We start from the raw sequence: 42,565 nt of genomic DNA on the forward strand, positions 1-42,565 counted from the left end.
CTGGCTCAGTTACGTGCGAGCCTGACCTTCCACGGGCTGCGGCACAGCCACAAGACCTGGATGATCGCCGACACCATCCCCGAGATCGCCCAGTCACTCCGACTCGGCCACATCCTCAAAGACCCCGTCCAACGCACCTACTCCCACGTCGCCCCGAAGTCACCAGCCGCCTGCTTCAGTGCATCCAAGACCGCTGGGACAAGGCCGTCGTCGACGTCGGTGACAGCACCTGGCGCAGGATGGCGTAGCTGATACGCGGTCTTCCTTCCTGGCGCTGATGTGACCTGTCAGGTGATCCTGCTCCCGCGCCAGCAGGTGCCACGATGAGGATGCCGTCAGAGAGGAGGCAAGCGCGTGGCCTCGCTCGACGTCTACTACTTCAGCGGCGACAACCGCGCCGACGAGCCTGTCACCGTGGACGATGACATCGCCTTGGACGATGTCATGACAGACATCCTGGCCAATCCACAACCGCACCCGACCGTGGTGTACGCCAGGGGCCGGCCGACGATCGGACCGGCGGAGTTGCCGGACCACCAGCTCAAGTTCGACCTCGACACCGAGCACCACATCGCCGCCGTCCACCTGTTCGGCCCAAGAGACTTCCTGCCGGCCGACATGCCAGGCGAGGCGGACGACACCACGGCATGGATCGCCCTGCCCCGACAGGCAGATGCCCGGATCCCCGGCGGCGTGACGCTCTACATCGACAGGGATACCCGCACCGAGTTCCCCCAGGAAGCTACTCTGCCGCTGGACCTGCTCCGCGAACTCCTGCACGAATTCATGCGAACCGGCAAACGCCTCACGTGCGTCGACTGGCAGCAGACCGACATCTTCTAGCGGCAACACGGCCCTACGCGCCCGTTGACGGCCCGTCTGGGACCGTTTGGGTGGTAACGCCGGGCTGGACATCGGCAGCCGCTACGACCACCGAGAAGTCGCTGGGCAGAACCACCCAGCCGGGGCACAGAGACCTGGAGCACAACGCTGACAACATTTCATGCGGAGCGACCGCCTGCTCCAGATTTGCTCCAGACCGGCAGCCGCAGTCCACAGTGGACACAAAAGCAAGATCGCCCGCCACCTGCATTACCGCAGGTGGCGGGCGATTCGTATGCTGTATTCGATTGTGGAGCTGAGGGGACTCGAACCCCTGACCCTCACACTGCCAGTGTGATGCGCTACCAGCTGCGCCACAGCCCCGTGCTCTACCTCTTCCACGTTCCCGGCTGGTCGTCCCCGCCGTTCTCGTGTGGTCATACCTTACAACACCACCCCGCTGAGACAAAAATCGGGGGTGTCCCTCGCGGCGACCGGTGGAACTCCGGGCGCCGCGAGGGAGGGGTCAGCCGGTGCTGCCGACCAGGTTCTTCAGCCAGTTCTCGTCGTTGACGTCGAGCACCCGGTCGCCGACGGAGATGCTCGGCGTGCCGCGGAAACCCTTCTGGCCGTTGCGGTCGACCTGGAGGTGCGGCGTGCTCTTCGCGTCGGCCAGCTCCTGCTGGGCCTCCGCCACGTGCTCGTCCCCGTTCACGCAGGAGGCGAACGCGTCGCCGGTGATGCCGAGGTCCGTGCCGAGCTTGATCAGCTCCTGCTTCGTGTAGCCCGCGTCGCCCTCCTCGGGCTGCTGGGCGTACAGGCTCTCGTGGTAGGCCGGGAACTTGCCCTCGTCGGCCGCGCACAGCGCCGCGTTGGCCGAGTCGGTGGAGTAGCCCTCGGGCGAGGAGTAGCTGTTCAGCATCGGCAGCGTGTGGTAGCGGACCCTCACGGTCCCCGCGTCGAGCTGCTCCTTGATCTGGTCGCCGTAGGTGCGCTCGAACTCACCGCAGAACGGGCAGAGGAAGTCCTCGTACACGTCGACCGTGACCTCGGCGCTCTCCTCGCCGACCACCACCACGCCACCGTCTCGTGTGGACGGTGCTGTGGTCACCGTCTTCCCGGCGACCGGGGTGAGGGTCGGCTCACCGCCGGAGTTCTTGCTCAGCACGACCCCGCCGATCACCGCGGCGGCGAGGACCACCACGGCCACGACACCGATGAGGACCTTCGTCCGGTCGTCGTTGCTCCCCCGAGCAGCGGCGACGGCCTTGGCCGCCTGCAAGTTCTGCTGCTTCTTCTTCCGCGCATTGCGCTCAGCGCCGCCCACGTGCGATGTCCTTCCCGGTGCTCCGCCACGTCCACACTACCGACGGAACCTGAGCAGACCCTGAGCCGATGCGCACTGATCATCACGCTTCTGGTTGACGCGGACGGCCGCCGACTCGCTCGCCCAGGGGCAGTTCAGGGCCCTCGTCCAGACAGCCGCACTCCTCCGCCATGTCCTCGGCGACGTGCTCGTCCTCTTGGCGCGGCAGGGTTTCCGGTGCGAACAGCCACACCACGAAGCTCACCGCGAGCATCACACCCGTCAGGGTGAACGCCGCTTGGAACGAGAGCTGGTCCGCGAGCAGTCCCGCGGCGAGCGGACCGATGATCGCGCCGAGGTCCGCCGCCATCTGGAAACCGGCCAGGACGGGGCCGCCCTTCGCCTTCGCGCCGATGACGTCGGCGACGGCGGCGTTCTGCGGCGGGTTGAGCAGTCCGGCGCCGATCCCGGCGACCAGCGAGGCGGCCAGGAACATCGGAATGCTCGTGGTGAAGCCGACCCAGATCGTGCCCGCAGCGGACACGGCGAGCCCGGCCAGGGCGAGGGGACGGCGGCCGATCGTGTCGGACAGCCGCCCGGAGACGATCAGCACGGCCGCGTTGCCGGAGGCGAAGACGGACAGCGCGATGCCGGCCATGCCGGGTCCGCCGTCGAGCGCCTGCCCGACGAACAGGGGGATGAGCGAGATCCGCACGCCGAAGACGGCCCAGCCGTTGGCGAAGCTGGACACCAGGGCGGCGCGGTAGGCGACGGACCGCAGCGCGGCGCGCACACCCATCGTGGGCTGGGTGTTGGCCGGGTCGACGGCGGCGAGCGTGGAGCGCCGCAGGAACCACCACACGAACAGCGCGGCGACGACGAGCGCGGCGGCGTAGACGACGAACGGCGCGACGATCGAGATCTCGACCAGGCCGGCGCCCACGATGGGGCCGGCGATGTTGCCGAGGAGGAAGCCGGTGGCCCACAGGCCGGAGGCGCGGCCGCGCAGGGGCGGCGGGGTGAGCCGGACGAGCAGGCCCACCGCGGCGACGGTGAACATCGTGGAGCCGATCCCGGCGAACGCGCGGAACGCGACGAGCTGCCAGTAGGCGGTGGCGAAGCCGCACGCGCCGGTGCCGACGGCCACGATGAGGATGCCGGTGATGTAGACGCGGGGCTCGCCGAGCTTGTTCACCAGTCGACCACTGGCCGGGGCGAACATCAGCCTGACCAGCGCGAACACGCTGACCACCGCGGAGACGGCCGTGCTGCCGACGCCGAAGCTGGAGGCGAACACGGGGAGCACGGGAGCGACGATGCCGAAGCCGATGGCGATGATGAAGCTGGCCACGACCAGCACCCACACCTCGGCCGGGAGCTTCTGCGGGGTTCTCCCGGTCGTGTCCGTCGTCCCACGCACGTGCTGCCTCCCGATGCCCGTTAGCCCTGCTAAGAATATGTCACGGGGGCAACCACGTTTCACTCAGTCGAGGAGTTCGTCGACCCTCCGCACGTAGGCGGTGACGGGGTAGGCGACGTCGAAGCCGCAGGACTCGGTGAACCTCTCCGCCGACCCTCCCTCGTCCACGTGGCCCGCCACGAGCAGCGCACCGGCCTCGTCCAGCGCGGCCACGACCCCGGTGACCAGTTCCGTTCCCACGCCGCGGCGGCGCCGGGCCGGTCGCACCACGACCTGCTCGACCAGTCCGACGCCGCGCTCGGCGAAGCCACCGGCGAACCCGGCGAGCCGATCGCCGTCGTCCACGACGAGCAGCACGCAGCGCGGGTCGTCCAGCCGCTGTCCCAGGTACCGCACCAGCCGGTCCTGCCCGCTGGTGCGCAGTCCCAGCTCGTCGCCCAGCAGCAGGGCGACGTCCTCCAGGTCGGTGTCGAGGGCGGGGCGCACGCGTGCCGGGGCCTCCGCGCCGCCCCGGTGCACGACGGCGACGGACTCCTCCACCGCGTACCACCCGGCGTCGTCGGCGATGCCCTCGATCTCGGCGACGGTCGTCGGCGACGCGTACACGACTGCCTCGGCGCGACCCACGTCGGCGAACGTCTGCTCCAGCCTCAGCAGGGTGCCCGCGACCTCGGCGGATGACCCGTAGAGCGCGCACGCGTGGTTGCCGCTGGGCAGCGGGTTGTCGCGGTTGACCACCACGTCGGCCGAGCCGACGCGGCCCACCTTGCCGTAGCGGACCGCGCCCGACCGCAGTCGTGTCGCCTCGATCAGCGCGGCCAGTTCCCTGGCGCGGTAGGTGTCGAGCAGGTCGGGATCGTCGGGGTCGCGCAGCGGATCAACCACGGCACCAGCCTGGCACGCGAGCGGACGGCCCACCGGTCGCGGCACACTGGCTCACCGTGCAGCCGCTCGATCTCCCCGTCCTGCCCGACCTGCCGGTCCGCGCCGTGCTCGGCGACGTCGTCTCCGCCCTGACCGGGCACGGGACGGCCGTGCTCGTCGCGCCTCCCGGTACGGGCAAGACCACGCTCGTACCGCTGGCGCTGGCCGCCGCCGGCGGCGGACGCGTCGTCGTCGCCGAGCCGCGTCGGCTCGCGGCCCGCGCCGCCGCGGCCCGCATGGCGTCCCTGCTGGGCGAGCAGGTGGGCGGGACCGTCGGCTACTCGGTGCGCGGCGACCGCAGGACGTCGAGGGACACCCGCGTCGAGGTCGTGACGTCGGGCCTGCTGGTGCGCCGGTTGCAGTCCGATCCCGAGCTGTCCGGGGTGGGCACGGTCCTGCTCGACGAGTGCCACGAGCGGCACCTGGACGCCGATCTGCTGCTGGCCCTGCTGCTGGACGCGCGGGAGGGGCTGCGTCCGGACCTGCGGTTGCTGGCGACGTCGGCGACGGTCGCCGCGGACCGGTTGGCCGACCTGCTCGGCGACGCGCCGGTGCTGCGCGCGGAGGCCAGGACGTTCCCCCTCGACGTGCGGTACGCGGCTCCGGCGCGCGGTGAGCGGATCGAGTCCCTGGTGACGCGGACGACCCGCCGAGCGCTGTCGGAGGTGGACGGTGACGTGCTGGTGTTCCTGCCGGGAGCGGCCGAGATCCACCGGGTGAGCGGGATGCTCGGCCTGGACGACGTCGACGTGCTGCCGCTGCACGGGCGGCTCGCGGCCGGGGCGCAGGACGACGCGCTGCGGGAGGGGCCGCGGCGGCGGGTGGTGCTGACGACCGCCATCGCCGAGTCCAGCCTCACCGTGCCGGGCGTCCGGGTCGTGGTGGACTCGGGGCTGTCGCGCGTGCCGAGGGTGGACCACCGGCGCGGCATGTCGGGCCTGGCGACGGTCCGCGTGTCGGCCGCGGTCGCCGACCAGCGTGCGGGCCGGGCCGGGCGCGAGGCTCCCGGCACGGTCTACCGGTGCTGGCCGGAGCACGAGCACGCGACGCTGCCCCGCTACCCGGAGCCGGAGATCCGCACCGCCGACCTGACGGCGCTGGCGCTGGAGCTGGCGTGCTGGGGCACACCGGACGGCAGCGGCCTGGGCTGGTGGGACGCGCCGCCGCCGGGCGCCCTGGCTGCGGGACGGGCCGTGCTGACGGCCCTGGGCGCGCTCGACGACGCCGGAAGCGCCACGCAGCGCGGTCGGCGGATGTCCGGGCTGGGTCTGCACCCGCGGCTCGCGCGGGCGCTGCTCGACGGCGCGGCACGGGTCGGCGCGCGCTCGGCGGCCGAGGTCGTGGCGCTGCTGGACGACGACACCCTGGCCGAGGGCGCCGAGGTGTCGGCCGCCCTGCGGGCGCTGCGGTCCGGTTCGGGCGACCGGACGCGGCGCTGGCAGCGGGAGACGCGCCGGTTGGCCGCGCTGGTCGACGGCGGTGGCCGAGGTCCGGCCGATCCCGCGCTCGTCGTGGCGCTGGCGCAGCCCGAGCGGCTGGCGCGCAGGAGGTCGGCGGGGTCACCGGTGTACCTGATGGCGGGCGGCACGGCGGTGGAGGTGGCGCCGGGCAGTGGACTCGGCGACGCGGAGTGGCTGGCCGTGGCGGTCGCCGACCGGCAGCCGGGTCGCAGCGACGGCCGGGTCAGGCTCGCCGCCCGCGCCGACGAGGAACTCGCCGTGAGCGCCGCCCCCGCCCTGCTGACCACGACGGACGAGGTCAGCTGGGCCGGGGACGTCGTGGCGCGGCGGGTCCGGCGGCTGGGCGCGATCCCGCTGTCCGACGAGCCGCTGCGCCACCCCGACGCCGCCGCGGTGCGCGCGGCGGTCGTGGCCGGGCTGCGCGCGGAGGGCACGGGTCTGCTGCGCTGGAACGACGACGCCCGGCGCTTGCGCGAACGGGTCTCCTTCCTGCACGACGCGCTGGGCGAGCCGTGGCCCGCCGTGGACGACGAGGCGCTGCTCGCGCGGGTGGACGAGTGGCTGGGCGACGCGCGCCGGCGTGCGGACCTGGCCCGCGTCGACGCCGGGCACGTGCTGCGGCAGCTGCTGCCGTGGCCGGAGGCGGGGCGGCTGGACGAGCTGGCGCCCGATCGGGTGGAGGTGCCGTCCGGTTCGCGGATCCGGCTCGACTACGCGGGCTCGGGCCCGGCGCTGCCGGTGAAGGTGCAGGAGGTGTTCGGCTGGACCGACACGCCGCGCATCGCGGGCGGACGCGTGCCGGTCGTGCTGCACCTGCTGTCCCCCGCCGGTCGGCCCACGGCGGTGACGGCCGACCTCGCGTCGTTCTGGCGCACGGGGTATCCGCTGGTCAGGTCCGAGCTGCGGGGCCGCTACCCCAAGCACCGCTGGCCCGAGGACCCGATGACGGCACCACCGGCCAAACGGTGACATCACGGACGGTGATGTGACGGAAGGTGACGTGACGGACGACGTCACGTGCTGGACGCTTCTCGTGGAGCGGGCGGAGCGCCCGTGCACGCGCGGCGGGAGCGGAGCAGCACCCGACCACGACGCTGGAGGTCCGGTGATCGACGAGGACTGGGACGGGGCGATCGCCGCACTGGGCGGCACGCCGACGGGCGGCGCGGACCTGGTGGCCCGCTACGCGGAACCGCACCGCCACCACCACACGGCGGACCACGTCCGAGCCGTGCTGACGGCGGCCGAGCGACCGGCCGCGAGCCTGCCCGCACAGGAACGGCACCTCCTCGCGCTGGCGATCTGCGCCCACGACGTGGTCTACGAGGGCGCGGCGGGCGAGGACGAGCGGGCGAGCGCGGCCTGGGCGGCCGAGACGCTGACGAGGGCGGGACTGGCGCGCGATCTGATCACGAGGGTCCAGACCCTGGTCCTGGCGACGATCACCCACGAACCGGAGGACGACCTGGAGGCGATCCTCCTGGACGCCGACCTGGCCGTCCTGGCGGCGGACGCCAGCACCTACGACGCCTACGCGAGAGCGGTCCGCCGGGAGTACGCGAGGTACGACGACGAGGCATGGGCCAGCGGCAGGGCGAGGGTCCTGCGAGCCCTCCTGACCAGACCCCGGATCTACACGAGGGCCGCTGAGCTGGAGCGGAGAGCACGTCACAACCTGCGAGCGGAACTGGCGACGCTGGCCCCCGGAGCACGAGCAGAGCCCGGCCCCGGCCTCGAACGCCCGGCCCGCGGTGCCTGAACGGTCAACTCGCGGTGCTCGAACGCTCAACTCGACGTGCTCGAACGCTCAACTCGCGGTTCCGGAACGACGAACGGCCCGTGCTCTTCGCGAGCGCGGGCCGTTCGTCGAGTGGAGGTGCCGGGAATCGAACCCGGGTCCTTCGCCGTTTCATCAGGGCTTCTCCGTGCGCAGTCCGCTATGCCTCTACTCGGCCCCCGCGATCACACGGACGAGTTCGCTGTGACGGGCCCAGTCACTGTGAGTTTCCCGACCACTCCCCGTGACCGGGAGTGGCGGTGAGCCTCCTAGCTGATGCCGGCGACCGGAACGGAGGCACTTCCGGGCCGACAGCGTTGCTCCTAGCCTCAGGCGGCGAGGGCGAACGCGCGCTGGTTATTAGCCTTGGCGCTTATTGGTTTGCGATGACGCTTGCGGTGGTCTCTCGCCTGCACCGGCACGCTTCCCCTGAGTCGACGCACAAAGTCGAAACCGTTCACCCCCGTGGTGTGTCCACTTGCTCTGCGCCCAGCATAACGCCTCCGTCGAGCGAGTTCACTCCCAGCGTCGCGGCGCGGGGTAGGGCTGCCCCCACCAGCGCCACGCTGGCTGACCTCATGGTCTCGGACGAGTGACGACGAGATGCTGGACGAGCACATCCGGCCACACGAGGTGGGGACATGACCACACGCACTCCGCACGTCGCAGCGACAGCGGGCTACCTGCTGCTGAACCTGGTGACGGGCATCTTCTGGTTCGTGCTGCTGGTGACGATGCTGGCGGTGAGCACGGGTCTGCTCGTGGTCTGGGTGGGCGTACCGCTGCTGGTCCTGACGCTGAGCACCGCGCGCGGCGCGGCCCACCTGGAGCGGGCGTGGGTGCGCGCGGCTCTGGGGGTGGACGTCCCGCCGCCGTACCGGCCGTCGCCGCGGGGCGGGGTGCTCGCGCGGGCGCGCGTGCTGGTGTCCGACCCGGCGACGTGGCGGGAGGTGGCGTACTTCCTGCTGCTCCTGCCGCTCGGTGTGGTCGAGTTCGCGCTGGTGGTGGCCATGATCTCCGGGACGGCCGGGCTGATCGCCCTGCCGGTGACGATCTACCACTACCCGTTCGACGTGCACGTCGCCGGTGGCCTGTACGTGATCGACGGCTTCTTCTCGGCGCTGCCGGTGACGGGGCTGGGGGTGCTGCTGGGCTACGGCACGCTGCACGTGCTGCGCTTCCTCGGCCGGACGCACGGAGCGCTGGCGTCGGCGCTGCTGGGACCGTCGCAGAACTCGGTGCTGGCGGCGGAGGCGGCCCGGCTGCACGCGAGCCGGGCGCGCGGTGTGGAGGCCGCCGAGGCGGAGCGGCGGCGCATCGAGCGGGACCTGCACGACGGCGCGCAGCAGCGCCTGGTGGCGGTGGCGATGGGCCTGGGCCGGGCGAGGACGAAGCTGGACTCGGAGCCGGAGGCCGCGCGGGAGCTGATCGCGGAGGCGCACGCGGACGCGAAGCTCGCGATCTCCGAACTGCGGGACCTGGCGCGGGGCATCTACCCGTCGGTGCTGGGCGACCGGGGGCTGGACGCGGCGCTGTCGTCGCTGGCGGCGAAGTGCCCGGTGCCGGTGGACCTGACGGTGGACGTGGAGCCGCGCCCGCCGACGGCGGTGGAGAGCGCGGCCTACTTCACGGTGGCGGAGGCGCTGACCAACGTCGGCAAGTACGCGAACGCGACCCGCGCGGAGGTGACCGTGCGCCGGGTGCCGACGGGTCTGCTGGTGGAGGTCGTGGACGACGGCAGGGGCGGCGCCGAGATCCGGCCGGGGGGTGGGCTCGCCGGGCTGGCGGACCGGGCTGCCACCATCGACGGCGTCGTGGTGGTGCTGAGCCCGGTGGGCGGGCCGACGGTGATCAGAGCGGAGCTGCCGTGCGCGTGGTGATGGCCGAGGACTCGGTGCTGCTGCGAGTGGGCGTGCAGCGCCTGCTGGCCGACGAGGGCATCGAGACGGTCGCGGCGGTCGAGGACGGCGACGCCCTGCTGGCCGCCGTGCGGGAGCACCGGCCCGACCTGGCGCTGGTGGACGTGCGGATGCCGCCGACGTTCACCGACGAGGGCCTGCGGGCGGCGATCGAGGCGCGCAAGCGCGTGCCGGGTCTGCCGGTGCTGGTGCTGTCGCAGTACGTGGAGGAGCGCTACGCGGTGGAGCTGCTCGCGGGCGGCGCCAGCGGTGTCGGGTACCTCCTCAAGGAGCGGGTGGCCGACGTCGCGGAGTTCGTGGACTCGCTGCGCCGCGTCGCGGCGGGCGGCACGAGCATCGACCACGAGGTCGTCACGCAGCTGATGGCGCGCAGCCGCCGCAAGCCGGTGGACTCGCTGACGCAGCGGGAGCGCGAGGTGCTGGGCCTCATGGCGCAGGGCATGTCCAACGGCGCGATCGGCGCGGCTCTGGTGGTGTCGGACGGCGCGGTGGAGAAGCACGTGGGCAACATCTTCGCGAAGCTGGGCCTGGAGCCGAGCTCGTCGGAGCACCGCCGGGTGCGGGCCGTCCTGACCTACCTCGACCTGGCGTAGGCGGCGGGCCACGCCTTCACGGGACGCAGGTTCTGCACGGTCGGGTCGTCGGCTCCCGCCGGCACGACCCTCAGGGTGATGGTCTGCGCCTCGGCCAGGGCGAGCGGCGCCCACGCCGGATCGTCGAGGTGTCCCGCGATGCGCCACGGCTCCGGGTTCGCGGCGGCGCGGCGCGCGGCTCGGGCGTCCCCGCCGACGACGACGGCGACCCCGACGAGCACGAGCAGCAGACCGGGCAGCGCGACGAGCGCGGGCACCTGACCCAGCCACACCAGCGCGACGACGGCGGCGACGGGTGCCTCCATCAGCAGGGCCACGCTCAGCGTCGTCGCGGACACCCGGCCGAGGACGAAGCTCATCGACGTCTGGCCGAGCAGCTGCGGCAGCAGCACGAGCCCGGCGATGGCGAACCAGGTGGGCGTGTCGAAGCCGACGAGCGGCAGACCACCGGCGAGGCACGCCACCAGCAGCCAGAACGTGCAGGTCGCGAAGCAGATCGTGGCGTAGGTGGTGGTGCCGGTTCCGGTGCGGGCCCGCTCCCCCAGCGCCGCGTACCCGGCCATGCCGATCGCGCCGACGACGGCGAGGAGGTCGCCGATGAGCGCCGTGCCCTCCACGCTGACGTCGGCCCCGGCCGCGGCGATCGAGCCGAGCACGGCGATGCCGGTCCCGAGCCAGGTCAGCGCGGGCAGCCGACGGCCCTGGCCGACGGCGATGAGGCCCTGCCACACGGGCTGGGTGGACACCAGGGCGGTGGCGGTGGCCACGGACGTGAGCTGCGCGCTGGGCATGAACGCCGCGAAGTGCAGCGCGAGGCACGACCCCGCGGCGAAGCACAGCAGCAGGTCGCGGCGCCGGCCGGAGCGGAACAGCGAGAACAGCTCGGCGCGGTCGGTCAGCAGCGCCACGGCCGTGATGACGACCAGCCCGATGGCGTTGCGCCAGAACGCCAGGACGAGCGCCGGTGCCGAGCCGAACGCCGCCAGCGGGGCGGTGGCGGAGAACGTGAGCACGACGAGGCACATGGCCCCGGTGGACACCAGGGCAGCGCGGGACGACACGGGGAGACCCTTCGACGCTGGACGAGCGGGGTTCGGCACATCACGGGGAGGACGACACGACGCGCACCGCGGAACTCCGGACGGCGGTGGGCTCTGAACAGCTCGGGTCGTGCGCAAGTGATCTTTCCCGTGCCGCGATCGGCGTGGCAAGCGCGCGGTGATCCGGGGGAAGAGTTGCCGGTACCGACGCACCGGGGCGCAACCTCGCCGCCGCCGCGGCGTCCGTGCGCGAGCCGACCGGACCGGGGTGTCGCGCGAGACGGCGCGCGGGACGGCGCGCGAAACAGCGCGGGGAGCGGTGCAGGGAGCGGTGCGGGGAGCGGTGCGGGGAACGGGCCGCCGAGGCGGTGGGCGCTCGCGGCTCAGCCGGTGATCGCGCGGACCTGCTCGGCGCAGGCGCGGGGGACGGCCGGGAAGTCGCTGCCGAGCGCCGCGCGGCCGCCCGCGGCGTCGCACCGGGGCGCCCCGGCGAACACGGCGGGCCCGGTGTGCGCGCCCGGCGCGAGCCCGTGTCCACAGTGGATCAGCACGGGCACGCCGCCGGCGTGCGGGCGCACCGGACCCGGAGTCCCCGGACCGGCGAGCCGGCCGGGGATGTCCGCGTCGGTGGCCGGACCGCTCAGTAGCGGCCCTTGAGAGCGCGGCCGTGCGCCTTGGCGATCTCGCGCGTGGCGTCGCGCTTCGCCAGGTCCTGGCGCTTGTCGTAGGACTTCTTGCCCTTCGCGAGCGCCAGCTCGACCTTGACGTAGCCGTCGGAGAAGTACATCTGGAGCGGGATCAGGCTGAGCCCGCTCTCCTTCGTCTTGCCGATCAGCCGTTCGATCTCGTTGCGGTGCAGCAGCAGCTTGCGCTTGCGCCGCACCTCGTGGTTCGTCCACGTCCCCGCCACGTACTCGGGGATGTGGAGCGCGTGCAGCCAGATCTCGCCGTCGTCCACCGAGGCGAACGCGTCCACGAGGGACGCGCGGCCCATGCGGAGGCTCTTCACCTCGGTGCCGACGAGCACGACTCCGGCTTCGTAGGTGTCGAGGACGGTGTAGTCGTGCCGAGCCTTGCGGTTCGACGCGATCACCTTCCTGCCGCGTTCCTTGACCATGACGGCGATTTTACGTGATCAGGCCACCCGTTAAAGGCGGACGTACAGGCGGAGCGTGACGTAGCCGGTGACCGCGGAGATCACGATCGCGGTGAGCAGCAGGTACGGGGAGATCAGCAGCACGTCGAGCTGCCCGAGCTGGGGCAGGATGCCCGACTGGATCGGGTCGCGCAGCACCCGGTCGAGGAAGAACGCCTTGCCGAGCATCAGCCCGACGACGGCGACCAGGGCGCCGATGACACCGGCGACGACCGCCTCGATGAGGAACGGCAGCTGCGTGTACCACCGCGTCGCGCCCACCAGGCGCATGATGCCGACCTCGGTCCTGCGGGTGAACGCGGAGACCTGGATCGTGTTGGAGATCAGCAGCAGGGCGGCGAACGCCTGCACGAGCGCGATGGCGAAGGCCGCGTTGCGGATGCCGTTGAGCACGTCGAACAGTCGCGACAGGAACTTGCCCTGGTCGTCGACGTTCTTCACGCCCGCCTTGCCGGTGAACGCCTGGACCACGACGTCCGACCGCTCCGGGTCCTCCAGCTTGACGCGGAAGGTCGCGGGGATCGCCTCCGGCCTGGCCAGCTTCACCAGTTCGGGCTGCGCCTCGAAGATCGCCTTGAAGCGCTCGAAGCCCTTCTCGCGGTTCTCGAAGACGACGGACTCGACGCCCGAGGTCTTCTCCAGGGCGCTGCGGAGACCGGCGCACGGCTGCTGCGAGCAGTCCTTGTCGTTCACGCTGACGTCGTTGGTCAGGTAGACCGCGACCTCCAGCTTGCCCGAGTAGTTGGTCTGCATCTTATCGATCATGGAGACGACGAGCAGACCACCACCGAGCAGGCCGAGCGAGATCGCCGTCGTGATGATCATCGCGATCGTCATCGTGACGTTTCTGCGGAGGCCGGTCACGACCTCGCTGAACACGAAGCTGGTACGCATCGGGGGCGGCGTTCCTTGGGTCGGGGGTGGGAGGGTGTCTCGGGGTCAGCGACCGACGCCGTAGACGCCCCGCGCGTCGTCGCGGACCACCCGGCCGAGGCTGAGCTCGACGACGCGGCGACGCATGGAGTCGACGATCGAGTGGTCGTGGGTGGCCATCACGACCGTCGTGCCGGTGCGGTTGATCCGCTCCAGCAGCAGCATGATGTCCTGGCTGGTGTCGGGGTCCAGGTTTCCGGTGGGCTCGTCGGCGATCAGCACGAGCGGGCGGTTCACGAACGCGCGGGCGATGGCCACGCGCTGCTGCTCACCACCGGACAACTCGTGCGGGAGCCGATCCGCCTTGCCCTCCAGACCGACGAGCTGGAGGACCTCGGGCACGACCTTGACGATGGTGTTGCGGGGCTTGCCGATGACCTCCAGCGCGAACGCCACGTTCTCCGCGACGGTCTTGTTGGAGAGCAGCCGGAAGTCCTGGAACACGCAGCCGATGGACTGACGCAGGCGGGGAACCCTGCGCCGGGACATCTTGGCCACGTCGAAGTTGGACACGTAGACGCGTCCCCTGCTCGGCACCTCCTCGCGCAGCAACAGCCGCAGGAAGGTCGATTTACCGGACCCCGAGGGTCCGATCAGGAACACGAACTCACCCTTGTCCATCTCGACCGAGACGTCGTCGAGCGCGGGGCGCGTGGAGGTCTTGTAGACCTTGGAAACGTGTTCGAGCCGAATCACGAGGCGCGAGTCTACTCATGGGTGCCGTAAAGCCCCCGTTGCACCTGTGAACGGGTGCTCCCGGCCCCCCTGCCCGCCTGGGAACACCCGCCGCGGTGGAGTTCTCAGTTGTCCATCGACTGCTGCTTGCGCCAGCGGATGCCCGCCTCCAGGAAGTCGTCGATGTCCCCGTCGAGCACGGCGCCGGGGTTGCCGACCTCGTGCTCGGTCCGCAGGTCCTTGACCATCTGGTACGGGTGCAGCACGTAGGAGCGCATCTGGTTGCCCCAGCTCGACCCGGTGTCCTTCAGGGCGTCCATCCGGGCCTGCTCCTCCTGGCGCTGGCGCTCCAGCAGCTTGGCCTGGAGGACGGCCATGGCGGTGGCCTTGTTCTGGAGCTGCGAGCGCTCGTTCTGGCAGGACACGACGATCCCGGTCGGGATGTGGGTCAGCCGGACCGCGGAGTCGGTGGTGTTGACGCCCTGGCCACCGGGACCGGACGAGCGGTACACGTCGACGCGCAGTTCCTTCTCGTCGATCTCGACGTGGTCGGTCTGCTCGACCACGGGCACGACCTCGACGCCCGCGAAGGACGTCTGGCGGCGGCCCTGGTTGTCGAACGGGGAGATGCGCACGAGGCGGTGCGTGCCCTGCTCGACGGACAGCGTGCCGTAGGCGTAGGGGGCGGTCACCCGGAACGTGGCGGACTTGATGCCCGCCTCCTCCGCGTAGGAGGTGTCGAACACGTCGACGCCGTAGCCGTGCCGCTCGGCCCAGCGGGAGTACATCCGCAGCAGCATCTCGGCGAAGTCGGCCGCGTCGACGCCACCGGCCTCCGCGCGCACGGTCACCAGCGCGTTGCGCTCGTCGTACTCACCGGACAGCAGCGTGCGGACCTCCAGCGAGGAGATCTCCTCGCGGAGCTTGGCTCGCTCGGCGTCGGCCTCGGCGGCGCTGCTCTCGTCGCCCTCGTCCTCGGCCAGCTCGTAGAGGATGGGGAGGTCGCCCAGGCGGTTGCGCAGCGACGTGACGCGCCGCAGTTCACCCTGCCGGTGGGCGAGCTGGCTGTTGACCTGCTGCGCCTGCTCCTGGTCGTCCCACAGGTCGGGCCGGGCTGCCTGCTCCTCCAGCTCGGCGACCTGAGCGCGCAGTGTGTCGAGGTCCATCACCGCCTCGATGCTGCCGAGGGTCGTGGAGAGGTCCTTGATGTCCGCTTCGACGTCCGGGTTCACGGCAGAAGATTACGCCAGCACCGGTCGCCGCGGGCGACCGGTGGGCGCGTGACGGGGCGGTTCAGCCGGTCGGGATGGCGTCCAGGAGCTTCAGAGCGGCCCTGGCGTGAGCCAGGCCGAACTCGGCCACCGCCTTCCCGTACGGATCGTCCGCGGCCTTCACGGCCGCCCTGGCCGCGTCCAGGTCGGCGCTGTAGGAGGCGCGCGCGGTGTCGAGGAGGGCGGCCCGCTGCTTGACCGTCAGGGAACCGGCGTGCACCAGGCGCAGGATGAGCGGACTGCGCAGGTGGTCTGGTCCGGGCTGCGAGAGCAACCAGGCCTTGAACGCCTTCTTGCCGGCAGCCGCGAGCACGTACTGCTGGCTGGAGCGCGGCCCCTGCTTGCCGAGGCGGAGCAAGCCCGCGTCGGCCAGGGCCGGAAGCTCGCGGTAGACCTGGCTGCGGGTGACGCTGAAGAACGCACCGAAGCGCTCCCCGGCCTCAGCCACGAGCTGGCCACCGGTCTTGGGTCCGTCGTGCAGCAGTCCCAACAGGGCCGCCGCTGTCGCATTCAGGTCTGACACACCGTCAAAGGTGCCACGACATCGCCGTCCTGTCCACAATGGTCAGCCGTTCTGTCCACTGTGGCTGATCACGGGCTAACGCGGTTGGGCCGTGCGGAGCAGCGGAAAGTGTCCATACGTCGCGCGGCGCCGATGTGGACCAACCGATCGGCCGCTTGACCCGCTGTGTCCACCCGAGGTGGAAAGTCCAAGCGCGGCAAGCAGTTTCGCCCGACGACGCACGTCGAACCTCACCCGATCGGACCTCTTTCGTGGCGCACCGCGTCCGAGCTGTGCGACCAGGCGGTGGGATGATCCCTCAACTCGGTGACGTACGGGTGACGGGACTGGCGAACACGCTCAGTGGTGCGACCATTGCGGGTGGTGGGCGGGCTGTGGGAGCCCGCGCCGTAGCCGGAGGTGCGACATGGGCATCAAGTGGATGGACTCGAAGGTCGGCCGCGGCGCGAAGGTCGTCAGGGGCGCGCGGGCCTGGGCGAGCGGGAGCATCCCGGACCAGACGGGCAAGGACGAGTGCATGGTCTGCGGCAAGCAGATCCGCCGCAACCGCACGGTGAGCGGAGGGGGCCGGGTCTGCTCCTCCATGACCTGCATCGAGTACTGGGTCGAGAACATGACCTGAGAACGAAGAAGGTCCCCGGAGCCACGGGCTCCGGGGACCTCTCACGCAGTAGCGGGGACAGGATTTGAACCTGCGACCTCTGGGTTATGAGCCCAGCGAGCTACCGAGCTGCTCCACCCCGCGTCGGTAGAACCAACAGTACACAAGACCCGCGAGAACACCAAATCGCCCCGCCGAAGCCGAAGGCGAGCAAAAAAGAAGTCCCGCCCGGACACCCGGACGGGACTTCTCACGCAGTAGCGGGGACAGGATTTGAACCTGCGACCTCTGGGTTATGAGCCCAGCGAGCTACCGAGCTGCTCCACCCCGCGTCGGTAAGCCCAACAGTACACACACCCCCACACAAAACCAAATCCCCCCAAGCCAAGCCAACAAGCAGCCCAAACACAAGCCAAGAAGCAAGCCGAAGGCGAGCCCGAACGCGAAGCCGAAGGCGAGCCCGAACGCGAAGCCGAAGGCGAGCCCGAACGCGAAGCCGAAGGCGAGCCCGAACGCGAAGCCGAAGGCGAGCCCGACCCGAACGCGAAGCCGAAGGCGAGCCCGAACGCGAAGCCGAAGGCGAGCCCGAACGCGAAGCCGAAGGCGAGCCCGAGAGGGGGTGCAGGGGGACGAAGACCCCCTGCCGGGGGTCTGGGGGGCTCGGCCCCCCAGGGCAATGCGAAAAAGTCCCGTCCTTCGAATGAAGGACAGGACTTTCCCAACTTTGTAGCGGGGACAGGATTTGAACCTGCGACCTCTGGGTTATGAGCCCAGCGAGCTACCGAGCTGCTCCACCCCGCGTCGGTAAGCAGAACTCTACGCGGGGGTTGCGCGGAAGTGCAAATCGGGTGGCCCGGACGTGTGCCGGGCCACCCGATGTTCGCGTTGCCGCAGGTCAGCCGGTCGGCGTCGGCGAGGGTGCGACGGAGGACTGCGACGCGGGCGGGGATGCCGCCATCGCCGCGTCGAACCTCTTGCCGGCGTCGTCGACCGCCTTGAAGGCGTCTCCGATGGCGGCGAAGTCACCGCTCTGCTGCGCCGTCCTCAGGGTGGCGATCGCGGCCTGGAGGTCGCGAGCCGCCTGCTGGAGGTCGGGGCTGGTGCCGTTGCCGTTGCCGGGCGCCTGGGTGCCCGGCGTGGTGCTCGTCGGCGGCGGCGTGGTGGCGGTGCCGTCGCCACTGGGGTCTGGCACCTGGGACGCGGCTCCGGAGAGCACCTGTTCCAGCGCCTCGCTCAGCGTGGGCGCGTACCCGACCGCGCCGCCGAAGCTCACGAGGACCTTGTAGAGCTGCGGGAACGAGGTGTTCTGGCTGGCCCGTTCGATGTAGACGGGTTCGACGTAGAGCAGGCCGCCGCCCACCGGGAGCGTGAGCAGGTTGCCGTACCTGACGGTCGTCTTCTGCTGGGTCAGCAGGTTCAGCTCGCTGGAGACGGCGCCGGAGGTCAGGAACTGCGTCTGGATCTGCTGCGGTCCCTTGGCCTCGTTGTTGAGCGTGAGGACGCTGATCTTGCCGTAGTTGTCCGGATCGGACCTGGCCGTCATGTAGGCGGCCGCGAACTCGCGGTTCTGCCGGACGAGCGTGCTGGTGAGCTGGAAGTCCACCGCGTTGGAGTCACCGGTCGGGTCACCGGCGAGCACGTAGTACGGCGGCTGCTGGTCGCGCGCGCCCCGAGCGGCGCTCTGCTGGAGCTGCTCGGTGGTGATGGCGTTGTCGACGGTCGGGTCGGACGGGACGCCCCAGAAGGCGACACCGGAGAAGAAGTCGCGCGGCTGGGTGACGTGGTAGCGGGCCAGCGTCTCGCGCTGGACCTTGAACAGGTCCTCCGGGTAGCGGAAGTGCTCCTGGAGCGACCGGGAGATGTCGCTCTTGGGCTGGACCGTGCCGGGGAAGACGTTCATCCACGTCTTGAGGACGGGGTCCTGCTCGTCCATCGCGTACAGGGTGACCGTGCCGTCGTAGGCGTCCACGGTGGCCTTGACGGAGTTGCGGATGTAGTTGATGTCGTCGTTGCGCTGGGCCGGCACGCCGGACAGCGAGTCGTTGGTGGCCTCGCCCAGCGCGGTGCGCTCCGCGTAGGGGTAGTTGTTCAGCGTCGTGTAGCCGTCGACGATCCAGGTGATCTTGCCGTCCACCACCGCGGGGTAGGGGTCGGTGTCCACGGTGAGCCACGGCGCGACGGCCTCGACGCGCTGGCGCGGGTCGCGCTTGAAGAGGATCTTCGAGTCCTCGCTGATGGCGGAGTTGAACAGGATGTTCCGCTCGCCGTAGTAGGACGCGAAGACGAGCTTGTTCAGCGCGCCGCCGATCCGCACACCGCCGGAGCCGTCGTAGGTGAACTGGGTGGTGTCGGTGTCGTACTCGTTGGGCGCGTCGGCGGGCCGCCCGCCGACGATGGCGTAGTCGGGTGCCTGGTTCAGCTCGCCGTAGTAGGTGCGGGGCTGCTGCACCTCGATGGCGCCCTGGGTGACCTCGCCGCGCTCGTTGAGCTGGCTGGCCTGGAACGCCGGGTAGCCGCCGGTGCCGCCGGAGTCGGCCGGGGAGCTGACCTTGTTGGCCTCGGCGTAGACGAAGCCGTTGCCGTGGGTGTAGATCAGGTGCCGGTTGATCCAGTCGCGCTGTCCCTCGGGCAGGCCGGCGGTGTTCAGCTCGCGCACCGCCACGATGTAGTCGCGGGGGGTGCCGCCGACCGTGTAGCGGTCCACGTCGAGCTTCTCCTGGAAGCCGTAGAACGGCCGGAGCTGCTGGTACTGGGTGAAGGTCTTGCCCAGCACGTTCGGGTCGAGGAGGCGGACGTTGCCGACCGTCGCCTTGTCGTCGCTCAGCTCCTGGAGGGAGACGTTCTCCTTGCCCTCGTACGGTTTTGTCTCGACCTTGTCGTCCGTGAGCGCGAACGCCTGCTTGGTGGCGGTGATGTTGCGCCTGATCGACTCGGCCTCCTTCTCGATCGCGTTGGGCTTGACCGAGAACTGCTCCAGCACGGCGGGCCAGGCGGCGCCGACGAGGACGCTGGACAGCACGAGGAGCACCGTCGCGATGGCCGGGAGCTGCATGTTGCGCAGGAACGCGCCCGCGAAGAACGCCACGGCGCAGAACACGGCGATGCACAGCAGGATCAGCTTGGCCGGCAGCACCGCGTTGAGGTCGGTGTAGGTGGCGCCGTCGAACTTGTCGTTCCGGTTCGAGAACAGCAGCGTGTACCGGTCGAAGAAGTACGCCACGGCCTTGAGCAGGATGAACGTTCCCGCGACGAGCGCGAGGTGCGTGCGGGCGGGGCCGGAGACCTGGCCGCCGCGGCCGGCGAGCCGGATGCCGCCGAACAGGTAGTGCGCCACCAGCGCGCCGAGGAACGACAGGGCGGTGGCGATGAACAGCCACGACAGCAGCCACGTGTAGAAGGGCAGCTGGAAGGCGTAGAACCCGATGTCGTGCTGGAACTGCGGGTCCGCGACGCCGAACGGCGTGGAGTTCAGGAAGAGCTGGAGCTGCTGCCAGTCGGCCTGCGCCGAAGCTCCGGCGACGAGGCCCACGAGCACCGGCAGGCCGATGCCGAACAGGCGCAGCCTGCGCACGACGACCGTGCGGTAGCGGGCGACCGGGTCGTCGGGGCCGGTCACGGGCACGAACACCGGCCGCGAGCGGTAGGCGAGGTACAGGTTCAGCGCGACCAGCCCGCCGACGAGCAGGCCCACTCCGGCGAAGAGGGCGAGCCTGGTCAGCAGCACGGTGCTGTAGACCGAGCGGAAGCCGACCTCGCCGAACCAGAGCCAGTTGACGTAGGTGTCGAGCAACCTGGAACCGGTGATCAGCCCGACCAGGAGCACCACACCGATGATGAGCAGTATCCGGCTTCGTCGGGACAGCTTGGGCAGTCCGACCGGGGGCCGTGTGGCCACGGGGCACGCTCCTGGATCGCGGTTCTGCGTAGTTTCTGCCTGTCCAACTCTACGGACGCCCCGTCCGGTTCCCCGATCGGTTGTCCGATTCGCCCCTGCCGACAGCGCGGGGCCGGTGCGGGTGGGAGCATGTCGCGCGTGTCAGCCAGTGAATCCCCGGACAAGCCCATCGCACTGCTGCCCGCCGTGGCCCGCGAGGTGGAGGAGTTCGTCTCCTCCGCCGGTTGGGACCAGGCTCCGCAGCTGTTCGCCCTCGTCCCGACCGCGGAGCTGCTCACCTCGCAGCCCGAGCTGGCGGGGCAGCTCGACCCGGCGTCGACGTGGACGCCCATCGCCCAGGACGAGCTTCCCGCCGACGACCTGGGCGAGGCGCTCGCCGGGATCGTCTGGCCGGACGTCGTCGGCGGCTGCGCCCTCGCTCAGGAGATCGTCGTGCTGCCGCCGGAGGCGGAGGACGAGATCCCCGACGACGAGCAGGACGACGAGGCCGCCCGCCGCTTCGCCGCCGAGCACCCGCAGCGCCGCGAGGCGCGTCTCGTGGCCGCGGTGCTGCGCGACGGCACCGTGGCGTGCGTGCTGCACCTGCGGGGCGACGCGGAGCGGCCGGACGAGATCGTGGAGCACCCCGAGCTCGCGCCCAACCTCACGGACGCGCTGCTGGAGACGTTCAAGCCGTAGCCGGTCGGACCGGGCCGCGCGGGCGGGCGCGCCGGTGCGCCCCGCCCGCGCTCGGCCCTGGACGAGACCTGGACGGAAGGCGCGCATCTCCCGTGTCCACCCCTCCGCCTCCTTAGCATTCGGACCAACGCGGTGCCGCCGCGGGTAGGTGTTCGGGTACGGGAGAGGGGCGGACATGACTGCTCCGATCGAACGGAACACGGCTGTCGTCGCGCACGAGGACGACGATCTGATCTTCATCAACCCCGACGTGCAGCTCGGCGTCCAACGGGGTGCGCCGACCAGGACGGTCTACGTGACCGCCGGTGAGTTCAACGGCAACGGCACGACGCGCGAGCTGTACGCGGCGCAGCGCCGGGCGGGCGTGTGCGCCGCCTACGCCTCGATGGCGGGTGTCGCGGACCGGTGGACCCGCACCAGCCGCACCTTCGCGGGGAGGGCGGTGGAGGTCGACGTGCTCGTCGGTGCCCCGCACGTGGAGCTGGTGTTCCTCGGCCTGCCGGACGGCGGGGACTCGTTGCAGCTCGACGCGCTGACGAGGCTGTGGGACGACGCTCAGGAGACGGCGCACACCATCGTCTACCCCGGCTCGCCGGTGCAGCAGTCCCTCGTCTACACGGGCGCCGGGCTGACGGCCGTGCTGGTCGCGCTGCTGGCGGACTCCGCCCCGACCGCGGTGTTCGCGCAGGACCCGGAGCCGGACCCGAGGGACGCGCCCGACCACGCGGACCACGTGGCCTGCGCGAGGTTCGCGCGGGCGGCGTTCGAGATCCACGCCACCGGCACCGGGACCCGGCCGCTGCTGGTCGAGCACCGCGGCTACGGCACGCAGGGCTGGGCGCAGAACCTGTCGCAGCAGGCCGTCAGCACCAAGAGCGCCGTCTACGGGGTCTACGCCGCGCAGGACAGCGGGGCGGGCAGCTCGCCGCTGGTGTGGCTGCGCAGCCAGTACTGGCGGTGGCCGGCGGGCACGGCGTGGGCGGGCAAGGACGGTGGCGGGCGGACGCACGTGTTCTCCGCGCAGGGCGGCGCGGTGCGCCACTGGAGGCAGCAGACCGCGGGCGGGGCCTTCACCGGGCCGGTGTCCATCGGCGGCGGCCCGGTCGCGCCGTCGCTGGCCGTCGGGTCGAACCAGGACGGGCGCGTCGAGGTGTTCGCGGTCGACCTGGAGACGCACGACGTCGTGACGAGCTACCAGACGTCGGTCGGCGGGGGCTTCTCCGCCTGGGAGAGCCTCGGCAACCCCAACGGCGAGAGCGGTCAGCACACCGGCGCGCCCGCGGTGGGCAAGAACGCCGACGGCCGCTTGCAGGTGTTCGTGAAGAACTCCGGCGGCGGGGTGTCGACGGCCTACCAGACGGAGGTCAACGCCGGTTTCTCCGGCTGGGAGGACTTCGGCGGCGGTCCCGACGTGCGGGGCACTCCGGTGTGCGTGCGGCGGCCCGACGGGCGGCTGGCCCTGTTCGCCGCCACCCGGACGGGTGTCCTGCGGTGGTGGCAGGCCACCCCGAGCCAGGGGTGGGGGCCGGTCGCCTCGCTGGTCGGGGACGCGGTGACCAGTTCGCCCACCGCCGCCCTGAACGCCGACGGGCGGCTGGAGGTGTTCTGGCGCGGCGAGTTCGGCGACGTCCGGACGGTGTACGAGTTCAGCGTCGGCGGGAGCTGGTCCGGCCCGCCTACCGGCCTGGGCTCGCCGGGAGGCGTCGGCGAGGTGGCGGCGCTGCGGGCGTCCGGGGCGCAGAACCGGATCTTCCTGGCGGCGCGCGACGCGACGGGCGGGGTGTCGTTCACCCGGCAGGTCGCCCCGAACGACGGGTTCGGGTCGTGGAGCGGGCTCGTCGGGACCACGCCGGTGTCACCGGCGCTGGTGACCAACTCCGCCGGTCAGCCGATCGCCCTGCGCATCGGCACGGACGGCAGGCTGCTCGTCTCGCCCCCGCTGCCCTGACGACCGCGCTGCCCTGACGACCGCGCCGAGCCGGTGGCCCGATCCGGGCCACCGGTCTCAGCAGCCGGGCACGTCCCCGCCGGACGTGAGCGCCTCCAGCGCCTGCACGGCGCCGGTCAGGTTCTCGACCCTGATCAGGCGCAGCCCCTCGGGGGTCTGCTGCTTCGCCTCGGTGCAGTTCGCGGCGGGCACGAGGAAGGTGGTGGCGCCGCCCTCGCGGGCGGCCGTCATCTTGAACTGGATGCCGCCGATGGGGCCGACCTGGCCCCGGTCGTCGATCTCGCCGGTGCCGGCGATCGACTGGCCGCCGTTCAGCTCGCCGGGGGTGAGCTTGTCGACGATCGACAGGGCGAACATCAGTCCGGCCGACGGCCCGCCCACGTCGGCGAGGCTGATCGTGACCTCGAACGGGACGTCCGCGCGGTCGGCCGGCAGGATGCCGATGAAGCCGTTCTCGCGGCCCTCGCTGCTGCCCAGGACGACCGAGGTGGTCCTGGGCTCCTCGGTGCCGCGCTCGAAGGTCACGTCGGCCCGGTCGCCCGGCCTCGTCTCGGCGAGGGCGGTGCGCACGTCGTCGGCGGAGGCGATCTGCCTGCCGTTGACCGCGACCACCCGGTCGTCGGGCGAGAGCACGCCCTCGGCCGGGCTGTCCTCCGTCACCTCGGCGACGACGACCTTCTTGGGGTAGCCGAGGTAGCTCAGGGCCGAGACCTCCGCGCTGGACTGCGAGTCCTGGAACGCCCGGACGTTCTCCTGCTCGACCTGCTCCTCGGACTCCCCCGGCTTGAAGTACTCCTCGCGGGGGGCGAGCGCGTAGCGGCCGGACAGCCACAGGCCGAGCGCCCCGAACAGCGACACGTCGTCGGTGAGCGACACCGTCGTCATGGTCAGCGCGCCCCCCGTGGGGAAGGTCTCCTCGCCGTCGACGCGCACCACGTCGGTGCCCTCGACCTGGCCGAGGGTGTCGTAGGTGGGGCCGGGGCCGAGCGCGATGTAGGGCACCCTGGCGAATCCGCCGAGCAGCCCGAGCGCGGTCACGAGGACGAAGCTGGTCACCAGCGTCCAGGTCCGCCTGGTCAGCCCGCGCGACCTCGGGGGCGGCACCGGCGCGGAGGCGCCGGCGAAGTGCTGCTCCGCGCTCTCGTCGGTGCCGGTGCCGCTGCTGCCCTCGCTGCGCTCGCTCACGATCGCACAGGGTACGACCCTCCCCGTCCGACCGGCGTGAGCCACCGCCCGCCGGGGCGGGTCTCACGCCGTCGGCGAACCGGACCCGCCTCGGCTCGCCGGTCCGCGTACCGTGGAGCCATGAGCAACACGCCCTTCGGGTTCGGTCTGCCCGACCCGGACGACAGCGGCCGCAAGCCCTCGGACCAGGGCGGTCAGCAGGGCGGCCCCTTCGACTTCAACCAGCTCGGCTCCATGCTGAGCCAGCTCGGCGCGATGCTGAGCAGCCAGGGCACGTCCAGCGGTCCGGTCAACTACGACCTCGCCAAGCAGATCGCGCTCCAGCAGCTGTCCGCGAAGACCACGACGACGGGGTTCGCCCCCGATCAGGACAAGACCGTCGCGGACGCGGTGCACCTCGCGGAGATGTGGCTGGACCCGGTGACGTCGCTGCCCACGGGCACGCGGGTGTCGCAGGGCTGGACGGCGCGGGACTGGGTGGAGCGCACGCTGCCGACGTGGCAGCGGCTGTGCGACCCGGTGGCGCAGCGGGTGTCCGGCGCGTGGGTCGAGGCGATGCCCGCCGAGGCCAAGGAGGCCGCGGGCCCCCTGCTGTCCATGCTGGGTCAGATGGGCGGGATGGCCTTCGGGTCGCAGCTCGGCGGCGCGCTCGCGCAGCTGGGCTCCGAGGTGCTGACCTCCACCGAGGTCGGTCTGCCGCTCGGTCCCGAGGGCACGGCGGCGCTGCTGCCCGCGAACATCGAGAAGTTCACCGAGGGCCTGGAGCGCCCGGCCAGCGAGGTCGTGGTGTTCCTCGCGGCGCGCGAGGCGGCCCACCAGCGGCTGTTCACGCACGTGCCGTGGCTGCGGCAGCGGCTGCTCGACACCGTCGAGGAGTTCGCCGGGGGCATCAAGGTCGACACCTCGGCGCTGGAGCAGCTCGCCGGTCAGATCGACCCGGCGAACCCGGCCAGCATCGAGGAGGCCATGAGCTCCGGGATGCTGGAGCCGCAGACCACCCCGGAGCAGAAGGCCGCGCTGACCAGGCTGGAGACGCTGCTCGCGCTGGTCGAGGGCTGGGTCGACGTCGTGGTGAACGAGGCCGTGGGCGAGCGGCTGCCCGGTGCCGCAGCGCTGCGCGAGACGCTGCGCCGCCGCCGGGCGAGCGGTGGCCCGGCCGAGCAGACGTTCGCCACGCTCGTGGGCCTGGAGCTGCGGCCGCGCCGCCTGCGGTCGGCCTCCGCGCTGTGGAAGCTCGTCGGCGACCAGCACGGCACCGCGATCCGCGACAGCGTGTGGGACCACCCGGACCTGGTGCCCGGCTCCGACGACCTGGACGACCCGCTGGAGTTCTCCGAGCGGCTGGGACGCACCCGTGCCGCGCTGGAGGACCCGATGGCGGAGCTGGAGCGCACGCTGCGAGACGACGCTCCGAAGGACGACGACGAGGGCTCCGACGGCCCGCGCTGACGTCTCGCGAGAGGACGGGAGGGGGAGGAGGCCGCGTGCCTCCTCCCCCTCTCTCACACGTCCTCGGTGATCCCCAGGCCCGCCGCCGCGGCCAGCCCCTCCAGGTAGCCCATCGCCCGCTCGGTCTTCGGGTAGCGGTGCACCAGCTCCCAGAAGTCGGCGCCGTGCCCCGGCACCCTCAGGTGGGCCAGCTCGTGCACGAGCACGTAGTCCAGCACCCACGACGGCACGTCGCGCAGCCGCGCGCTGACGCGGATCGTGCCCTCGGCCGGCGTGCAGGAGGCCCAGCGGGTCCGCATGGGAGGCACCCAGCGCACGCTCGTCGGCGTGGCCCGGTCGTCGAGGTAGCGCGTGCTCAGCTCGCCGCAGCGCGCCAGCAGCGCCTCGTCGGAGGTCCGGGCGGGTGATCGGCGGCGCGTCTCGCTGCGCTGGAGCCTGCTGAGCATCTCCTTCACCCAGTGCTCCTCCTCCACCCGGCTCATCCGGGCCGGGAGCAGGACGACGACGGTGTCCCCCTCGCGGTAGGCGCTGACCATGCGACGGCGCCGGGCGCTGCGACGCACCTCCACCTGCGGTTCGGCCATGCCTGCCACGTTAGGCGCAGACACCGACGCCCGGTGGCCTCCCGGCGTGGTGCGACGCAGATCTCCCCTCCGCCACGTTGCTCCGTTCGGCGGCTGGACACGCACGTCGTCACATGCAAGCGACAGCACCACTCCGGCGGTAGCGTGCCCGGTGTCGTCAAGTGCACCCGCACTCATCTACCGCGAGGGAGGGGCCGTGGCCGAGAGCTACAACGGCTACTGCGTGAAGTGTCGCGAGAAGCGCGACTTCGAGGGCGAGGTCCACGAGACCAACGGGCGCCGGATGGCGAAGGGCAAGTGTCCGGTGTGCGGGACGACCGTCACGCGCATCCTCGGCAAGGCGGACGCCTGACGGGGCGGGAGGCGGTGCGGTCCGCGGCACCGGAGGCGGACCGCACCGCCCCCGCTCCCGGCGCTCTGCCCGTCCGACCGCGCGTCCTGCCCGGCCTGGCCGTGCTGCTGCGCGGACCGGGCGAGGTCCAGCTCGGCACCGACCCGCGGCACGCCGTGGTCGTCGAGGGCCTGTCCAGCGCGTGCACCGCGGAGCTGCTCGACCTCGGCGGCGAGCACACCGTCGCCGAGCTGGGCGACCGGATGCGGCGGCGCGGCGGGGACGCGGCGGAGCTCGTCGGGGTGCTGGGGCAGCTCGTGCGGGCCGGGCTGGTCGACGAGCCGGGGACCGGACCGGCCGGGCTCGCGCCGGACACGACCGCGTGGCGCCTGCGCACCGGTCGCACCGCCGCACGGGTCGTGCGGACCAGGGACGACGCGGCCGTGCTCGTGCGCGGTGGGGGCAGGCTCGCGACGGCCGTCGCCTCGCTGCTCGCGGCGTCGGGCGTCGGCCGGGTGCGCGTCGCCGCCTCCGGCCCGGTCGCGCCGGAGGACACCGGCTGCGGTCTCACCCTCTCCGACGTGGGCCGCCCCCGCCGCGACGCGGCGGCCGAGGCGCTGCGCCGGGCGTCCGAGCGGGTCAGGCAGTCGCCGGTGACGCCGGACCTGGTGGTGCTCGCCGACGCGCCGGTGCCCGACCCGCGGGTGGTCGCCGAGCTGATGAGCACGGGCGTGCCCCACCTGGCGGTGCGCGTGCGCGAGGGCGTGGGCGTCGTGGGGCCGCTCGTGGTGCCCGGCCTGACCAGCTGTCTGCGCTGCGCGGACCTGCACCGCACCGACCTGGACCCGCGCTGGCCCGCCGTGGCCGCGCAGCTCGCCGAGCGTCCGCCGAGCGCGGACGTCGTCGCCGCCACCGGCACCGCGGCGCTGGCGGTGGCCCAGGTCCTGCTGGCGCTGGACTGCGCCGGGACCGCGCCCCCCGCCGCGGACACCACCCTGGAGCTGGACCCGCTGCGGGGTGTCGTCGATCACCGCTCGTGGTCGCGGCACCCCGCGTGCGACTGCGGCGCACCGGGCGCACCTAGTATGAAGGGGACCGCGGACGACGGGCGGGGGAGAACGACCGAGTGAGTGACATCCCGCGCAACGCAGTGCAGCGCACGGCGAAACTGGCCAGCCTTCCTCTGGGCGTGGCGGGCCGTGTGGTCGGCGGCTGGGGCAAGCGCCTCGCCGGGCACACCACCGACGAGATCAACGCCGAGTTCTCCGCCAGGACCGCCGAGCAGCTCTTCGCGGTGCTGGGGCAGCTCAAGGGCGGGGCGATGAAGTTCGGCCAGGCCCTGAGCGTGTTCGAGGCCGCCGTGCCCGAGGAGTACGCCGCCCCGTACCGCGAGGCGCTGACGAAGCTCCAGACCGCCGCTCCCCCGATGCCGGTGCGCACCGTGCACCGCGTGCTGGCCGAGCAGCTCGGCACGGCCTGGACGAAGAGGTTCGTGGAGTTCGACGACACCCCGGCGGCGTCGGCGAGCATCGGGCAGGTGCACCGGGCGATCTGGCACGACGGCAGCGAGGTCGCCGTCAAGGTCCAGTACCCCGGAGCCGACGAGGCGTTGCAGGCCGACCTGCGCCAGCTGCTGCGGTTCAGCCGCCTGTTCCAGGCGATCATCCCCGGCGCCGAGGTCAGGCCGCTGCTGGAGGAGCTGCGCGACCGGATGGTCGAGGAGCTGGACTACCGCACCGAGGCCGACAACCAGCGCGCGTTCGCGAAGGCGTTCGACGGCGACGAGCAGGTGCTCGTGCCCGGTGTCGTCGCCAGCGCTCCCAAGGTCATGATCACCCGCTGGGTCGACGGCGTGCCGCTGTCGGCGATCATCCGCGAGGGCACGCCGGAGCAGCGCGACCGGGCGGGGACACTGCTGTCGGAGTTCCACTTCTCCGCGCCCGCCCGCTCCGGCCTGCTGCACGCCGACCCGCACCCCGGCAACTTCATGCTCGGCGACGACGGCCGTCTGCGGGTGATCGACTTCGGCGCCGTGGCGAGGCTCCCGGAGGGGCTGCCGCGCACGCTCGGCCGGATGATCGCGCTCGCCCTCCAGGAGCGGTCGGCCGACCTGCTGGACCTGCTGCGCGACGAGCACTTCGTGCGGCCGGGCACGGAACTGCTGGCCGAGGACGTGCTGGCCTACCTCTCGCCGTTCGTGGAACCGCTGGCGACCGAGGAGTTCCACTTCACCCGCTCCTGGTTGCAGAGCCAGGCGGAGCGGGTGGGCGACCTGCGCAGCCCGGACTCCCGGACGGGCCGCTCGCTGAACCTGCCCCCGCAGTACCTGCTGATCCACCGGGTCACGCTCGGCGCGACGGGCATCCTGTGCCAGCTCGACGCGCACGTCCCCGCCCTGAGCATCGTCAGCCGCTGGCAGCCGGGCTTCGACGACGTGGACGACTGAGGCCGGTCCGCGCCCGGTGCGGACGGCACCGGGCGCGGACCGTGCTCACCAGTGCTCGTCGGGCAGCTTGCTCTCGATGTCGCGGACGTGCGCACGCGCGCAGTCCGGGCACAGCCAGCGGCTCCGGCCGCCGTCGCGCTCGTTGACCCAGGTCAGCACCTCGGACTCGGAGGTGCTCGCGCGCCCGCAGCGGAAGCAGGTCACGCCTGGCTCCTGCGTCCGAGGGCGACCGTGCGGGCCTGCAGGACGAACACGTCGTCACGCGCGCCGAGCCAGGCGTCGTCGTCGGGGTCGAGCAGGCGGCGGACCGCGGCGCGGTCGGAGGTGTGCAGCTGATCACCCGCCACGCCGACGTGGAAGCCGAGCCACTCCAGGGCCGCGGCGCGGACGGCCGGTGTCGGCGGGCCCTGGTGCTCGACCAGGTAGCTGAACGCCGTCACGTCGGTCAGCCCCGCCTCGGCCAGCACGACGTTCCACCCGACGGGCAGCCGGACCGAGCCGGGCACGTCCTGGCGCATCCGCGCGAACCACTCGCGGCGGGCCGCGATCAGCCGGTCCTGGAGACCGGGCTCCCCCACGCCGAGGTCCCAGGGCAGGTGCTTGCTGTCCAGGCCGCCCTCCTCCAGCGCCAGCCAGCCACCCGGCGCCAGGGCTCCGACCAGGCGTGTCACCGCGTCGCCCTGGTCGGGCAGGTGGTGCACGACGCGAGCCGCCCACACCAGGTGCGCCGACGGGACGAGGCTTGCGAGGTCGGCGTCGGCCAGGTCGGCGAGCACCGGGCGGACGTGGACCCGCCCTCCGGCCGCCGCCCGCGCGGCGGCGGTCGCGGCGTCGAGGAGTTCGGGCACGGCGTCGACGAGGACGAGCGTGCCACCGCCCCGCGCGCCCAGCGCCCCGGCCAGTGCGGCGCTCATCCCTCCCGATCCCGAACCGGCGTCCACCACCGTCGGCGAGTCGGGCAGCGGGCGGGCGAGCCGACCGGCGACGACGCGCAGCGCCTCCTCGTCCAGCGCGTCCGCGCGCTTCATGTCCTCCAGTCGGGCCGACCAGTCGATTCCGTCACGGGTGTGTGCCACACCACGAACCGTACCCAGCCGGGGCACCGTCCTCCTCCCGCGGCGACGGGAGGAGGACGGTGTCGGGGCGTCGAGACCGTCAGAGCGCGCGGCTGACCGCCGCGGCCCTCTTCGCGGCCCAACCGGACAGTCGCCGCCACCTGCGGGCGGAGACCAGCCGGCGGGCCAGTCGTTGGGCCTCGGCGAAGCTCTCCGCATCGCGCATTCGGTCACGGGCGAGGTTTTCTTCGAGCAACATCGGGTTCAGTCCCCTCGGTTCGCCGTCGGGCGTCGGGATGTTCCAGGTGTTCGGCTGGGTGATCACGCGGCCGCCTCCTGATCGGCGACGGCGGTCCGGACGACGGGCGCGGCGTCCTTGCGCGGGCGACCGCGAGGACGCTTGCGGGCGATGACCGCCCCGCGCTCGAAGATCTCCCCACCCCAGACGCCCCACGGCTCGTGGCGCGCCAGTGCTCCGGCGAGGCACTCGGCGACGACGGGGCAGGTGGCGCAGAACGCCTTGGCCTGCTCCAGGTCGGCGGGCGCGTCGGCGAACCACAGGTCGGGGTTGTTGGTGCGGCACGGCAGAGCCAGTTCCGCGTCTGCGAGTTCCGGCAACGCCTCGCTGGTGAGCGGGGCGGTAGCGGTCAACATCAGGTGTCTCCTGTCGAAGTACTTCAACGGGGTTTTCGACGTGCAAAAACACGAAGGCCGCGGATCCCGTGAGCGGGGTCCGCGGCCTTCGTGAGCCAGGTTGTGCACCTGACCTGGAACTAGGTCGTCAGATGCATCAGCTCTTGCGCGGACGGCGCAATCGAGTTGTCGTCGGCAGTGCGCGGCGTGATCACCGGCTGCTGGACGTAGACGCCACCGCGCAGAACGGTGGCCGGGGCCTCGTGACGACCGCGGGCAGACTTCTCCCAGGCCGTCGGGGCGGCTGCGGACGCGACAACGCCCCCGGACACGACGACGCCGGGCGCGCACATCAGAAGCTGAGTGTTCACACCGGCCACCTCCTCAGAGGGCTCGTCGCGACGGCAGATACGCGGTCGAATCGGAACTTGCTGGTCTTGCTCTTCATCCCCAGACGGGCACTTCCGTGCCCGGCAGAAGCAGGTTAGGACCCCTCGCGGGAGGCGTGCAACCGCTTTTTCGAAATACGTCCGGATCAGGTGCTGCCGGTCCGGACGACGGTCAGGACGTCGTCTCCGAACCGGTCGAGCTTGGCCGCTCCGATGCCGGAGATGCCGACGAGTCCGGCCGCGTCCTGCGGGCGCTGCTCGGCGATGGCGACGAGCGTGGCGTCGGTGAACACGACGTACGGCGGGACCTTCAGCTCGCGCGACCGCTCGGCACGCCACGTGCGCAGCTTCGCCAGCAGCTCCTCGTCCACGTCGGAGGGACACTCCGAGCAGCGGCCCAGCTTCACGGCCTGCGTGTCCAGCAGCGGCGCCCCGCAGATCCGGCACTTCGGCTTCGCCCGCTTCGGCACCGGGCCGCCGCCCTGCTTCGCCGTCCGCGACGCCGGGTGGGCGTCCGGGACGAGGTCGTGCAGGAAGCGGCTGCGCCGCCGGTACTTGCGTCCCCCGGCCGCGCGGGCCAGCGCCCACGACAGCCACAGGTGCACGCGCGCGCGGGTGACCCCCACGTAGAGGAGCCGGCGCTCCTCCTCGATCGCCGCGTCGTCGCCGTCGGCGTGCTGGATCGGCACGGTGCCCTCGGTGAGCCCCACCAGGAACACCGCGTCCCACTCCAGGCCCTTCGCGGCGTGCAGGGACGCGAGCGTGACGCCCTCGACGGTGGGCGGGTGCTGCGCCTCGGCCCTCACGTCCAGTTCCACCACGAACCGCGCCAGGTCGGCGCCCTCGACGGTGGCGACCAGTTCCTCGGCCAGCTCCACGAGGGCGAGCAGCGACTCCCAGCGCTCGCGGGCGGAACCACCGGCGGGCGGCTCGTCGGTCAGGCCGACGCCGCCGAGCACCTTCCGGACCGCCTCCGGCAGCCCGAGCCCGGTCGGCGACGAGCTGGCGGCGCGCAGCGCGGACATCGCCTGCCGCACCTCGGTCCGGGCGAAGAACCGCTCCCCGCCGCGCACCTGGTAGGGGATGCCCACCTCGGCGAGCGCCTGCTCGAACACCTCGGACTGCGCGTTCACCCGGTACAGGACGGCGATCTCGCTGGCGGGCACGCCCTCGTCCATCAGCGCCCGCGCCCGCTGGGCGACCGCGGCGGCCTCCGCCGGCTCGTCGTCGAACTCGGCGAACGACGGGCGCGGGCCGTCCGGACGCTGCCCGATCAGCCGCAGCCGCGACCCGGCCGAGCGTCCGCGCGCCCACCTGATGACCTCGTTGGCCAGCTCCACCACCTGCGGCGTGGAGCGGTAGTCGCGCTCCAGCCGCACCACGGTCGCCTCGGGGAAGCGGCGCGGGAAGTCCAGCAGGGGACGCGGGGACGCCCCGGCGAAGGAGTAGATCGTCTGGTTCGCGTCGCCGACCACGGTCAGGTCGTCGCGCGGGCCGAGCCAGGCGTCGAGGACGCGCTGCTGCAACGGCGTCACGTCCTGGTACTCGTCGACGACGAAGCAGCGGTAGCGGTCGCGGAACTCCTCGCCGACCTCGCTGTTCTCCTCCAGCGCCGCCGCCGTGTGCAGCAGCAGGTCGTCGAAGTCGAGCAGCCGCGCGTCGTTCTTGAGCTGCTCGTAGGTCTGGTAGAGCCGCACGAGCTGCGGCGAGGGCGCCGGCGTGTCCCGGTGGGTGCGCTCCGCGGCGGCGGGGTAGTCCTGCGGGGCGATCAGCGACGCCTTCGACCACTCGATCTCGCTGGCCAGGTCGCGCAGCGAGTCGGAGTCGGTGGACAGCCCGACGCGGTTCGCCGCCTGCGCCACCAGCCTCAGCTTGTTGTCCACGAGGTCCCACTGCTCGTCGCCCACGACCCTGGGCCAGAAGTACCGCAGCTGCTTGAGGGCCGCGGCGTGGAACGTGCGGGCCTGCGCGCCGTGCACGCCGAGCCCCCGCAGCCGCGTCCGCATCTCCCCCGCTGCCCGCGCCGTGAACGTGACGGCGAGGACCTGACCTGCGGCGACGTGCCCGCGCTGCACCTGGTAGGCGATGCGGTGGGTGATCGTCCTGGTCTTGCCGGTACCCGCGCCGGCGAGCACGCACACCGGTCCGCGCGGGGCCTCGACCGCGGCGCGCTGTTCGGGGTCGAGTCCTTCCAGCAGCGGGTCCACCCCCGCAGTGTCGCACCAGGGGCGGGGCAGGCTCGCGTCGGGACGAGGGCTTGCCCTTATCCTGGACACATGGCAGGTAAGCAGGACAAGGCGGCCGCCAAGGAGGCGGCCAAGGCGCGTCGCGCGGCGTCGCGCGAGAAGCGTGGGCAGATCTTCGAGGCGTTCAAGATGCAGCGCCGCGAGGACAAGGCGCTCGTGCCGCTGATGCTCGCAGCGCTGCTGGGCGCCTCGGCGGTCGCGTTCCTGCTCGGTCTGATCTGGGACCTGGAGTGGGTGTTCCTGCCGATGGGCATCGCGATCGGCGCACTGCTGGCGGTGATCATCTTCGGGCGGCGCGTGCAGCGCAACGTCTACGCGAAGGCCGACGGGCAGCCCGGCGCCGCGGCGTGGGCGCTGGAGAACCTGCGCGGCCGCTGGCGGGTCACGCCCGCCGTCGCGGGCACCACGCAGCTCGACGCCGTGCACCGCGTCATCGGCCGGCCGGGCGTCGTCCTGGTCGCCGAGGGTGCGCCGCACCGGGTGAAGGGGCTGCTCGCGCAGGAGAAGAAGCGGATCGCGCGCGTGGTGGGCGAGACGCCCATCTACGACGTCGTCGTGGGCACCGAGGAGGGGCAGGTGCGGCTGCGCAAGCTCCAGAGCCACCTCATGAAGCTGCCGCGCAACATCTCCGCCGCCCAGGTCGACACGATCGAGAACCGGCTCGCCGCCCTGGCCAGCCGCGGTGCCGCGCTGCCCAAGGGCCCGATGCCGCAGGGCGCGAAGATGCGCAACGTGCAGCGCTCGATGCGCCGTCGCTGACCCCTCTCGCGCACCGCTGACGCACGCCGCCCCCGACCGGTCCCGGTCGGGGGCGGCGTGCGTCAGCGGACGTTCAGGACGACGGTCCGCGCGGCCTTGTCGTGCAGGCACCGGTTGTCGGCGTCCCACACCACGGCCGGGACGACGAGGAAGATCAGCGCGGCGCGCAGGGCCGCTCGGGGCAGACCCACCAGGGCGACGCCGTCGACCCGCGCCACGCGCAGGCCGAACAGCAGGTGGCCGGGCGTGAAGCCGAAGAACGCGACGGCGAGGATCGTGATGGCGAACCAGGCCAGCAGGCTCCAGTTGCGCGGCAGCTCGGGGTAGGTGAACAGCCCCGCCACCGCCGCGGAGAGCAGGAAGTCGACCAGGATCGCGAACGCGCGGCGTCCGCTGGACGCGACCGACCCCGGCCCGCTCTGCGGCAGACCGAGCCGCTCGCCCTTCCAGCGCTGAGCGGTACCGTCACCGGAGTCCGCACCGGGCTCCAGAGCGGCACTGGGTCCTGACAACCACGAACCGGTCCACTTGCTCACTCCTACAGAGTAAGCCCGTTCTCACGTAGTGAGCGCGGACGGGCGAGTTGCCCCGTCCGCAGGTCCCGTTAACACTGGCGAAACACGCGAGAGACGGCAGGGCAACACCGGCGGCCTAGCGTCGGCCACGACTGCCAGCCGCGACCGCGTGGTTGCCAACCCCCATGCCCGATTGAGTCAAAGGAGTCGACGAGGGTGTTCAAGAATCCCGACGAGGTCCTGAAGTTCATCTCCGACGAGGGCGTGAAGTTCGTCGACGTGCGCTTCAGCGACCTTCCCGGCGTCATGCAGCACTTCACGCTGCCCGCCGCGGCGTTCGACGCTGACGCCATCAACGACGGTCTGGCGTTCGACGGTTCGTCGGTCCGCGGCTTCCAGTCGATCCACGAGTCGGACATGCTGCTGCTGCCCGACCTCTACACGGCGCGTCTCGACCCGTTCCGGATCGAGAAGACGCTGATCATCAACTTCTTCGTGCACGACCCCTTCACCCGCGAGGCCTACAGCCGCGACCCGCGCAACATCGCGCGCAAGGCCGAGCAGTACCTGGCCGAGTCCGGCATCGCCGACACCGCCTTCTTCGGCGCCGAGGCCGAGTTCTACATCTTCGACTCGGTCCGCTTCGACACCACGGCCAACGCCTCCTTCCACGAGATCGACGCGATCTCCGGCTGGTGGAACACCGGTGTGGACGAGGAGGGCGGCAACAAGGGCTACAAGGTCAAGTACAAGGGCGGCTACTTCCCCGTCAGCCCCACGGACCACTACGCGGACCTCCGCGACAAGATGGTCCTGAACATGGAGGACTCGGGCTTCACCGTCGAGCGCGCGCACCACGAGGTGGGCACCGGCGGCCAGGCCGAGATCAACTACAAGTTCAACACGCTGCTGCACGCGGCCGACGACCTGATGCTGTTCAAATACATCATCAAGAACACGGCGTGGCAGCAGGGCAAGACCGTCACCTTCATGCCGAAGCCGCTCTTCGGCGACAACGGCTCGGGCATGCACACGCACCAGTCGCTGTGGAAGGACGGCGCGCCGCTGTTCCACGACGAGTCCGGCTACGCCGGCCTGTCCGACACCGCGCGCCACTACATCGGCGGCATCCTGCACCACGCGCCGTCGCTGCTGGCGTTCACCAACCCGACGGTGAACTCCTACCACCGGCTCGTGCCGGGCTACGAGGCACCGGTCAGCCTGGTGTACTCGCAGCGCAACCGCTCGGCGTGCGTCCGCATCCCGATCACGGGCGACAACCCGAAGGCCAAGCGCATCGAGTTCCGCTGCCCCGACTCGTCGGGCAACCCGTACCTGGCCTTCGCCGCCATGATGATGGCGGGCCTGGACGGCGTGCGGAACAAGATCGAGCCGCCGACGCCGATCGACAAGGACCTCTACGAGCTGCCGCCCGAGGAGGCCCGCGACGTCAAGCAGGTCCCGGCCAGCCTGGACGCCGTGCTCGACGCCCTGGAGGCCGACCACGAGTTCCTGCTGGAGGGCGGCGTGTTCACGCCCGACCTGATCCAGACGTGGATCCAGCTCAAGCGCGAGCACGAGATCGACCCGCTGCGCCTGCGCCCGAACCCGTACGAGTTCGCCCTGTACTACGACGTGTGATCCGACGTCAGCAGCACCGGAGGGGCCGAGCGCGCACCGCGCTCGGCCCCTCCGCCGTTTCCACCCCGCAGGTGGAACGGGAACTCGCCGAGCGGGGCGTCACCGCCGGGTTCGGCGCGAGCGCGGGTTAGGGTCGCGCCGTGTCTGATGAAGCCGAATTCCCCGCCCCCGCGCTGCTCTCCTCCACGATCGTCGACAGCGCCGCCGAGGCGGCCGAGGCCGTGCAGGCGGCCGGTGTCCTCGACCTGGGCATCCGCGTGTTCAACCGCCTCGTGCCCGACACCGACGCCGACGACGACTCGCTGGTCGAGGAGTGGGTGGTCGAGGTCTACACGAGCACCCCGGCCGTCGACCCCGACGTCGAAGAGGAGTGACGCGACCGCGCGGGCCCGTCCCCCCGGGGACGGGCCCGCGCGCTCACACCGTCAGGACGATCTTCCCGCGCACGTGCCCGCCCTCCAGGAGCCGGTGGGCGTCGACGGCGCGCTCCAGCGGGAACGTCTGCTGCACCTCCACGCGCAGCTGCCCCGCGTCGGCCCGCTCGGCCAGCCACTCCAGGTCGGCGGCCACGGGACGCACGAACCAGTACTTCCCGCCCAGCCCCAGCACGTTGTGGTCCACGATCGACACGATCCGCGCCGGGTCGCGCACCAGCTCGGTCGACTGGGTCAGCGCCGCGCCGCCGACGCAGTCGAACGCCACGTCCACCCGGCCGTCACCGCCGAGCAGCGCCGCCGCGTTGTCGACCAGCGCGTCTCCGTAGGCCACGGGCTCCGCCCCCAGGGACCGCACGAAGTCGTGGTTGCGCTCCGACGCGGTGCCGATCACCCGCGACGCGCCGAGCAGCCCGGCGATCTGCACGGCCAGGTGCCCCACCCCGCCCGCGGCGGCGTGCACGAGCACGACGTCGCCCTCGCCGACACCGGCCAGCCGCAGCGACTGGAGCGCGGTGAGCCCGGCCAGGGGCAGCCCGGCCGCCTCCTCCCAGCTCAGCGACGACGGCTTGCGCGCCAGCCCGCGCTCGACGCCCGACACCAGCTCCGCGTAGGTGCCGTGCTGCACGTGGTCGTGGCGCTGGTAGCCGAACACCTCGTCACCGGGCGCGAAGTCCACGACCGCCGGTCCCACGGCCTCGACGACGCCGGCGACGTCCCAGCCGAGCACCAGGGGCGTGTGGTGCGGAAGGATCTCCCGCAGGTACCCGGCCCGGATGGCGCGGTCCACGGGATTCACCCCCGCGGCTCTCACCCGGACCAGCACCCGGTCCGGCCCGACGAGCGGGTCGGGCAGCTCCTGCTGGGACATGACCTCTGGGTCGCCGAACTCGGTCAGCGCGATTGCCTTCACGCCAGAGCAGTCTTCACGAGTCGTAGAAGATCCGCTCGACCACGGCGCGCGCTCGCCTGGTCGTGCGACGGTAGTCGTCGAGGAACGCGCCGGGATCGTCCTGCGAGTGCCCCATGACCGCGGCGACGGCTCCCAGCTCGCGCCCCTGCGACGGGAGCTGGTCGGCGGCCTTGCCGCGCACCAGCACCACCGCGTTGCGCGCCCTGGTCGCCATGGTCCAGCCGTTCTTGAGCGCCTCCGCGTCCTCCGCGTCGAGCAGCCCGGCCTCGGTGATGGCGTCCACGGCGAGGTTCGTCGACGGCGTGCGCAGCGACGGCACCTCGTGCGCGTGCTGGAGCTGGAGCAGCTGCACGGTCCACTCCACGTCCGCGAGACCACCGCGGCCGAGCTTCGTGTGCGTCGTCGGGTCGGCGCCGCGCGGCAGCCGCTCGGCGTCGACCCTGGCCTTGATGCGCCGGATCTCCCGCACCGACGTCGCGTCCAGCCCGCCCGCCGGGTAGCGCACCGGGTCGATCATCTCGACGAAGCGCGCGCCCAGGTCGGCGTCGCCCCCGACGATCCGCGCGCGCAGCAGCGCCTGCGCCTCCCACAGCTGCGCCCACTGCGCGTAGTAGGCCCGGTAGGACTCCAGGGTCCGCACGAGCGGCCCCTGCCTGCCCTCGGGACGCAGATCGGTGTCCACCTGGAGCGCCGGGTCCTGGCTCGGCGAGCCGAGCAGCCGCCGCACGGTCTCCACGACGCCGCTGGCCCAGCGCACCGCCTCCGAGTCGTCCACCCCGTCGACCGGCTCGCACACGAACATCACGTCGGCGTCCGAGCCGTAGCCCAGTTCACGCCCGCCGAGCCTGCCCATGCCGACGACGGCGATGCGGGCCCTGCGCTCACCGGCCGCGCGCACCGCCGCGTCCAGCGCCGCCTGGAGCACCGCCGTCCACACCGTCGACAGCGACACGCACACCGTGCGCAGCGACGCCAGTCCCAGCAGGTCCGCGCTCGCCACGCGCAACAGCTCCTGGCGGCGCAGCGACCGCGCGGCCGCCACCGCCCGGCCCACGTCGGCGTACCGGGACACGACGCTGAGCAGCGGTTTCCCCACCGCCTCCGGCTCGCCGCCGGCGAGCGCCTCGGTGTCGGCGAGCAGCCGCATCACCTCGGGCGCGCGCACCAGCAGGTCCGGCACGAGCTTCGACGTCCCCAGCAGCCGGGCCAACCGCTCCACGACAGCGCCCTCGTCCCGCAGCAGCCGCAGGTACCACGGCGTCTCCGCAAGCGCCTCGGACACCTTGCGGTAGGACAGCAGCCCGCCGTCCGGATCGGGCGTCCCGGCGAACAGGTCCAGCAGCACGGGCAGCAGCGCGCCCTGGATGCGCGCACGTCGCGACACCCCGCGGGTCAGCGCCTGGATGTGCCGCAGCGCACCGTCCGGCGCGGTGTAGCCGAGAGCGGCGAGCCGCGCGACCGCCTGGGACGTGGTCAGCCGCAGCGCCTCGGTCGGCACGTTCGCCACCGCCTGCAGCAGCGGCCGGTAGAACAGCTTCTCGTGCAGCCTGCGCACCTGGTTGGCGTGCCGCCGGAACTCCGAGAGCAGCACCTCCCCCTCCGAACGGCGCCCCTCCGCGTGCAACCCCGTCGCTCGGGCCAGCCAGCGCAGCGCCACCTCGTCCTCGGTGGCCGGGAACAGGTGGGTGCGCCGCATCCGCCGCAGCTGCAACCGGTGCTCCACCGTCCGCAGGAACCGGTAGGAGCGGCCGAACTCCGCGGCGTCGGTGCGCCCCACGTACCCGCCCAGGCCGAGCGCGGTGAGCGCCGCGGTCGTGGCGGCGATGCGCAGCGACTCGTCCCCGCGACCGTGCACGAGCTGCAACAGCTGCACGGCGAACTCCACGTCCCGCAGGCCGCCGCGACCGAGCTTGAGCTCCCGCTCGGCGATGTCGTTCGGCACGTGCTCCTCGACGCGCCGCCGCATGGCCTGCACGTCGGGCACGAAGTTGTCCCGGTCGGCCGCGCCCCAGATCAGCGGGCGGACCACGTCCAGGTAGCGCCGCCCCAGCTCGGCGTCACCGGCGACCGGCCGCGCCTTGAGCAGGGCCTGGAACTCCCACGTGCGCGCCCAGCGCCGGTAGTAGGACTCGTGCCCCTCCAGCGTGCGCACCAGCGCACCGGCCTTGCCCTCCGGCCGCAGCGCCGCGTCGACCTCGAAGCACGCCTGGCCCGCGATCTGCATCATCGTGCTGGCCGTCCTGGTCGCCACGGCCAGATCGCCCTCGGCGACGAACACCACGTCGACGTCGCTGACGTAGTTCAGCTCCCCCGCCCCGCACTTGCCCATCGCGATCACCGCGAGCTGGTGGTCCCCGGTCCTGCCGACCTCTTCACCGGCCACGTGCAGCGCGGCGCGCAGCGCGGCCACCGCCAGCTCCGAGAGCTGACTCGCGACCTCGTCGTAGGTCACGAACGACAGCTCCGGCTCGACCACGCGGGCCAGGTCGTCCGCGGCGATGCGGCAGAGCAGCGCCCGGTACTCCCGGCGCAGCTCGCGCACGGCGTCCTGGCCGCGCAGCTCCGCGACGGCACCGGTCAGCGCGTCCGTGAAGCTCTCCGGGTCGACCGTCCGCCCGGCGGTCAGCTCGCGCCAGCGTCGCGGGTTCGCCACCAGGAAGTCCGACAGCGCCGTGGACGCGCCCAGCACGGCGAGCACCCGCCCGCGCAGCACCACGTCCTCGCGCAGCTGCTCGGCGAACTCCGGCCACTCGTCGCCCAGCGCCTCGCGCAGCCGGTCGACGCCCAGCAGCGCCGTGTCGGGATCAGGACTGTGGAACAGGGCGGTGAGGACGCGCTCGTGCCCCTCGGCGGCTCGGCGGTCGGCCCACCAGCCGACGGCGCGCAGCAGCTCCTCGCTGCGTGCGTCGGTGAGGCCGTACCGGGCGGGGGACGCGGGGCGGCGGACTGGATCGGTCATCAACGACCAACCGTAGTCCCGCGCGGGTCACGCCGCGACGACGAGGTGGACACCGGATCCGACGACCGCGACGCGCGCGGCGGCGCACGACCGGCCGCGGCGACCGGCACCGCGGTGACCGATGGCCGCGGCGCGCCCGCCGCGCTGGACGCGACCAGCGCGTGAGCGGTGCCGTGGAAGTCGAGGGCGAGGGTCGTCACCCGCCGTTCGCATCACACCAGCGGCAGGTCGATGCCGAGGTGGCCCGCCGGGGGCAGCTCCCCGCGCACGAGGGCGACGAACCGATCGGCGAACGGACGCCACACCTCCTCGACGTCCCGGTGCCCCTCGTCCAGGCGCTCCCGGTCGAGCGCGCCCGGTCGCGCGGTGGCCGCGAGCTCCGGATCGTCGCGCACCAGGTCCAGGACGACGTCGGTCGTGGTCTCCACGTGGAACTGGAGGCCGTAGGCGCTCTGCCCCACCCGGAACGCCTGGTTGTCGTACTTCGGCGACGCCGCGAGGTGCTCGGCGCCGGGCGGCAGCAGGTGGATCTCGTCGCGGTGGAACTGGACCACGTCCGGCGTCCACGGCAGGTCGGCGAACAGCGGATCGCGCCCCGCGACGTCCCGCTTGGCCACCAGCAGCACACCCACCTCGGGGCCGGCTGGACCGCGCCGCACCTGACCACCCGTGGCCACGGCCAGCAGTTGCGCGCCGAGACCCACCGCCAGGACGGGTTTCCGCTTCGCCACCGCGTGCGACAGGATCGTGCGCACGTCGACCAACCAGGGGTGCGCGATGTCGTCGAGCGCGCCCGCGGCACCACCCAGGCACACGACGCCGTCGTGCTCGTCGAGGGTCGCCGGAACCGTCCCGGCCCCGCACTCGACGAGGTCGAGGGTCGCGCCGGCGGCGCTGAGCCACTCGCCCAGCCGGGCCGGCGGGTTGGACGTCGACGGCTGGAGGACGAGCAGACGCGGTGTGATCACACCGGCGAGCGTAGGTGTCCCGACGTTCACCCGGTCGCACCACCCCGCCGCTGTCGTGCGGTCGTGAGGTGGCGAGGGGTGGGAGCCGAGCGGCGGTTGCCGTGCCGCCGGAACGCCGGTGCGAGGTGCCGGAACGCCGATCAGCTACGAGACGAACTCGATCTCGACGAACTCGTCCACCACGCGGTAGCCGATCCGCTCGTACAGCGCGTTGGTGACGGCGTTGGTCGCATCGGTGAAGAGGACGACGTGCGAGGTCCCGGCGTCGAGCACCCGGCGCGACAGGGCCGCGGTGACGGCGGCCGCGCAGCCGTTCCCGCGGTGCGCGGACGGGGTGTACACCGGACCGACGCGCGACATGCCGTGCACCGGCGCCGAGGCGACCGCCCACGACAGCGGCGTGCCGTCGACCTCCCAGAGCACGTGCAGGTCACCCCGGCGCAGCGACGCGAGCGTGATGTCGTGCAGGCCGGTCTTCTGGCCGCCACCGACCTGCACCTCGGTCGCGAACTCCAGCCGCCACCGCGCGAGCAGGTCCACGTCGTCCTCCGTTCCGCGACGAGCGGTGCCCGGACGGGGTGTGCTGGCGCCAACCGGCTCGACCAGGTCCACCAGGCGGTGCAGGCGCAGCGTGCGCCGGGTGCGCACCGCAGCACCGGTCAGCCGGGTCCACTCGGCAGCGAACGCGTCTGCCTCCGCCGTCGGACCGGTGACGCCGTTCAGAGCGGGATCGGCGTCACCGAGGAGCACGGCGAGCGACTCGGCCGCCGGGGCGATCGTGCCGCTGAGGACGAGGACCTGCGGGAAGACCCGCAGAGCCGCGCCGCACGGCCCGTCGTCGTGGACCGTCACCAGTGTGGCGAGCGCACGTTCATCCGAACGGGCGCGGTCGAACACGGTGAGGGGCAGGGTGTGCTGAACGGGATCAGCCGTGAGCAGGTCTCCGGCGGCGGCCCAGAACTCCTCGGGACTCCCGTGCAGCACCACATCGGTCATGAGCTGCAAAGTAACGCAAAAAGCCCTCTGGGGGACTCCATTCGTGGAGTCCCCCAGAGGGAATGATTGTCCGGCGGTGACCTACTCTCCCACACCCTCACGAGTGCAGTACCATCGGCGC

General features: G+C 72.2%; 39 protein-coding genes, 4 tRNA genes and 1 other RNA gene. 15 read left to right on the top strand and 29 right to left on the bottom strand.

All coding sequences use genetic code 11. From position 1 onward, the window contains the following. Nucleotides 1-354 precede the first annotated feature (354 nt). Nucleotides 355-843 (top strand): Imm1 family immunity protein, encoded by a 489-nt coding sequence (locus IMZ35_RS19545; RefSeq protein WP_199442550.1) that lies wholly within the window; start codon nt 355-357, stop codon nt 841-843. Between the two features lie 290 nt (nt 844-1,133). Here the strand turns inward: IMZ35_RS19545 and IMZ35_RS19550 are convergent. The 4 genes from IMZ35_RS19550 to IMZ35_RS19565 form a co-directional block, all read right to left on the bottom strand. Next, nucleotides 1,134-1,206 (bottom strand) — tRNA-Ala (locus IMZ35_RS19550). A gap of 142 nt (nt 1,207-1,348) precedes the next feature. Beyond that, entirely contained in the window at nt 1,349-2,149 is an 801-nt protein-coding gene (locus IMZ35_RS19555) for a DsbA family protein (protein ID WP_199442551.1), read from the bottom strand. A gap of 82 nt (nt 2,150-2,231) precedes the next feature. After that, nucleotides 2,232-3,548, bottom strand: coding sequence for an MFS transporter (locus IMZ35_RS19560; RefSeq protein ID WP_199442552.1), 1,317 nt, complete (start codon nt 3,546-3,548; stop codon nt 2,232-2,234). A gap of 63 nt (nt 3,549-3,611) precedes the next feature. Next, nucleotides 3,612-4,433 carry a GNAT family N-acetyltransferase gene (locus tag IMZ35_RS19565; protein WP_199442553.1) on the bottom strand — a complete coding sequence of 274 codons (822 nt, stop codon included), beginning with the start codon at nt 4,431-4,433 and terminating at the stop codon, nt 3,612-3,614. A gap of 56 nt (nt 4,434-4,489) precedes the next feature. Between IMZ35_RS19565 and hrpB the strand changes: the two genes are divergently transcribed. Together hrpB and IMZ35_RS19575 are read left to right on the top strand one after the other, a co-directional pair. Continuing rightward, nucleotides 4,490-6,901 (top strand): ATP-dependent helicase HrpB, encoded by a 2,412-nt coding sequence (hrpB, locus tag IMZ35_RS19570; protein ID WP_307868410.1) that lies wholly within the window; start codon nt 4,490-4,492, stop codon nt 6,899-6,901. A gap of 31 nt (nt 6,902-6,932) precedes the next feature. Next, nucleotides 6,933-7,691, top strand: a complete 759-nt coding sequence (locus tag IMZ35_RS19575; protein ID WP_307868412.1) for an HD domain-containing protein — start codon at nt 6,933-6,935, stop codon at nt 7,689-7,691. Nucleotides 7,692-7,800: 109 nt separating this feature from the next. Here IMZ35_RS19575 and ssrA read toward each other — a convergent pair. Further along, nucleotides 7,801-8,174: a transfer-messenger RNA gene (gene ssrA / locus IMZ35_RS19580) on the bottom strand. Between the two features lie 176 nt (nt 8,175-8,350). Between ssrA and IMZ35_RS19585 the strand changes: the two genes are divergently transcribed. Both IMZ35_RS19585 and IMZ35_RS19590 read left to right on the top strand, forming a co-directional pair. Further along, entirely contained in the window at nt 8,351-9,589 is a 1,239-nt protein-coding gene (locus IMZ35_RS19585) for a sensor histidine kinase (RefSeq protein ID WP_199442554.1), read from the top strand. Continuing rightward, entirely contained in the window at nt 9,577-10,221 is a 645-nt protein-coding gene (locus IMZ35_RS19590) for a response regulator transcription factor (RefSeq protein ID WP_199442555.1), read from the top strand. The genes IMZ35_RS19585 and IMZ35_RS19590 overlap by 13 nt, the downstream gene beginning before the upstream one ends. Here the strand turns inward: IMZ35_RS19590 and IMZ35_RS19595 are convergent. The 7 genes from IMZ35_RS19595 to IMZ35_RS19625 form a co-directional block, all read right to left on the bottom strand. Beyond that, the gene (locus IMZ35_RS19595; RefSeq protein ID WP_199442556.1) at nt 10,203-11,282 is read right to left on the bottom strand and encodes a DMT family transporter; all 1,080 of its coding nucleotides are present in this window, start codon (nt 11,280-11,282) and stop codon (nt 10,203-10,205) included. The two genes, IMZ35_RS19590 and IMZ35_RS19595, sit on opposite strands and share 19 nt — an antisense overlap. A 362-nt stretch (nt 11,283-11,644) precedes the next feature. Further along, on the bottom strand, nt 11,645-11,839 hold the full coding sequence (locus IMZ35_RS19600) for a hypothetical protein (protein WP_199442557.1): 195 nt from the start codon (nt 11,837-11,839) through the stop codon (nt 11,645-11,647). Nucleotides 11,840-11,901: 62 nt separating this feature from the next. Continuing rightward, nucleotides 11,902-12,378, bottom strand: a complete 477-nt coding sequence (smpB, locus tag IMZ35_RS19605) for an SsrA-binding protein SmpB (RefSeq protein WP_199442558.1) — start codon at nt 12,376-12,378, stop codon at nt 11,902-11,904. A gap of 30 nt (nt 12,379-12,408) precedes the next feature. Continuing rightward, nucleotides 12,409-13,311, bottom strand: a complete 903-nt coding sequence (gene ftsX / locus IMZ35_RS19610) for a permease-like cell division protein FtsX (protein WP_199442559.1) — start codon at nt 13,309-13,311, stop codon at nt 12,409-12,411. Nucleotides 13,312-13,356: 45 nt separating this feature from the next. Further along, the gene (gene ftsE / locus IMZ35_RS19615) at nt 13,357-14,046 is read right to left on the bottom strand and encodes a cell division ATP-binding protein FtsE (RefSeq protein ID WP_199442560.1); all 690 of its coding nucleotides are present in this window, start codon (nt 14,044-14,046) and stop codon (nt 13,357-13,359) included. 104 nt (nt 14,047-14,150) lie between these two features. After that, nucleotides 14,151-15,257, bottom strand: coding sequence for a peptide chain release factor 2 (prfB, locus tag IMZ35_RS19620; protein ID WP_199442561.1), 1,107 nt, complete (start codon nt 15,255-15,257; stop codon nt 14,151-14,153). 61 nt (nt 15,258-15,318) lie between these two features. After that, nucleotides 15,319-15,819, bottom strand: coding sequence for a helix-turn-helix transcriptional regulator (locus IMZ35_RS19625; RefSeq protein WP_199442562.1), 501 nt, complete (start codon nt 15,817-15,819; stop codon nt 15,319-15,321). A 406-nt stretch (nt 15,820-16,225) separates the two neighbouring features. On the opposite strand from IMZ35_RS19625, the gene IMZ35_RS19630 reads away from it, so the two are divergent. Next, the gene (locus IMZ35_RS19630; RefSeq protein ID WP_199442563.1) at nt 16,226-16,441 is read left to right on the top strand and encodes a hypothetical protein; all 216 of its coding nucleotides are present in this window, start codon (nt 16,226-16,228) and stop codon (nt 16,439-16,441) included. A gap of 49 nt (nt 16,442-16,490) precedes the next feature. Here IMZ35_RS19630 and IMZ35_RS19635 read toward each other — a convergent pair. The 4 genes from IMZ35_RS19635 to IMZ35_RS19650 form a co-directional block, all read right to left on the bottom strand. Continuing rightward, nucleotides 16,491-16,564: transfer RNA gene (locus IMZ35_RS19635), tRNA-Met, on the bottom strand. Nucleotides 16,565-16,678: 114 nt separating this feature from the next. Beyond that, nucleotides 16,679-16,752: transfer RNA gene (locus tag IMZ35_RS19640), tRNA-Met, on the bottom strand. A gap of 395 nt (nt 16,753-17,147) precedes the next feature. Then, a tRNA-Met gene (locus tag IMZ35_RS19645) sits at nt 17,148-17,221 on the bottom strand. 94 nt (nt 17,222-17,315) lie between these two features. Then, a complete protein-coding gene (locus IMZ35_RS19650) occupies nt 17,316-20,315 on the bottom strand; it encodes a UPF0182 family protein (RefSeq protein ID WP_199442564.1) in 3,000 nt (999 codons plus the stop codon). A gap of 129 nt (nt 20,316-20,444) precedes the next feature. Between IMZ35_RS19650 and IMZ35_RS19655 the strand changes: the two genes are divergently transcribed. Both IMZ35_RS19655 and IMZ35_RS19660 read left to right on the top strand, forming a co-directional pair. Continuing rightward, nucleotides 20,445-20,993: a PPA1309 family protein gene (locus tag IMZ35_RS19655; protein WP_199442565.1), complete on the top strand. Its 549-nt coding sequence runs from the start codon at nt 20,445-20,447 to the stop codon at nt 20,991-20,993. A 175-nt stretch (nt 20,994-21,168) separates the two neighbouring features. Then, the gene (locus IMZ35_RS19660; RefSeq protein WP_199442566.1) at nt 21,169-22,941 is read left to right on the top strand and encodes a DUF8189 domain-containing protein; all 1,773 of its coding nucleotides are present in this window, start codon (nt 21,169-21,171) and stop codon (nt 22,939-22,941) included. 57 nt (nt 22,942-22,998) lie between these two features. On the opposite strand, the gene IMZ35_RS19665 is transcribed toward IMZ35_RS19660, so the two are convergent. Then, nucleotides 22,999-24,126, bottom strand: coding sequence for a YlbL family protein (locus tag IMZ35_RS19665; RefSeq protein ID WP_307868418.1), 1,128 nt, complete (start codon nt 24,124-24,126; stop codon nt 22,999-23,001). Between the two features lie 120 nt (nt 24,127-24,246). Between IMZ35_RS19665 and IMZ35_RS19670 the strand changes: the two genes are divergently transcribed. After that, nucleotides 24,247-25,575 carry a zinc-dependent metalloprotease gene (locus tag IMZ35_RS19670; RefSeq protein WP_199442567.1) on the top strand — a complete coding sequence of 443 codons (1,329 nt, stop codon included), beginning with the start codon at nt 24,247-24,249 and terminating at the stop codon, nt 25,573-25,575. A 53-nt stretch (nt 25,576-25,628) separates the two neighbouring features. Here the strand turns inward: IMZ35_RS19670 and IMZ35_RS19675 are convergent, their stop codons facing one another. Further along, nucleotides 25,629-26,159: a M48 metallopeptidase family protein gene (locus IMZ35_RS19675; RefSeq protein WP_199442568.1), complete on the bottom strand. Its 531-nt coding sequence runs from the start codon at nt 26,157-26,159 to the stop codon at nt 25,629-25,631. Between the two features lie 196 nt (nt 26,160-26,355). Here IMZ35_RS19675 and IMZ35_RS19680 point away from each other — a divergent pair, with 196 nt between their 5' ends. From IMZ35_RS19680 to IMZ35_RS19690, 3 genes are read left to right on the top strand one after another with little or no spacing between them, the layout of a single operon-like run. Continuing rightward, on the top strand, nt 26,356-26,511 hold the full coding sequence (locus IMZ35_RS19680; RefSeq protein WP_199442569.1) for a DUF5679 domain-containing protein: 156 nt from the start codon (nt 26,356-26,358) through the stop codon (nt 26,509-26,511). 14 nt (nt 26,512-26,525) lie between these two features. Then, nucleotides 26,526-27,620, top strand: a complete 1,095-nt coding sequence (locus tag IMZ35_RS19685) for a TOMM precursor leader peptide-binding protein (RefSeq protein WP_307868421.1) — start codon at nt 26,526-26,528, stop codon at nt 27,618-27,620. Further along, nucleotides 27,617-28,936, top strand: a complete 1,320-nt coding sequence (locus IMZ35_RS19690; protein WP_199442570.1) for an ABC1 kinase family protein — start codon at nt 27,617-27,619, stop codon at nt 28,934-28,936. The genes IMZ35_RS19685 and IMZ35_RS19690 overlap by 4 nt, the downstream gene beginning before the upstream one ends. A gap of 45 nt (nt 28,937-28,981) precedes the next feature. Here the strand turns inward: IMZ35_RS19690 and IMZ35_RS19695 are convergent, their stop codons facing one another. The 6 genes from IMZ35_RS19695 to IMZ35_RS19720 all read right to left on the bottom strand — a co-directional run bounded on the left by IMZ35_RS19695 (nt 28,982) and on the right by IMZ35_RS19720 (nt 33,220). Next, nucleotides 28,982-29,140 carry a hypothetical protein gene (locus IMZ35_RS19695; RefSeq protein WP_199442571.1) on the bottom strand — a complete coding sequence of 53 codons (159 nt, stop codon included), beginning with the start codon at nt 29,138-29,140 and terminating at the stop codon, nt 28,982-28,984. Next, entirely contained in the window at nt 29,137-30,012 is an 876-nt protein-coding gene (locus IMZ35_RS19700; RefSeq protein WP_307868422.1) for a methyltransferase, read from the bottom strand. The genes IMZ35_RS19695 and IMZ35_RS19700 overlap by 4 nt, the downstream gene beginning before the upstream one ends. Before the next feature lie 79 nt (nt 30,013-30,091). Next, nucleotides 30,092-30,316 (bottom strand): hypothetical protein, encoded by a 225-nt coding sequence (locus tag IMZ35_RS19705; protein WP_199442572.1) that lies wholly within the window; start codon nt 30,314-30,316, stop codon nt 30,092-30,094. Further along, on the bottom strand, nt 30,313-30,645 hold the full coding sequence (locus IMZ35_RS19710; RefSeq protein WP_199442573.1) for a WhiB family transcriptional regulator: 333 nt from the start codon (nt 30,643-30,645) through the stop codon (nt 30,313-30,315). Before IMZ35_RS19710 ends, IMZ35_RS19705 begins: the two co-directional genes overlap by 4 nt. Before the next feature lie 119 nt (nt 30,646-30,764). Next, on the bottom strand, nt 30,765-30,995 hold the full coding sequence (locus IMZ35_RS19715) for a hypothetical protein (RefSeq protein ID WP_199442574.1): 231 nt from the start codon (nt 30,993-30,995) through the stop codon (nt 30,765-30,767). Between the two features lie 164 nt (nt 30,996-31,159). Continuing rightward, the gene (locus tag IMZ35_RS19720) at nt 31,160-33,220 is read right to left on the bottom strand and encodes an ATP-dependent DNA helicase UvrD2 (protein WP_199442575.1); all 2,061 of its coding nucleotides are present in this window, start codon (nt 33,218-33,220) and stop codon (nt 31,160-31,162) included. 69 nt (nt 33,221-33,289) lie between these two features. Between IMZ35_RS19720 and IMZ35_RS19725 the strand changes: the two genes are divergently transcribed. Beyond that, nucleotides 33,290-34,018 carry a DUF4191 domain-containing protein gene (locus tag IMZ35_RS19725; RefSeq protein ID WP_199442576.1) on the top strand — a complete coding sequence of 243 codons (729 nt, stop codon included), beginning with the start codon at nt 33,290-33,292 and terminating at the stop codon, nt 34,016-34,018. A gap of 62 nt (nt 34,019-34,080) precedes the next feature. Here the strand turns inward: IMZ35_RS19725 and IMZ35_RS19730 are convergent, their stop codons facing one another. Beyond that, on the bottom strand, nt 34,081-34,554 hold the full coding sequence (locus tag IMZ35_RS19730; RefSeq protein WP_199442577.1) for an RDD family protein: 474 nt from the start codon (nt 34,552-34,554) through the stop codon (nt 34,081-34,083). A gap of 195 nt (nt 34,555-34,749) precedes the next feature. On the opposite strand from IMZ35_RS19730, the gene glnA reads away from it, so the two are divergent. Together glnA and IMZ35_RS19740 are read left to right on the top strand one after the other, a co-directional pair. Next, nucleotides 34,750-36,174 (top strand): type I glutamate--ammonia ligase, encoded by a 1,425-nt coding sequence (gene glnA / locus IMZ35_RS19735; RefSeq protein WP_199442578.1) that lies wholly within the window; start codon nt 34,750-34,752, stop codon nt 36,172-36,174. Between the two features lie 140 nt (nt 36,175-36,314). Further along, the gene (locus tag IMZ35_RS19740) at nt 36,315-36,548 is read left to right on the top strand and encodes a hypothetical protein (protein WP_199442579.1); all 234 of its coding nucleotides are present in this window, start codon (nt 36,315-36,317) and stop codon (nt 36,546-36,548) included. Nucleotides 36,549-36,591: 43 nt separating this feature from the next. On the opposite strand, the gene IMZ35_RS19745 is transcribed toward IMZ35_RS19740, so the two are convergent. The 4 genes from IMZ35_RS19745 to IMZ35_RS19760 form a co-directional block, all read right to left on the bottom strand. Beyond that, nucleotides 36,592-37,521, bottom strand: coding sequence for an NADP-dependent oxidoreductase (locus IMZ35_RS19745; RefSeq protein WP_199442580.1), 930 nt, complete (start codon nt 37,519-37,521; stop codon nt 36,592-36,594). Between the two features lie 13 nt (nt 37,522-37,534). Continuing rightward, nucleotides 37,535-40,480, bottom strand: coding sequence for a bifunctional [glutamine synthetase] adenylyltransferase/[glutamine synthetase]-adenylyl-L-tyrosine phosphorylase (locus tag IMZ35_RS19750; protein ID WP_199442581.1), 2,946 nt, complete (start codon nt 40,478-40,480; stop codon nt 37,535-37,537). 212 nt (nt 40,481-40,692) lie between these two features. Beyond that, nucleotides 40,693-41,448 carry a type 1 glutamine amidotransferase gene (locus IMZ35_RS19755; protein ID WP_199442582.1) on the bottom strand — a complete coding sequence of 252 codons (756 nt, stop codon included), beginning with the start codon at nt 41,446-41,448 and terminating at the stop codon, nt 40,693-40,695. Nucleotides 41,449-41,592: 144 nt separating this feature from the next. Beyond that, complete coding sequence (locus tag IMZ35_RS19760; protein ID WP_199442583.1) at nt 41,593-42,444, bottom strand: GNAT family N-acetyltransferase; 852 nt, start codon at nt 42,442-42,444, stop codon at nt 41,593-41,595. Nucleotides 42,445-42,565: the final 121 nt, after the last annotated feature.

The organism is Umezawaea beigongshangensis (assembly GCF_016464305.1).
GTDB classification, from domain to species: Bacteria; Actinomycetota; Actinomycetes; order Mycobacteriales; family Pseudonocardiaceae; genus Umezawaea_A; species Umezawaea_A beigongshangensis.

Coding starts and splice junctions, on each gene's coding strand:
- IMZ35_RS19585 (WP_199442554.1), top strand. CDS start 8,351: ATGACCACACGCACTCCGCACGTCGCAGCGACAGCGGGCTACCTGCTG.
- smpB (WP_199442558.1), bottom strand. CDS start 12,378: ATGGTCAAGGAACGCGGCAGGAAGGTGATCGCGTCGAACCGCAAGGCT.
- ftsX (WP_199442559.1), bottom strand. CDS start 13,311: ATGCGTACCAGCTTCGTGTTCAGCGAGGTCGTGACCGGCCTCCGCAGA.
- IMZ35_RS19630 (WP_199442563.1), top strand. CDS start 16,226: ATGGGCATCAAGTGGATGGACTCGAAGGTCGGCCGCGGCGCGAAGGTC.
- IMZ35_RS19655 (WP_199442565.1), top strand. CDS start 20,445: ATGTCGCGCGTGTCAGCCAGTGAATCCCCGGACAAGCCCATCGCACTG.
- IMZ35_RS19660 (WP_199442566.1), top strand. CDS start 21,169: ATGACTGCTCCGATCGAACGGAACACGGCTGTCGTCGCGCACGAGGAC.
- IMZ35_RS19670 (WP_199442567.1), top strand. CDS start 24,247: ATGAGCAACACGCCCTTCGGGTTCGGTCTGCCCGACCCGGACGACAGC.
- IMZ35_RS19675 (WP_199442568.1), bottom strand. CDS start 26,159: ATGGCCGAACCGCAGGTGGAGGTGCGTCGCAGCGCCCGGCGCCGTCGC.
- IMZ35_RS19710 (WP_199442573.1), bottom strand. CDS start 30,645: ATGTTGACCGCTACCGCCCCGCTCACCAGCGAGGCGTTGCCGGAACTC.
- IMZ35_RS19725 (WP_199442576.1), top strand. CDS start 33,290: ATGGCAGGTAAGCAGGACAAGGCGGCCGCCAAGGAGGCGGCCAAGGCG.
- IMZ35_RS19750 (WP_199442581.1), bottom strand. CDS start 40,480: ATGACCGATCCAGTCCGCCGCCCCGCGTCCCCCGCCCGGTACGGCCTC.
- IMZ35_RS19760 (WP_199442583.1), bottom strand. CDS start 42,444: ATGACCGATGTGGTGCTGCACGGGAGTCCCGAGGAGTTCTGGGCCGCC.